This window comes from Sphingopyxis sp. (assembly GCF_035998965.1).
GTDB lineage: Bacteria > Pseudomonadota > Alphaproteobacteria > Sphingomonadales > Sphingomonadaceae > Sphingopyxis.
On the sequence record NZ_DASYHE010000099.1, the window covers coordinates 56,326 to 104,002 of the forward strand.

Annotated in this window: 50 protein-coding genes, 1 tRNA gene and 1 pseudogene (1 of these 52 cut by a window edge); 20 read left to right on the top strand and 32 right to left on the bottom strand. The window is 65.0% G+C overall.

The window, feature by feature from the left end:
• The 15 genes from trbE to VGN68_RS19465 all read right to left on the bottom strand — a co-directional run.
• Positions 1–1,775: the 5' portion of a conjugal transfer protein TrbE gene (trbE, locus tag VGN68_RS19395; protein WP_327479255.1), read on the bottom strand. Its footprint begins 715 nt before the window's first position; only the first 1,775 of its 2,490 coding nucleotides appear in the window; it begins with the start codon at positions 1,773–1,775; its stop codon lies beyond the left edge, outside the window.
• The gene (locus tag VGN68_RS19400; RefSeq protein ID WP_048578621.1) at positions 1,772–2,053 is read right to left on the bottom strand and encodes a VirB3 family type IV secretion system protein; all 282 of its coding nucleotides are present in this window, start codon (positions 2,051–2,053) and stop codon (positions 1,772–1,774) included. The genes trbE and VGN68_RS19400 overlap by 4 nt, the downstream gene beginning before the upstream one ends.
• On the bottom strand, positions 2,050–2,385 hold the full coding sequence (locus VGN68_RS19405; protein WP_048578620.1) for a TrbC/VirB2 family protein: 336 nt from the start codon (positions 2,383–2,385) through the stop codon (positions 2,050–2,052). The genes VGN68_RS19400 and VGN68_RS19405 overlap by 4 nt, the downstream gene beginning before the upstream one ends.
• On the bottom strand, positions 2,382–3,368 hold the full coding sequence (gene trbB / locus VGN68_RS19410) for a P-type conjugative transfer ATPase TrbB (RefSeq protein ID WP_327479155.1): 987 nt from the start codon (positions 3,366–3,368) through the stop codon (positions 2,382–2,384). Before trbB ends, VGN68_RS19405 begins: the two co-directional genes overlap by 4 nt.
• Positions 3,369–3,540: 172 nt before the next feature.
• The gene (locus tag VGN68_RS19415; RefSeq protein ID WP_296218645.1) at positions 3,541–3,969 is read right to left on the bottom strand and encodes a CopG family transcriptional regulator; all 429 of its coding nucleotides are present in this window, start codon (positions 3,967–3,969) and stop codon (positions 3,541–3,543) included.
• Positions 3,970–3,978: 9 nt separating this feature from the next.
• A complete protein-coding gene (locus VGN68_RS19420; RefSeq protein WP_327479160.1) occupies positions 3,979–5,952 on the bottom strand; it encodes a conjugal transfer protein TraG in 1,974 nt (657 codons plus the stop codon).
• A gap of 14 nt (positions 5,953–5,966) precedes the next feature.
• On the bottom strand, positions 5,967–7,724 hold the full coding sequence (locus tag VGN68_RS19425) for a relaxase/mobilization nuclease domain-containing protein (protein ID WP_327479162.1): 1,758 nt from the start codon (positions 7,722–7,724) through the stop codon (positions 5,967–5,969).
• 238 nt (positions 7,725–7,962) lie between these two features.
• A complete protein-coding gene (locus VGN68_RS19430) occupies positions 7,963–8,640 on the bottom strand; it encodes a lytic transglycosylase domain-containing protein (protein ID WP_327479257.1) in 678 nt (225 codons plus the stop codon).
• A gap of 238 nt (positions 8,641–8,878) precedes the next feature.
• On the bottom strand, positions 8,879–9,214 hold the full coding sequence (locus VGN68_RS19435; protein WP_082746359.1) for a DUF736 domain-containing protein: 336 nt from the start codon (positions 9,212–9,214) through the stop codon (positions 8,879–8,881).
• A gap of 36 nt (positions 9,215–9,250) precedes the next feature.
• Positions 9,251–9,796: a S26 family signal peptidase gene (locus VGN68_RS19440; protein ID WP_075150513.1), complete on the bottom strand. Its 546-nt coding sequence runs from the start codon at positions 9,794–9,796 to the stop codon at positions 9,251–9,253.
• Positions 9,793–10,299 carry a DUF2840 domain-containing protein gene (locus VGN68_RS19445; protein ID WP_047166810.1) on the bottom strand — a complete coding sequence of 169 codons (507 nt, stop codon included), beginning with the start codon at positions 10,297–10,299 and terminating at the stop codon, positions 9,793–9,795. The genes VGN68_RS19440 and VGN68_RS19445 overlap by 4 nt, the downstream gene beginning before the upstream one ends.
• The gene (locus tag VGN68_RS19450; RefSeq protein WP_066554494.1) at positions 10,296–10,562 is read right to left on the bottom strand and encodes a helix-turn-helix transcriptional regulator; all 267 of its coding nucleotides are present in this window, start codon (positions 10,560–10,562) and stop codon (positions 10,296–10,298) included. Before VGN68_RS19450 ends, VGN68_RS19445 begins: the two co-directional genes overlap by 4 nt.
• Before the next feature lie 130 nt (positions 10,563–10,692).
• Positions 10,693–11,361 (bottom strand): DUF2285 domain-containing protein, encoded by a 669-nt coding sequence (locus VGN68_RS19455; protein WP_224762084.1) that lies wholly within the window; start codon positions 11,359–11,361, stop codon positions 10,693–10,695.
• Positions 11,255–11,476, bottom strand: coding sequence for a transcriptional regulator domain-containing protein (locus VGN68_RS19460; protein ID WP_075150514.1), 222 nt, complete (start codon positions 11,474–11,476; stop codon positions 11,255–11,257). Before VGN68_RS19460 ends, VGN68_RS19455 begins: the two co-directional genes overlap by 107 nt.
• A 144-nt stretch (positions 11,477–11,620) precedes the next feature.
• Positions 11,621–11,893 carry a DNA -binding domain-containing protein gene (locus VGN68_RS19465; RefSeq protein ID WP_327479184.1) on the bottom strand — a complete coding sequence of 91 codons (273 nt, stop codon included), beginning with the start codon at positions 11,891–11,893 and terminating at the stop codon, positions 11,621–11,623.
• Between the two features lie 157 nt (positions 11,894–12,050).
• Here VGN68_RS19465 and VGN68_RS19470 point away from each other — a divergent pair, with 157 nt between their 5' ends.
• On the top strand, positions 12,051–12,278 hold the full coding sequence (locus VGN68_RS19470; RefSeq protein WP_047166812.1) for a helix-turn-helix domain-containing protein: 228 nt from the start codon (positions 12,051–12,053) through the stop codon (positions 12,276–12,278).
• A 162-nt stretch (positions 12,279–12,440) separates the two neighbouring features.
• Here the strand turns inward: VGN68_RS19470 and VGN68_RS19475 are convergent, their stop codons facing one another.
• Positions 12,441–13,283 (bottom strand): DUF932 domain-containing protein, encoded by an 843-nt coding sequence (locus VGN68_RS19475; RefSeq protein ID WP_327479259.1) that lies wholly within the window; start codon positions 13,281–13,283, stop codon positions 12,441–12,443.
• Between the two features lie 262 nt (positions 13,284–13,545).
• On the opposite strand from VGN68_RS19475, the gene VGN68_RS19480 reads away from it, so the two are divergent.
• A complete protein-coding gene (locus VGN68_RS19480; RefSeq protein ID WP_327479189.1) occupies positions 13,546–13,875 on the top strand; it encodes a hypothetical protein in 330 nt (109 codons plus the stop codon).
• A 59-nt stretch (positions 13,876–13,934) separates the two neighbouring features.
• Here VGN68_RS19480 and VGN68_RS19485 read toward each other — a convergent pair whose 3' ends face one another.
• Both VGN68_RS19485 and soxR read right to left on the bottom strand, forming a co-directional pair.
• Positions 13,935–14,234: a DUF736 domain-containing protein gene (locus VGN68_RS19485; RefSeq protein WP_327479191.1), complete on the bottom strand. Its 300-nt coding sequence runs from the start codon at positions 14,232–14,234 to the stop codon at positions 13,935–13,937.
• Positions 14,235–14,536: 302 nt separating this feature from the next.
• A complete protein-coding gene (gene soxR, locus VGN68_RS19490; protein ID WP_047166816.1) occupies positions 14,537–14,998 on the bottom strand; it encodes a redox-sensitive transcriptional activator SoxR in 462 nt (153 codons plus the stop codon).
• A 91-nt stretch (positions 14,999–15,089) separates the two neighbouring features.
• Between soxR and VGN68_RS19495 the strand changes: the two genes are divergently transcribed.
• Positions 15,090–16,499, top strand: a complete 1,410-nt coding sequence (locus VGN68_RS19495; protein WP_327479193.1) for an MFS transporter — start codon at positions 15,090–15,092, stop codon at positions 16,497–16,499.
• A gap of 98 nt (positions 16,500–16,597) precedes the next feature.
• Here VGN68_RS19495 and VGN68_RS19500 read toward each other — a convergent pair whose 3' ends face one another.
• Positions 16,598–18,631 (bottom strand): ParB/RepB/Spo0J family partition protein, encoded by a 2,034-nt coding sequence (locus tag VGN68_RS19500; protein WP_327479195.1) that lies wholly within the window; start codon positions 18,629–18,631, stop codon positions 16,598–16,600.
• Between the two features lie 445 nt (positions 18,632–19,076).
• On the opposite strand from VGN68_RS19500, the gene VGN68_RS19505 reads away from it, so the two are divergent.
• From VGN68_RS19505 to VGN68_RS19515, 3 genes are all read left to right on the top strand, one after another.
• On the top strand, positions 19,077–19,346 hold the full coding sequence (locus tag VGN68_RS19505) for a CopG family ribbon-helix-helix protein (RefSeq protein ID WP_047166818.1): 270 nt from the start codon (positions 19,077–19,079) through the stop codon (positions 19,344–19,346).
• Entirely contained in the window at positions 19,343–19,636 is a 294-nt protein-coding gene (locus VGN68_RS19510) for a type II toxin-antitoxin system RelE/ParE family toxin (RefSeq protein ID WP_075150518.1), read from the top strand. Before VGN68_RS19505 ends, VGN68_RS19510 begins: the two co-directional genes overlap by 4 nt.
• Positions 19,637–20,021: 385 nt before the next feature.
• Positions 20,022–21,653: a recombinase family protein gene (locus VGN68_RS19515; protein ID WP_327479204.1), complete on the top strand. Its 1,632-nt coding sequence runs from the start codon at positions 20,022–20,024 to the stop codon at positions 21,651–21,653.
• Here the strand turns inward: VGN68_RS19515 and VGN68_RS19520 are convergent.
• Positions 21,621–21,710 (bottom strand) — tRNA-Ser (locus VGN68_RS19520). The two genes, VGN68_RS19515 and VGN68_RS19520, sit on opposite strands and share 33 nt — an antisense overlap.
• 148 nt (positions 21,711–21,858) lie before the next feature.
• Here VGN68_RS19520 and VGN68_RS19525 point away from each other — a divergent pair.
• From VGN68_RS19525 to mazG, 10 genes are all read left to right on the top strand, one after another.
• A complete protein-coding gene (locus VGN68_RS19525) occupies positions 21,859–22,920 on the top strand; it encodes a lytic murein transglycosylase (RefSeq protein ID WP_327479206.1) in 1,062 nt (353 codons plus the stop codon).
• Positions 22,904–23,866 (top strand): septal ring lytic transglycosylase RlpA family protein, encoded by a 963-nt coding sequence (locus VGN68_RS19530; protein WP_327479207.1) that lies wholly within the window; start codon positions 22,904–22,906, stop codon positions 23,864–23,866. The genes VGN68_RS19525 and VGN68_RS19530 overlap by 17 nt, the downstream gene beginning before the upstream one ends.
• A gap of 79 nt (positions 23,867–23,945) precedes the next feature.
• On the top strand, positions 23,946–24,842 hold the full coding sequence (locus VGN68_RS19535) for a D-alanyl-D-alanine carboxypeptidase family protein (RefSeq protein ID WP_327479263.1): 897 nt from the start codon (positions 23,946–23,948) through the stop codon (positions 24,840–24,842).
• A gap of 78 nt (positions 24,843–24,920) precedes the next feature.
• Positions 24,921–25,541, top strand: coding sequence for a dTMP kinase (tmk, locus tag VGN68_RS19540; RefSeq protein WP_327479209.1), 621 nt, complete (start codon positions 24,921–24,923; stop codon positions 25,539–25,541).
• The gene (locus VGN68_RS19545; RefSeq protein ID WP_327479211.1) at positions 25,532–26,518 is read left to right on the top strand and encodes a DNA polymerase III subunit delta'; all 987 of its coding nucleotides are present in this window, start codon (positions 25,532–25,534) and stop codon (positions 26,516–26,518) included. The genes tmk and VGN68_RS19545 overlap by 10 nt, the downstream gene beginning before the upstream one ends.
• 38 nt (positions 26,519–26,556) lie before the next feature.
• On the top strand, positions 26,557–28,134 hold the full coding sequence (gene metG / locus VGN68_RS19550; RefSeq protein WP_327479213.1) for a methionine--tRNA ligase: 1,578 nt from the start codon (positions 26,557–26,559) through the stop codon (positions 28,132–28,134).
• The gene (locus tag VGN68_RS19555) at positions 28,134–28,910 is read left to right on the top strand and encodes a TatD family hydrolase (RefSeq protein ID WP_327479215.1); all 777 of its coding nucleotides are present in this window, start codon (positions 28,134–28,136) and stop codon (positions 28,908–28,910) included. The genes metG and VGN68_RS19555 overlap by 1 nt, the downstream gene beginning before the upstream one ends.
• A gap of 13 nt (positions 28,911–28,923) precedes the next feature.
• Complete coding sequence (locus VGN68_RS19560) at positions 28,924–29,688, top strand: MBL fold metallo-hydrolase (protein WP_327479217.1); 765 nt, start codon at positions 28,924–28,926, stop codon at positions 29,686–29,688.
• On the top strand, positions 29,685–29,861 hold the full coding sequence (locus VGN68_RS19565) for a hypothetical protein (protein ID WP_327479219.1): 177 nt from the start codon (positions 29,685–29,687) through the stop codon (positions 29,859–29,861). Before VGN68_RS19560 ends, VGN68_RS19565 begins: the two co-directional genes overlap by 4 nt.
• Positions 29,862–29,972: 111 nt before the next feature.
• Positions 29,973–30,749, top strand: a complete 777-nt coding sequence (mazG, locus tag VGN68_RS19570; RefSeq protein ID WP_327479221.1) for a nucleoside triphosphate pyrophosphohydrolase — start codon at positions 29,973–29,975, stop codon at positions 30,747–30,749.
• Here the strand turns inward: mazG and hflX are convergent.
• From hflX to dusB, 7 genes and pseudogenes are all read right to left on the bottom strand, one after another.
• The gene (hflX, locus tag VGN68_RS19575) at positions 30,724–32,064 is read right to left on the bottom strand and encodes a GTPase HflX (RefSeq protein ID WP_327479265.1); all 1,341 of its coding nucleotides are present in this window, start codon (positions 32,062–32,064) and stop codon (positions 30,724–30,726) included. The genes mazG and hflX overlap by 26 nt on opposite strands.
• Before the next feature lie 8 nt (positions 32,065–32,072).
• Positions 32,073–32,591: pseudogene (gene hfq / locus VGN68_RS19580) on the bottom strand (RNA chaperone Hfq); the annotation flags it as partial.
• Positions 32,592–32,689: 98 nt separating this feature from the next.
• Entirely contained in the window at positions 32,690–34,069 is a 1,380-nt protein-coding gene (locus VGN68_RS19585; protein ID WP_327479225.1) for a sigma-54 dependent transcriptional regulator, read from the bottom strand.
• Complete coding sequence (locus VGN68_RS19590) at positions 34,059–36,350, bottom strand: sensor histidine kinase (RefSeq protein ID WP_327479227.1); 2,292 nt, start codon at positions 36,348–36,350, stop codon at positions 34,059–34,061. Before VGN68_RS19590 ends, VGN68_RS19585 begins: the two co-directional genes overlap by 11 nt.
• A gap of 93 nt (positions 36,351–36,443) precedes the next feature.
• Positions 36,444–37,853 carry a sigma-54 dependent transcriptional regulator gene (locus tag VGN68_RS19595; protein ID WP_327479229.1) on the bottom strand — a complete coding sequence of 470 codons (1,410 nt, stop codon included), beginning with the start codon at positions 37,851–37,853 and terminating at the stop codon, positions 36,444–36,446.
• A complete protein-coding gene (locus tag VGN68_RS19600) occupies positions 37,850–38,941 on the bottom strand; it encodes a two-component system sensor histidine kinase NtrB (protein WP_327479231.1) in 1,092 nt (363 codons plus the stop codon). Before VGN68_RS19600 ends, VGN68_RS19595 begins: the two co-directional genes overlap by 4 nt.
• Positions 38,938–39,936 carry a tRNA dihydrouridine synthase DusB gene (dusB, locus tag VGN68_RS19605; RefSeq protein ID WP_327479233.1) on the bottom strand — a complete coding sequence of 333 codons (999 nt, stop codon included), beginning with the start codon at positions 39,934–39,936 and terminating at the stop codon, positions 38,938–38,940. The genes VGN68_RS19600 and dusB overlap by 4 nt, the downstream gene beginning before the upstream one ends.
• A 95-nt stretch (positions 39,937–40,031) precedes the next feature.
• On the opposite strand from dusB, the gene VGN68_RS19610 reads away from it, so the two are divergent.
• Positions 40,032–41,210, top strand: coding sequence for a bifunctional 2-C-methyl-D-erythritol 4-phosphate cytidylyltransferase/2-C-methyl-D-erythritol 2,4-cyclodiphosphate synthase (locus tag VGN68_RS19610; protein WP_327479235.1), 1,179 nt, complete (start codon positions 40,032–40,034; stop codon positions 41,208–41,210).
• Between the two features lie 2 nt (positions 41,211–41,212).
• A complete protein-coding gene (locus tag VGN68_RS19615) occupies positions 41,213–41,770 on the top strand; it encodes a CinA family protein (RefSeq protein ID WP_327479238.1) in 558 nt (185 codons plus the stop codon).
• Here the strand turns inward: VGN68_RS19615 and VGN68_RS19620 are convergent.
• Together VGN68_RS19620 and lipA are read right to left on the bottom strand one after the other, a co-directional pair.
• Positions 41,713–42,192, bottom strand: a complete 480-nt coding sequence (locus VGN68_RS19620; protein WP_327479240.1) for a type II toxin-antitoxin system RatA family toxin — start codon at positions 42,190–42,192, stop codon at positions 41,713–41,715. The genes VGN68_RS19615 and VGN68_RS19620 overlap by 58 nt on opposite strands.
• Positions 42,193–42,199: 7 nt before the next feature.
• Positions 42,200–43,135, bottom strand: coding sequence for a lipoyl synthase (gene lipA, locus VGN68_RS19625; protein ID WP_327479242.1), 936 nt, complete (start codon positions 43,133–43,135; stop codon positions 42,200–42,202).
• Between the two features lie 62 nt (positions 43,136–43,197).
• Here lipA and VGN68_RS19630 point away from each other — a divergent pair, with 62 nt between their 5' ends.
• Positions 43,198–43,839 (top strand): carbonic anhydrase, encoded by a 642-nt coding sequence (locus tag VGN68_RS19630; protein ID WP_327479244.1) that lies wholly within the window; start codon positions 43,198–43,200, stop codon positions 43,837–43,839.
• Positions 43,840–43,853: 14 nt separating this feature from the next.
• Positions 43,854–44,432, top strand: coding sequence for a DUF2846 domain-containing protein (locus tag VGN68_RS19635; RefSeq protein ID WP_327479246.1), 579 nt, complete (start codon positions 43,854–43,856; stop codon positions 44,430–44,432).
• 48 nt (positions 44,433–44,480) lie between these two features.
• On the opposite strand, the gene VGN68_RS19640 is transcribed toward VGN68_RS19635, so the two are convergent.
• From VGN68_RS19640 to ettA, 3 genes are all read right to left on the bottom strand, one after another.
• On the bottom strand, positions 44,481–45,053 hold the full coding sequence (locus VGN68_RS19640; protein ID WP_327479248.1) for a DUF1579 domain-containing protein: 573 nt from the start codon (positions 45,051–45,053) through the stop codon (positions 44,481–44,483).
• Positions 45,054–45,125: 72 nt separating this feature from the next.
• Complete coding sequence (locus tag VGN68_RS19645; protein ID WP_327479250.1) at positions 45,126–45,572, bottom strand: PaaI family thioesterase; 447 nt, start codon at positions 45,570–45,572, stop codon at positions 45,126–45,128.
• Between the two features lie 4 nt (positions 45,573–45,576).
• Positions 45,577–47,256, bottom strand: a complete 1,680-nt coding sequence (gene ettA, locus VGN68_RS19650) for an energy-dependent translational throttle protein EttA (RefSeq protein ID WP_327479251.1) — start codon at positions 47,254–47,256, stop codon at positions 45,577–45,579.
• Between the last annotated feature and the right edge of the window lie 421 nt (positions 47,257–47,677).

Sequence of the window (47,677 nt, forward strand, 5' to 3'; positions counted from 1 at the left end):
CGGCCCCACGGCCCGCCTAGGCAATAGGATGCGAGCGCCTGCTTGAGCTGCTGGCTCTGGAGCAGCACGGCGAGCCCGGTCAGCGTGCGTTCCGTGACGGGCGCGCTGGCAAGCGAGCCGAGTGCCGACCACAGATGCTCCTTGGCCTGCGGATCGACCGCGACGCCCTCGGACGCGAGGATCGCCGCCAGCCATTCGGCCGCCCAGGCGCGCTCGGCCGGATCGTCGATCCGTGCCAGCGGCTGGAGCTGCACGCCGTCGCCGGCCTCGTCGGCAAGCATCCCGCCCAAGTCCTGCCAGTCGCCGCCCATGCCGATCGCGGCGGCGTGGATGCTTCCGCCGAAGTCGAAGGCGAAGACCTGGCCGTTCTCGTAGCGACGGAACTGCATCGCCATGAGGGCAAGCAGTACCGACTTGCCGGCGCCGGTCGGCCCGACGATCAGCGTGTGGCCGACATCGCCGACGTGAAGGGAAAACCGGAACGGGGTCGAGCCTTCGGTCTTGCCGTAGAGCAAGGGGGGAGCACCGAAATGCTCGTCCCGTTCCGGCCCCGCCCATACTGCTGACAGGGGGATCAGGTGGGCGAGATTGATAGTGGAAATCGGGGGCTGGCGGACATTGGCGTAGGTGTGACCGGGGAGGCTCCCCAGCCATGCCTCGATCGCGTTCATGCCCTCGGGGATGACGGTAAAGTCGCGGCCTTGGATGACCTTCTCGACCAGCCGCAGCTTTTCCGCCGCAATGGCTGGATCGCGGTCCCACACCGTCACCGTCGCGGTGACATAGGCCATGCCGGCATAGTCGGCGCCCAGCTCCTGCAGGGCGATGTCGGCGTCGGCGGCCTTGTTCGATGCGTCGCTGTCCATCAGGACAGACGCCTCGTTGGTCATCACCTCTTTCAGGATTGCCATGACGCTCTTGCGCTTGGCGAACCACTGGCGACGGATGCGGCTCAGAAGCTTGGTCGCGTCGGTCTTATCGAGCATGATCGCGCGGGTCGCCCAGCGATACTCGAAGGCGAGCCGATTCAGCTCGTCGAGCAGGCCGGGGAAGGTCACGCTCGGGAAGCCGACGATGGTGAGCGTGCGAAGATGTTGGTCGCCAAGCTTCGGTTCGAGCCCGCCGGTCAGCGGCTCGTCGGCCAAGAGCACGTCGAGGTGCATCGGCGTTTCCGGCACGCGGACGCTCTGGCGGCGCGTCGAAACCGTGCTGTGCAGATAGGTGAGCATCTCGGCGTCATCGAGCCAGCGGATCTCGGGCACGAAGCCTTCGACCAGGTTGAGCACCCGGTCGCTGCGGTCGGTGAAGCCCTTGAGCAGTTCCCACGGATCGACGCCGGATGTGGAGCGGCCCTCGTAGAGCCAGCCTTCGGCGCGCGCCGCTTCCTCGGCGGGCGGCATCCACAAGAGCGTCAGGAAGTAGCGGCTCTCGAAATGCGCGCCTTCCTCGCGGAACTGTTCGCGGCGCTCGAACTCGACCAGCGACGAAACGGGATCGGGAAACTCTGATTCCGGGTAGTCGAGCGCGGGCGTGCGCTGGGCCTCGACGAAGATCGCCCACCCGGAGCCGAGCCGGCGCAGCGAATTGTTCAGCCGCGCGGTCGTGGCGACCAGCTCGGCGGGCGTCGCGCTGTCGAGATCGGGGCCGCGGAACTTCGCGGTGCGCTGGAACGAGCCGTCCTTGTTCAGCACGACACCTTCGCCGACCAGCGCGGCCCAGGGCAGGAAGTCGGCCAGGTGCGCCGCCTTGTTGCGGTATTCGCTGAGGCTCATCATGGCCGCATCCATGTCGGGTAGCGGAGGTGGCGTCGGGCCACGTCCACGAATTGCGGGTCGCGGCGGGCGGCCCACACGGAAAGCCCGTGGCCGACGGCCCAGATAACCAGGCCGGCGATCCACAGGCGCAGGCCGAGGCCGATCGCGCCCGCCAGCGTCCCGTTGACGATGGCGAGCGAGCGTGGCGCGCCGCCGAGCAATATCTGCTCGGTCAGCGCCCGGTGGACCGGCGCGAAATAGCCCGCGATCGGTTCGCCATGATCGGCCGCGCCGTTCATGCGATCAGCGCTCCGCCGCCGAACGAGAAGAACGACAAGAAGAAGCTCGACGCGGCGAAAGCGATCGATAGGCCGAACACGATCTGGATCAGCCGGCGCGAGCCGCCCGACGTGTCGCCGAACGCCAGCGTCAGGCCGGTCACGATGATGATGATGACAGCGATGATCTTCGCCACTGGCCCTTCGATGCTTTCGAGGATCGACTGGAGCGGGGCTTCCCATGGCATCGACGAGCCGCCGGCATGGGCCGGAACGGCGAAGGTCAGCGCGATCACGCTGGCGGTGGCGGTAAGCATGGCGCGGCGCGCGCCATGCCGAAGGGCATGGATCATGGCAGGTCTCCGGGTTGGGGGGTGGTGAGCGGTGCGAGGCGGTAGTCGCCGGTCGTGGGGTCGAGCCCTTCGACGCGGGCCAACTCGGTCAGGCGGCGTCCGTGCGCGTCGCGGACCAGCACGGCGATCAGATCGATCGTCTCGGCGATCAGCGCGCGCGGGACCGTGACGACGGCCTCTTGGATGAGCTGCTCCATTCGGCGCAGCGCGCCGAGCGCAGTGCCGGCGTGGATCGTGCCGACGCCGCCAGGGTGGCCGGTGCCCCAGGCTTTGATGAGGTCGAGCGCCTCGGCGCCGCGAACCTCGCCGATGGGGATGCGGTCTGGGCGCAGGCGCAGCGACGAGCGCACCAGCTCGGACAGCGACACCACGCCGTCCTTGGTCCGCATGGCGACAAGGTTCGGCGCGGCGCATTGCAGCTCGCGCGTGTCTTCGATCAGGACGATGCGGTCGGTGGTCTTGGCGACTTCCGCCAGCAGCGCATTGACCAGCGTGGTCTTGCCCGCGCCGGTGCCGCCAGCGACGAGGATGTTGGCGCGGGTCTCGACGCCGTGGCGCAACGCCTCGGCTTCGGCCGCCAACATGATGCCGGCGCGCGCATAGTCGTCGAGCGTGAACACGGCGACGGCGGGCTTGCGGATGGCGAAGGCGGGCGCGGCGACGATGGGCGGCAGCAGTCCCTCGAACCGCTCGCCTCCCTCCGGCAGCTCGGCTGAGACGCGCGGGCTTCGCCCGTGAACCTCGACGCCGACATCATGGGCGACCAGACGAACGATGCGCTCGCCGTCGGCGGCGCTCAGCGTCTCGCCGCTGTCGCTGACGCCCTCGCCGAGCCGGTCGAGCCACAGACGGCCGTCCGGGTTCAACATCACCTCGATCACAGCCGGGTCGTCGAGCCAGCCCGCGATCGACGGCCCGAGCGCGGTGCGCAGCATCCGCGCGCCGCGTGATTTCGCCTCGGTTCGGATCGGGTGGATGGTCAACGACTGGCCCCTGCAAAGGACCGGGCGAACCGCCGCCCGGCTTTCGGGGCACATCAAGAGACGCAGGAATACTCGTCTCGCAACAGCTACTTGCCGGCGTAGTAGAGGGGGCGGCAGATACGGTGCCGGGGGCGGAAGCGGCTTTCCGCTACATCATGATCGGCGTGGCAATTCAGTCCGACTCGGGTGATGTTGAACGTGGCCAGACATCTTCCGGTATCTCGTCCATCAAGGTCTTGCCGCTGGCGAAGCGCCGGCCGAGCGTCTCGATGAAGCCCTCATAGCGTTTCCGCCCCTTCACCTGTGCCGCCGCCTGATCCTCATCAGGAAGCGGCGGCGTCACGGCCAACCAGAACCGGACGAACAGGCTCAGCGCCTCGGTGGTCAAGCCGGTGTTGCGCTCAAGTCGCTGGACCTGACGCGACAAGCGATCAAGCCGCCGGGCAAACGCCGCCTCCATCCGGTCGGCGCCGTCTGGCGAGAGGTAGGACGCCACGGCGGCCTCGACGATCGCCGAGCGCGAGATGCGGCGGCGGATCGCCAGCTCGTCCACCTGCTTGGCGAGCGCGGGCGGGAAATAGACGTTGAGCCGGGTTCGCATGACGGCCTCCTACAAGTCGATGCCGTCGCCCGGATCGAGCGACGCTTGCCGTGCGAGTCCCTGCATCCGGCGGCGCACGGCCGCCTGCCGGGCCGCGTCGTCCTGCTCGTCCTCCACGATCGCGAACTCCTGCGCGGGCGGGGCCGTCGTTTCCGGCGCGATGGCGACATGCTCCGGCAGCTCGGGCTCGCGGCGCAGCCCACCATTGGCGGCGTCCTCGGCATCGCGAACGATGCGCGCGATTTGCTTCGGATCGGCGGATGCCTGCCGCCCGGTCCAGTCATCGGGCCTCACCCCGGCCGCCTCCGGCGCGGGCGCGGACGCGATCCGCTCAGCCAGGCGGCGATCCTGATAGTAGCGCGCCTTCTTCGCGCGGATCGGATGAACGCCCGCGACCATGACGATCTCGTCGTCGGGTGGGAGCTGCATCACCTCGCCGGGGGTGAGGAGCTGGCGGGCGGTCTCGGACCGCGACACCATCAAATGCCCGAGCCACGGCGACAGGCGATGTCCGGCGTAGTTCTTCATCGCCCGCATCTCGGTGGCGGTGCCGAGCGCGTCCGACACGCGCTTGGCGGTGCGCTCGTCGTTGGTGGCGAAGCTCACGCGGACATGGCAGTTGTCGAGAATTGCGTTGTTGGGGCCGTAAGCCTTCTCAATCTGATTGAGCGACTGCGCGATCAGGAACGCCTTCAATCCGTAGCCCGCCATGAACGCCAGGGCGGACTCGAAGAAGTCGAGGCGGCCGAGCGCGGGGAACTCGTCGAGCATCAAGAGCACGCGGTGGCGGTTGCCCTTCGGCGTCAGTTCCTCGGTCAGCCGGCGCCCGATCTGGTTGAGGATGAGGCGGATCAGCGGTTTGGTGCGCGAGATGTCGCTGGGCGGCACGACCAGATACAGCGTCGCCGGCCGATCGCCCTCGACCAGATCCGATATGCGCCACTGGCAGGCTCGCGTGACCTGCGCCACGACTGGATCGCGGTATAGGCCGAGGAACGACATGGCCGTGCTGAGCACTCCCGATCGCTCGTTGTCAGACTTGTTCAGCAGCTCGCGTGCGGCGCTGGCGACGACGGGATGCACGCCCGCTTCGCCGAGGTGCGGCGTCGCCATCATCGCGGCCAGCGTCTGCTCGATGGTGCGCGCCGGGTCGGAGAGGAATCCGGCGACGCCGGCCAAGGTCTTGTCCGCCTGGGCATAGAGGACGTGGAGGATCGCGCCGACCAGCAGCGAGTGCGATGTTTTCTCCCAATGGTTTCGACGCTCCAGCGACCCTTCGGGATCGACCAGCACGTCCGCGACATTCTGCACGTCGCGCACCTCCCATTGGCCGCGCCGCACCTCCAGCAACGGGTTGTAGGCCGCCGACGCCGCGTTGGTCGGATCGAACAACAGCACGCGACCGTGCCGCGCTCGGAAACCGGCGGTGAGCGTCCAGTTCTCGCCCTTGATGTCGTGGACGATCGCCGACGCCGGCCAGGTCAGTAGCGAAGGGACGACCAGGCCAACGCCCTTGCCGCTTCGGGTTGGCGCGAAGCACAGCACATGCTCGGGGCCGTCATGGCGGAGATAGTCGCGAGCGAGTCTTCCGAGCACGACGCCGTTCGGCCCGAGCAGCCCGGCCGCGCGCACCTCTCGCTCGCTCGCCCAGCGAGCCGAGCCGTAGGTCTCGGCGTTCTTCAGCTCGCGCGCGCGCCACACCGACATGCCGATGGCGACCGCGATCGACGCGAACCCGCCGGACGCAGCGATATAGGCGCCCGTCAGGAATATGCGGGGCGCATAGGCGTCGAAGCTGAACCACCACCAAAAGAAAGCGGGCGGCGCATAAACCCGCCAGCCGAACGCCTCGAACCAAGGTGGCCCCAGCTCGGGCTGATAGGCGAGCGCGGCGGCGGTCCATTGTGTCGCGCCCCACACCCCGGCGAGCACGATCAGGAACACGATGATGATCTGGCCCCAAAGGATTTTGGTCGCGGACATGAAGGTCTCCTGATTCAGATGCCAAGGTCGCGCTTGCGGCCCAGCGTCCAGTCGATGCCGCCGCCAGCTCGGACGACGCCGGACACCTGACGGCCGAGTTGCTGTTCGAGGGTGCTGGCCCAAGGCACGAGCCGGAAGCCGAGGCCGTCGTCGATCATGGCGAAGCGGCCGGATGCGAGCGCAAGGCGCTGGCGCACGACGCCGGCGATCTTCTCGCCGGAGCCGGCAAGCCGATAGGCAAGCCCGGTCTCGCCCGCGATCTTCGCGCCAACCGCGTCCAGCTCGCGCTTGCGGAGCGTGTCGAGCATCCCGCGCTCGAACACCGTCCGCTCGCCGAACCTGCGCGCCAGCCCTTCCTTGACGAGATGGTCGGTGCGCGCATCCATCGCGCGGCGCACCTCCGCGCCAAACCCGCCGTCCGCGACGCTGGCGCCACGCTCGATCAACCGATGGTCCAGCCAGGTCGCGCCGGGCGCCTTTATCTGCGCGGCGAGGTCGAGGTCAGACCGCGTGGCGAGCACCAGCGTCGGCTTCTCCTCGCCGGCCCGCCCGATCGCGCGCAGCTCGACGATGCCGCCGAGCTTGGGGCTGTGCTCCAGCGCCTCGATGCCGCGCAGTCGGACATGGTGGGTGCGACCGTCCGTGCCGTCGATCACCGCATAGGCCGTGCCGGTCAGTTCGTCGTGCAACCCCTTGTCGATCAGCCGGCCGGCGATCGGCTTCTCGGGCGCGCCGCTGACGACGGCGTAGCTGTCGAGCGGCCGGTCCTGCCCCCGTCGTTCCAGCGCCGCGCCGATCGTGCGGATGATGTCGCCGCGCGCGCCCAGCTCGCGCAGCTTCGCCGCCGCGCCTTCCGCCACCGCCCATTGGCCGGCATCTCCCTCGACCGCGAGCCCCATCGTCTCCAGATGCTGCAAGCGCCCGACCATCAAACGGCGGAGCCGCGGATCGTCCGGGCCGGGGCGCTCGGGGCGCAGGTCGATCACGCCCAGCTCGTCGGCAGAACGCTGGATCTCGGTATCGAGCCGGGTCCAGCGTTCCGCCGTCACCTCACGGTCGAGCGCGCGCTGCACCTCATTTTCGGGCTTCGGCCCCAACTCGGCGAACGCCAGGTCTTGCGCGCGCGAGCGAAGATTGTGGCTGATGTAGTCGCGGGAGATAACGAGATCGGCGCCCTGATCGGTAACGCCGCGCACGAGCAAGTGGACGTGCGGATTGTCGGTGTTCCAGTGATCGACCGCAACCCAATCGAGCCGCGTCCCCAAGTCCGCCTCCATCTGCCGCATCAGGTCGCGCGTGTATTCACGCAGGTCGGTCAGGTCGGCGGCATCCTCCGGCGACACGATGACCCGGAAATGGTGCCGGTCATCCTTGCACCGCTCGGTGAAACCGCGATCGTCGGCGTTGTCCTCGGCCGCATCGAACATGCGCGTCGGCGAGCCGTCGCGGGTGACGCCTTCACGCTTCAAATAGGCGACGTGCGCGGACAGCGGCGCCATTCGCCGGCCGCCCCGGCTGCGCGTGGTAACGGGCAGCATCTTGACCATGACGCGCCGGCCCGAGCCAAACAGACGGCTGCGCGCGAATGCCGTGCGGCCCCGGCCGAAAGTGGACGGGCTGCCACGACGCGATGCTCCGCCGCTGCGCCGGCCGCCGCTGTGGATCGCGGCGACGCGCAGCACCTCGGCGACCAGGCCGCGGGCATTGCGGCCCTGCGCCTTGCTGCGCTTGACCTTGCCTGGCCGGACGCGGAACTCGCTGTCGTCGCTCACGGCCGGGCCGCTTTCGGCCGAAAATGGCCTATGGTGCCGTTCGGCGCGTTGATATTGCTGACTTTTCCCTTCCGCGCGGCACGCGCGTCGACTGACGCCCCCGCGTGAAGCCACGGAAAAGCCTCGGCTTTTCGTCTGAACGGGGTGCGGCTTATATCTTGCCCTCGTCTGTCCCTGCCGTTTTCCTCCTCCCCAGCGCCATTGCTGCTTCGGACGGAGGATGGGGCTCCCGCGCGGATCATCGCGGTCGGCCCGCGCGGACGCGGGGCACGAACAGCGTGTCGCGCGGCTCATTAGCGGACGGCTCAGCCGCGCGAACGTCGCCGGACGTCGGTCGGTCGGTCGGTGGTTCGGATGCGGCTACTTCGCCGCCCGACTCCCCGGCGACAGTTTCCGAAGCGGCGCTAGCGGTGCGGACGAACAGCGCCGCACGACGCCATGCGAACGGATCAGGCGTAGCATTCGCCGCCACCTCCACCGCGCCTGATACGCCCGTAATCGGTGCGAGCTGGTCGAGATATCCGACCGTTTCCGGAGGCAGAGGACGGCCGCGAGACACGAAGTCGTCGTAGCGGCCCGGTCCCGCATTATAGGCCGCCAGCATCGCGCTCGCGTTGCCGTAGCGGTCGTGCATCTCGCGCAGATAAGCGGCACCCGCCATGATGTTGTCGCGCACGTCGAACGGATCGGGGCCGAGGCCGTAACGGGTGCGCAGGCCCGCCCAGGTCGCGGGCATGATCTGCATCAAGCCCGTCGCCCCGGCGCGCGACACGGCGCGGGCATTGCCGCCGCTCTCGACGCGCATCACCGCCCATATCCACGCCTCGGGGATGCCGAACCGCCGCGCGGCCGAGGCGACATGAGCGGCGTATGGATGCACAAGCGCCGATCGAGCGACCGGCATTTCCTGCGCCATCGCCGGGGCCGGCGCGACGCCGCCGGACAGCAGGACGACGGCGAGCACCACTGCCGATCCGACTCCGCTCCGTCGCCAGCCTGCCGGCGTGCTCGCTGCGGTCAAGGGTGCGCGCAAAGCGCCGGCCTTCGGCCGCCCTCGACCTTCGCTGCGCGCCCCGGCCGGCCTGCGACCGAGCGGGACGAAGGGATGAGAAGGCTTTCCCGCGAACAAAGGGATGATGATCGGCCGCACGGGATCAGTCCTGCTCGCGCGACTTCGGCTGGCGGTTCCAGCGCAGCGACCAAGCCGACTTGTCGGCGGCGTTCTGGAACAGCGCGGCGCGGATCGGCTGCGCAAACGCGGGATCGTCGATGCGCAGCGAGACATAATCCCCGGCGCGCTCGCCGCTCTCGTTCCAGCCGGCGCCGATCTCCGGGCCTTCGCCGCCGTCGCCGCGGTGAACGCGCCAGTCCGGCGCCTTGTCGGCGTCGCTCTGCTCAGCCGGAACGATCGAGATACGGATGTCGAGGGTCGCCGTCTCGATGATGCCTTCGTAGCCTTTGGCGGTGCGGAAGAAGCTGCCGATCTGCATGATGATCTCCTTTGAGTTGGCAGGCGGTGAAGCGGATCAGCGCCAGACGAGCGGCGCGGTCGGGGAGTCGCGGGTGAGGATCGGGACGGCGCGGCCGAGCACGGTCGAGGCCGGCAGCGGCCCGAAATAGCGGCCGTCCATGCTGTCGGCGTGGTCGGGGTTGAGCATCAGCAGCTCGCCGGCGCGCAGCGTGCGGCAGCCCTGCCAGACCGGAAGCGGACGGCCCATGCCGTCATGCTGCAAGGCGACGACGACGGGCCGCCCATCGACGCTCACCACTGCGTTGATGCGGCAAACGATCTGCCCCGGCCGGGCCGCGACATGCTTCAACAGCGGCACGCGCTCGCCGAGATAGCCGCGCTCCGCCAGCCAGCGCGCCAGCGGCGCGGGCGGCGTCACGGCGACCAGCGTGCCATGCGGCGGATCGGGCAACGGTTCGATCCGGTAGAGCCCGATCGGCGCGCTCGCGCTGGCGTTCCAGACGACGCGCGGGAGCGGATCGAACACCGCCACGGCGAGGAACGACGCGCCGAACAGCGAGGCGGCGGAGGCCGTCGCAATGGCCCATCTGCGGCGGGTCATCGCTCGATCTCCTGGCGTTTGAGCCAGGCGCGATGGCGCTCCATCGTATAGGGGCGCGGCGGTTGTCCGGCTGCGATGCGGTTGTGGACGTGCCGCCAATGATCCGGCGCGGCGTCGCACGGATCGACGCCAGCCGCCTCGGTCGCGTCGATCGCGGCGAGCACTTGGCTGACCTTGGGCCAGCCTTCGATCTTGAGCAGGATCTCGCCGCCTGGCCGCACGAACGGGAGCGTCGTGAACGGCTCGCCTGCACCGACCGCGCGCACGATGTCGATGCGCGAACTGACCGTGCCGTAGTCGTTCGCCGCCCAGCGGACGAACGCGAAGATCGCGCCTAGCCGGAAGCGGACGATGCGGCGGCGGCGATCAACGATCTCGTCCACGGCGACGCGGCCGAACCTGATCCAGTGCTCGATCCGCTTCTCGATCCAGGTCAGCTCGACGCGGGTCATGCCGTCTTCGGACGGCTGGCGGTGCCGCATGGGTGACGGCGGGACGGTCATCGCCGGCTCCGGGCGATAGCGGAATCCGCGCGCGGCATGAGGTCGTCTTGCCCCGGATCGGAGGTCGAGTGCTTGATGCCGATGTCTGCCCAGGCGCGCAGGTCATCGACCGAATAGACGACGCGGCCGCCAATCCGGCGGTAGGCCGGGCCGGTGCCGAAATAGCGGTGCTTCTCCAGGGTGCGCCCCGAGAGGCCGAGAAAGCGCGCGGCTTCCGGCGTGCGCAGGAAGCGGGGCGGCAGATTGGAGGGCGTATCGGACAAGTGACGGCTCCTGCGGGCGGTGGCGGCAGGAGGCGTAATTGTCAGAACCGAGGCGGCCGGGTGGGGTATGAAGATGTGCGGCTGCACGGATGCGACCACCCCCTAGAAGGTGTCGCTGGGGGGAATCGGATCAACGGATGCGGAGCAGTTTGCGGTAGTCGCCGTTCATCATGGCGATGCCGTCGCGGACCAAGCGCACCACGAAAGAGCGCGACGCCGACATTTTCCAGTCGCTCGCGGATAGCCGGGCGGCGTCGTCGCGGCCCAAGGCGGTCGCGATCTCGCGATAAGTTGCGCCCTCATCGCGCAGGTCGAGCGCGCGGAGCATCAGGTCGAGCCGCGCCAGCCGATAGGCGGTGAGCGGCCAGCCGCGCGGTAGCGGCCCGGCCGCCCGGCCGAGCAGGCGACGGTGGAAACGCAACAGGCTGGCGATGCGGGTAATGAAATCCTTGTCGAGCGGAATGACGGCAGCGAGCGGGCGGCCAGGCTGCGAATCACGCAGCCACAGCCGATGCTCGCCGGCCGCATCGGCGACGACAACATGCCGTCCATCGATCCCGGCTAGGTCGGCGAGCAGCGCGCCGAGCGCGCGCGGATCGACCGGAGCGGCGGTCTCGAATCCATCCGGCGCGGCGTCGAGAATGACCGTGACGGCGGTCAGCTCCGGGCGCCAGACGACCGGGTCTGAAAGGTCATCCGGCGCAGTGGCGAAAGGATAACCCCCAGCGCCGCGCGAACGCCGTCTCGGCGGCGTCCTTGACGACGGCGCCGTCCGCGATGCGTTGCTGCATCTGCGCATGTTCGGCGCGATACGTGTGGTTTCGCCGCAAAAACTCGGCGGCTATATCGGCGCGACCAAGCGCGTCGGACAGATTGCCGCCGCGTCGCTCGCGCCGGCGCTGGGGCGTCGGCATGGCATCCTCCCAACCGCACTAAGGGCGGATTGCGGGGGACGAACATCTCCGGCTCGACCGACGCACGATAGCGCCAAGGTTGCGCTCAACCGTGCCGCGCGCGCTGCGACGAAAGCAATGAATCGATACCAAAATGGATTAAACTTAACGCCTTAGCGGGCGCTCGCAGCCGAGCAGATGCGCGTAACCAACCGCCGTCATCCACCGCGCGCGCGCAAGGTGGCTATCGTGCATCGCCTTGGCTCGTTGCGGCTCGGCGGCTGGGTCTACGCCGAGGATCGCGGTCGCCGCCTCGCGCCAGTCCGCTCCTACTTCGTCCGCATCGAGGAGCCGCAAATAGACATTGAGATGGCTTTCGTCATAGGCCGTGAGCTGCGATACCTCCGGCGCGCGATCAGCGAATTGGCTGGTGCTCATGGTGTCCCCGTTAACCAGTCTAGCTCAAAAAACAGAACCGGATATGCGCAAGCCTTGCATCGCTAGATGCACATCCCGCAGCGGCGGATAGTGCGATTTAGCCAATACAACTGATATGGGATAAACCGGATGAGATGTAGCGTCCAGCTTCGCGCGCATGGATATGCGCCGCCTAGTGGGATTGAACTTCGCCAAGCTGAGGAAGGATAAGGGCTTTACCCAGGAGCGCTTTGCCGAGACGTCCGGTTTTACCCAACAATATGTCAGCGATTTGGAGCGCGGCCTGCGCAATCCAACGGTCGTCACCTTGTTTCACTTGGCCTCCGCGCTTGGTGTCACGCCCGCCGATCTTATCGCCCAACTCGATCCCTCCGAAACCGACTAGCTTCGCAAAACTTGAGCGCGAGCCGGGCGCCAGCCCGGCGAGCGCGCCGTTGCGGCCGCGCGGACCTTGGGACGCGCGGCCGCCGCCGATCCGACGCAGCGGATCGGCGCGAAAATGGCAAAGCCGCAGGGCCGGAAACTCCGGCCCTGCGGTAATTATGGGTCAGGCCGCTTTGAGGCGCTGCATCCCTTCGGCCAGCGTCCAGAGCGCGCGGTTGAGCGTCACATTCTGGTCGATGCCATTGATCGCGCGGGTCTGCGCGCGGCGGATACGGCCCTCGGCGTTGCGCTTACGGCCCTGCAACCCGCCACGAACGACATTCTCCTGAATGACGTTGAAGGTGGTCCACAGGCTGCGGTCCACATCCTCGCGGCGGCGCGGCTCGATGATCTGCTCGGGCCGAACCGGGCTTTCGTCGTCGCCATAGCGCGCAACAAGGCTAACCTCGCCAAGCAAGCGCTGCTCATCCGGCGAAAGCTGGATCGCCTTCATCGATTCGCTGGCGTCGATCAGCCGGGGGAAGTCCTCCGCGACCGTGCAAACGCCCTCGATGATGTCATGCTCGATATTGCCTTTGTGCGGCACGCGGACCTCCTCGAACCGCTCACCGGCAATCATGCTGTTGGTGCAGACGAACCGCAGCATTCCGGCGAACATCTGATAGGCGCTGGTCCCGTCATGGCTGTTGACGATGATGACTTCGGCGGCCTCCGGCTTGCCGATGCCGTCATCCCTGCGCAGGCGAAGCATATGCTTGGCGTGGCCGTGGCGGCTGCCGTCGCGGGGGACGGACTGGACGGCGAAGAACGGGAACCATCCTTCCCGGCGCAGCCCCTCCACGATGTCGATGGTCGGAACATAGACGTAGCGATCTGAACGGCTGTCGTGCGCCTCGCGCGCGAAGATGGACGGGACGTGGCGATACAGCGCCTCGTTGTCGAGCGGCTCCCGGCCGCTGATCTGGTGGGCGTTGCGGCCGAACCGGGTGGCAAGCTGATAGTGCATTTTGGCCTCCTTGGGCTTGGGTTTCCGCGCAGCGGAGCGCCGCGCTGAAACCCTGCCCGTCGGCGAGACCGGGGGTGCAAACGGAAAGCAGCTTCGCGGGGAACCGGCTGCACGGAACGCGCTCGCGCGTGGAGGAAGCTGGGCGGAAGCCGCTTGTAGTGCGCCGGGGGCAGAGCCCCAAGCACCGCGTCGCCTGCGGCGCCAGCAAACAACGCTTGCCATTTGTTCCTGTTTTGATCCAAACCGCCAACAAGGAGTCGGTATGAGCATCACCATAACAGGACAGCCCGGCCAGCGCATCGCGGTCGGGGGCGACATCACAAAGACGCTGCGCGTTCCCTATGACGAGGTGGAGGAGCGTTTCCTGTTGGCGGCGAGCGACGGTTCGCTGATCGAAGGCCGCCTCGAAGCCGAAAAAGATCGCTTCGACTTCCGGGTCGTGGTGGACGGCGCGGGGATCTCGCGCGTTGGTCACGGCGAGCTGACGCTGGACTGGCGCGTCGAATGGGTGACAATCGCACCCTATGACGCCGGCGCGCTGCCGGAGCGCAGCCCAATGCCGCTGCCGCTATTCGATTCGCTGTCTGGTTAGTTGCCCTATTCAACGCGAGAGGCGCCCCCGCTCCGGTGGAGCGGGGGCGCCGTATGGGGTCAGCGGGACCAGATGAGCGCGTATTCTCCGCCGGTCTCCGTTTCGGTTAGGGTGGCGTAGATCGGAGCCGGGAATGTCGGGTCGTCGAACTTGACCGAGATGTAGTCGCGGTTCTCGCGGCTGGTCTTCTTCCACCCCGCGCCGCACTCGACCGTGCCGACCGTCAGCCGGTAGTCGGGCGCCTTGTCGCCGTCCATGTCGATCGGCCGGAGCGTCGCCTTGAGCTTGAGGGTCGCGGTGGTGATGGTGCCGTTGAAGTTGCCGTTGTCGGCTTTGGTGAAGGTGCCGATGGTCGCCATGTCGAAGTTCCTTTCGCTTTCGGGCCACGACCGCCGCGGCCTCGATGGCGATCGGTGAAGCGGGGACGATCGGACGCGCACCGCTTGCGGCCGAAGCGCAGCGGAGGATGGCGACGCGCGGCTTTTTTGCTTCGCGATGCAAAGCCGAAGGCGGCGGAAAAAAGGCCGCGCGGCGGCGTTGCGCCAGGCCGAGCGAGGCGAAGCCGGCCCCGGTTAGATCAAGCCAATCGAGAGGCCGCGCGGTCGCGCCGATGCGGGATGGATCGTCATGCGAACTGCGGCACCACCCGGTCGCTAGCGGCTCATCGACCCGAGGGCTCCAGTAGCACCGCGCCGGCTCCCGTTTCCGAGAGTCGATCGCCGGGATTGCGCAACGGGCAGTCGCTCAGCGATAGGCAGCCGCAGCCGATACAGCCGTCCAGTTCGTCGCGAAGCTGCGTGAGCGCGCGGATCCGCGCGTCGAGTTCGGCCCGCCAGGCCGATGACAGCGCACCCCAGTCCTGTGCGGTCAACGTGCGGCCGGCTGGCACGGCAGCGAACGCGGCGCGGATGTCGGCGAGTCCGATACCGGCGCGCTGCGCGACGCGGATGACCGCAATTCGGCGCAGCACGTCGCGCGTGTAGCGGCGCTGATTACCGCCGCTGCGCCAGCCTTCGATCAGCCCTTTGGCCTCGTAGAAATGCACGGTCGAGATCGCGACGCCGCTGCGTCGCGCGACCTCGCCGACGCTGAGCGCCCTGGTCGTGTCGATCCGCTGCGTCATAAGGGGCTTGACCTCAACAATGGTTGAGGTTTTATCAGAGATGTCGGCCGTCAATCAAGCCCGCGGCGAGTCCCGCCGGAAAGGAGCCGATATGGACATCACCGAACCTGGGCCCGCACCCGTAGCCCGGTGGGCCGACCTACTGTCAGGCCGCAACGGCGTTCGCTCGCTGGCGCTGGCGGGCGGCGTCGCGCTACACGCTGTCAACGTCTACATCGCCACCACCATTCTCCCCTCGGTCGTGCGCGACATCGGGGGTCTCGACTATTACGCCTGGAACACGACGCTGTTCGTCGTCGCCTCGATCCTTGGCTCGGCGACCTCGGCGCGGCTGCTCGGCGCGGCCGGGCCGCGCGGCGCTTACGTCGCCGCCGCTGCGCTGTTCGCGCTCGGCACACTAACATGCGCCGCCGCGCCGTCGATGCCGGTGCTGCTCGGCGGGCGGATCGTCCAGGGGCTGGGCGGCGGATTCCTGTTCGCGCTGTCCTACGCGATGATCCGGCTGGTGTTCGCCGAAGGACTGTGGCCGCGCGCGATGGCGCTGGTCTCGGGAATGTGGGGCGTCGCCACGCTCGTCGGTCCCGCGGTCGGCGGGGTGTTCGCCGAGCTCGATGCGTGGCGCGGGGCGTTCTGGTCGCTGCTGCCGGTGGTCGCGCTGTTCGCGTTCCTCGCGCTAGCGGTCCTGCCCCGGCGCAGTGGCGATTCGAACGACCGCACGGCGACGCCGACGACTCAGCTCGTGCTTTTGACCGCGGCGGTGCTCGCCGTATCTGCGGGCAGCGTCTCGAACGTCCTGGCGTGGAACGTCGCCGGGATTGTCGCCGCGCTGATCGCCGCCGGCGCGCTGATCGTGGTTGAAGCCAAGGCCCGCCACCGGCTGCTGCCGCGCGGGGCGTTCCGGCTGGGTGCGCCGCTCGGCGCGCTCTATGCGACGATGGCGCTGCTCGCGGTCGCGGTGACCTCGACCGAAATCTTCGTGCCGCTGTTCCTCCAGGTTCTGCACGCGCAGACGCCGCTCACCGCCGGCTATCTCGCCGCGCTGATGGCAGCGGGCTGGACGCTGGGATCGATCGCGAGTTCCGGCGCGGGCGAGCATGGCGCGCGCCGCGCGGTCCAGGCTGCGCCGATCATCGCGCTGATCGGGATGGCGGCGCTGACGGGGCTCGTGCCCCGGCCGAGCGATGGCGCCTGGAATGTGCTCGCCCCAATCGCGGTAGCGCTGGCGGCAGTCGGGTTCGGGGTCGGCCTGGGCTGGCCGCATCTCCTGACCCGCGTGCTCAAGGTCGCGCCCGACGACGAGCGGGATCTGGCCTCGGCCTCGATCACCACCGTGCAACTGTTCGCCACCGCGATCGGCGCGGCGCTCGCGGGCATGGTCGCCAATCTCGGCGGCCTGACCGACCCGGGCGGGGTCGCGGGCACGTCCGCAGCGGCATTCTGGCTGTTAGCGGTGTTCGCGCTAGCCCCGTTCGCTGCGCTCAAGACCGTGGCGACGCGATAAGGCAGAGGCGGCCGCGCCCCTTACGGGCGCGGCCGCAAATTTTTCTGGTCAAAGCGCGAAAAGGCCGGGACCGCTCGCGCGGCCCCGGCCCGCTGCCGCTATTCAGCAGCGACGGCGTAGGCGTCCTCGTCCGCGTCCTGCGGCTTAATCGCTTCGCCCTCGGTGGGCTGTTCGCCCTCCGGCTGCGGCGTCCGCAGCACGGCGGGAAGCCAGCCGGTCCCGGCCAGGAGCTGTTCGGCGGCTCGCGCCATGTCCGGCTTCTTCATGTCCGCGATACGGCGAGCGGCGTCCTCCGACACGCCCTCCGCGACGGCCTCCACGATATGCGCCTTGGTGACGCGGCCAAAGTAGCTGTCCACGGTAGGCGTCCAGTCCTTCGCCACGTCCAGCGCCAGCGCGCTCGCCAGCCTGTCCGCCGTTTGCAGCGTCCGGGGCTTGCGGTCCCACGGCAGCCGCAGGGCGTTGACGGTGCGGGACGCGCAATGCGCCAGCAGCGCCAGCCGCTTCTCGTCGTCCAACGCGACGATGAAGCCCCACAGGTCCGCCACGTCGCGCGGCATACGCTCGGCCCATGCCTCGCGCTGCTCACCCGCCCGCGCCGCCAAGGGGGTGTCCTCGATGCTGTCAGCGTGGCTCCCCAAGGGGGTCACGGTCGGACGCACCTCAAGGCAACCCGCCTCGGCATAGCTGTAGAACAGTTGCGCGGTGAGCGTGTGGGTGAGCGCGACCAACGCCATATCGATCTGGTCGGCCAAGGCGACGCGCAGCGCCAGCGTCCGATAGGCGGACAGGTCGCGGGTGAGGCTGTCGGAAATCGGCTTGCCGGGTTCCTCGTCCCCCTCGACATCCTGCACGTCCTCGTCGCCGTCCTCCGGCTGCTCGTCCTCCACGGTCTGCGGAGGGAGCGCATCGCCTTCGGCCTCCGGTTCGGGCTGCGGGTCCGCCAACGCCTCATCCTCAAGACGGACGAAACCGCGCTCGACCCTGACACTGCCGTCATGGTGAAGCACCACGAACGCGCCGCCGTGGGCGATCACGTGGGCGTCGTAGGCGGAACGCTTCTCGGAAATGGCGTCGATCTCATCGGACACCGCCTCCAGTCTCGCCGCCACGTCCTCCGGCATTTCGTCATAGGACGAATAGCCTTCGGCAAGCTCGTCATGCTCAGTGGACAGCGCCTCCAGCCGCGCCTCGTCCTCGTCGGACAGCGGAACCGACTGCGGATAGAAGCGCCGCATACCGTGGGCGTGGGGGTAGTCGATATGGGCCTCGGCCCATTTCCAGCCCTCGGCCTGAATTTCCTCGGCAACCCCCTGCAACTTCTCGGCGGCGAGCGTGTCGAGCAAGCCCGCATCCTCGAAGAACCCGCCCCGGTCTTCGCTGAACAGGTCGCGGATGATGTTGCCGCCCGCCTCGACATAGGCGTCGGCCCCGACGAACAGCGCGCGCCGGTCGGTCGCCGGAACATTGCTCGCGGTCATGTCGCGCCGGATGATCCACGGCTCGCGGTTGTGATGCAGGCCCGCGAACACCTGCTCCTGCCGGGCATGGTCCTCGGTGATTGCGAACGCCATAAGCTGATCGAGCGTAAGCCCGTCCTCCCGATAGACCTGCAAGAGCTTGGGCGAGACAGCGCCAAGGCGAAGCCGCTGCTTCACCACCGCCGCCGTCTTGCCGAACCGCGCGCCGATTTCCTCCGCTCCCCAACCCTTGCCGTCCGCAAGCTCGCGGAACCGCTCGAACTCGTCGGCGGGGTGCATGTTGGTCCGGGTTACGTTCTCGTCGAGACTGATTTCGGACGGGTCGTTGGCGGTATCGAGCCAGCAACGCACCGGCTCGGACTTCTTGATCTGCTTGCGCTTGGCGCGCAGCAGCATCGCCAGCCTGCGGCCTTCGCCAGCGGTAACGAGATAGTAGCCGGTCGGCGTCCCGTCCTCCTTGATCTCCGGCTCCACGACAAGGTTCTGGATCAGCCCCTTGTGCTGGATCGAAGCGGCCAGCGCCTCGATAGCGGCTTCCCCGTGCGACACCTTGCGGGCATTGCGGGGGGACTTCTTGAGCTTGGCGAGGGGCACGAAAATCTCGACGCCCGACACAGGCTCGGCGGCTACGGTTTCGGTAACAGCGTTCATCACACTTCTCCTAAAAACCGCACTCACCCCGGAATGGGGTGGGCGGCGAAAAAGCGGATCGGCAGGCCCGCCGACGGAGCCGGGCGGCACCCTCCGGGCCGGAACATCGTGGAGGACGCGCGTGCGCGTTGCCGCCCGGCGCGGCGGGCCTAGAGAGAAGCGTCGCCCACCCCACCGACGGGGAGAGAAACAAACAATGCGATCGGGACGGCGTAGCCCTGGCCCGATCTCCGTACTCTCGAACAACTGCAATCCGCCCGGCGGATTGGCTTATCGGCGCGCCAGCGCCCGCTCGCCATGCTGATCGTCACCCGGTAGGGCCGAGACCCATTGGGGCTCGGTCGGAGCGCAGCGAAGATAGAGCGGCGGTCCCGTAGGGAGGCACCAACTTGCTTCCCATCGCCTTTTCGATTATATTTTAATCACACTGATAGAGAGTGCTACTATGGCCACAGACACTAAGGTTTTGACGGCGCACGTCCCCATCGGACTGGCGGAAAAGGTCGAGGCGATGGCCTTGCGGCTCGAACGCTCGCGCGGCTGGGTGATGAAACAGGCGCTCGCCGCCTGGGTCGATCAGGAAGAGGAGCGTCATCGGATGACGCTCGAAGCCTTGGCGGATGTGGACGCGGGGCGGGTGATCGACCATCAAGCGATACAGGCTTGGGCTGACAGCCTCGGCACCGACACGCCGTTGCCGCCGCCGTCAGCATGAGGATCAAGTGGACCGGCAGGGCGTCCTCAGATCTCGTGCGACTACACGAGCACCTGCGCCCGGTTGCTCCAGAAGCTGCGGCGCGGATCGTGCAGCAACTCGCACGCGCGCCGGATCGGCTGCTCGACTATCCCCGGATCGGCGAGAAGCTGGAAGCCTACGAGCCGCGCGAGGTCCGGCGGATCATCGTCGGCAACTACGAGCTGCGCTACGAAATCGCAGACGCAACGATCTTCATTCTACGCCTCTGGCACTGCCGCGAGAACCGCAGCTTCGAGTCGGAAGACTGACCATGCCGACTGATGCACATCGGTTGATCCTGCCGCACGCCGCCCTCGGCTCCTATCTGCGCTACGCCGACGTTGCGGCTTTGCGCGCGGGGCGGGTGGACGGCACCTTGTCGGAATGGCCGCGCCTCGCAAGCTCCGTCGCCGAACCCCACGCCGTCTCCGGCAATGCCCGGACGATCTACTCGACTATGCCGAAATGGCGTTTGTTGTCCGGCCGGGTGCCGGGCGACCGCCAAAGGACGATCTTTCTGCCTGGACCGTCACAGACGACTGGCCAGAGCGCATCCCGGTCACGACCGCCGAGGTGGATGTATTTGAGGCATGGTTCGGCGATGTCTTCGACGAGTTGTTCGGGCCGTGCCAATGATGTGAGGAGTTCGTTGCCATGACCGTGCCGCTGCGCGCCGCCCTCTATCTGCGCGTCTCGACGGCGCGGCAGGCGGAGCATGACGTGTCGATCCCCGATCAACGCAAACAAGGCGAAGCCTATTGCCTGTCGCGCGGACTGGAGCTGGTTGACACCTTCGTCGAGGCGGGCGCGTCGGCGACCAATGATCGTCGGCCGGAGTTCCAACGCATGATCGAAGCGGGCACGTCCAAGCCCGCGCCGTTCGATGTCGTCGTGGTCCACAGCTTCTCGCGCTTCTTCCGCGACCATTTCGAGCTGGAGTTCTACGTCCGCAAGCTCGCCAAGAACGGAGTCAAGCTGCTGTCGATCACGCAGGAGATGGGCGACGATCCGATGCACGTGATGATGCGGCAGATCATGGCGCTGTTCGACGAATATCAGTCGAAGGAGAACGCAAAGCACGTCTTGCGCGCGTTGAAGGAGAATGCCCGGCAGGGCTTCTGGAATGGCTCGCTGCCGCCGATCGGCTACCGCGTCGTGGCGGCCGAGCAGCGCGGCGCGAAGGTCAAGAAGAAGCTGGAGATTGACCCGCTGCACGCCGATACGGTGCGGCTGGCGTTCAAGCTGGCGCTGGAAGGCGACGGCACGTCCGGGCCGATGGGCGTAAAGACGATCACCAAGCACCTCAACGAACGCCGTATCTTCACCCGCGACGGCGGACGTTGGGGGATTGGCACGGTGCATCGGATGCTGACCCGCGCGACCTATGCGGGTCGGCATGAGTTCAACAAGCGCGGCAAGTCGAAGGAATTGAAGCCGGCTGACGAAGTGATCGCGGTCGAGGTTCCGCCGATCATCGACCAAGCGACCTTCGACGCGGTTCAGGCGCACTTGAAATCGCGCAGCCCAAAGGTCGCCCATCCGCAGGTCGTCGGTGGCCCGACGCTGCTGACGGGCTTGATCTATTGCGGGAAGTGCGGCGGCGCGATGACAATCCGCACGGGCAAAGGTGGGCGCTACCGCTACTATACGTGCTCGATGAAGGCGCGGCAGGGCGCGACGGCTTGCGAAGGAATGACCGTCGCAATGGAGCGCCTAGACGATCTCGTCGCCGGCTATCTCTCGGAACGGCTGCTCGATCCTGACCGGCTGGAAGATGTGCTGTCCGATGTGCTCGATCGTCGGCAGGAGCGATCCGACCGGCGCCGCGAGCATATCGCGGAACTGAACAGGCGCGCCTCCGAAACGGAGCTGCGCTTGAAGCGCCTCTATGATGCGATCGAAAGCGGCATCGCCGATCTGGATGATCCCGCGCTCAAGGATCGCATTGACGGCCTCAAGGCGACGCGCGACCAAGCGCGGGCGGATTCCGAACGCGCCTCGGCACTGCTTCACAGCTCGGCGCAACAGGCAATCACGCCGACGATGCTGCACAAGTTCGCCTCTACCGCGCGGCGACGCATCCGCGTGGAGGGCGGCGGCTACCGCCGCGACCATCTTCGCGCGCTGGCGCAGCGGGTTGAGGTTGATCGCGGGGAAGTTCGAATCATGGGCTCAAAGAGCAGCCTGCTACGGTTGCTCTCGGCCAACGGCGTAGCCACGGCGGCGGGCGGAGTGCCCACCGTTGTTCCGAAGTGGCGGACAGGGTGGGATTCGAACCCACGGTGAGCTTGCACCCACGGCGGTTTTCAAGACCGCTGCCTTAAACCACTCGGCCACCTGTCCGCACGGTCGCCGCCATAGCGCGATGGGCCGATGCGGCAAGAAAAACCTTGTCGGCTCAGCCCGCCGTGCGAATGACTCGGCTCGTCCTGCCATTAGCTAGCCAAGGCGCTCGCATCTGTGCGAGACACGCCTTATGGGTGGGAACATCATGCAAGCTATCGTTTCGAAAATCTGGCGCATTTTTGCTCTCGCCGCCGCCGTCCTGTCGGCCAGCCTCTTTACCGCATCGGCGCCGCTATACGCGCAGAGCGCCGACAGCGGTTTCGACGCTTATGTTCAGTCGCTATGGCCGAAGGCGCAGGCACGCGGGGTTTCACGCCAGACGTTCGACCGCGTCACCGCGGGTTTGCGCTATAATCCGCGCGTGATCGCGCTCGACCGGGACAATCTGGGCAGTCCGCCGACCAACGACACGCCGATCCCGAACTTCGCGCCCTATAAGGCACGGCATGTCGATGCAGCGCGGATCAATGGCGGCCGCCGCGTTCATGACCGACTGCTGCCTTTGCTCGCGCGCATCGAGGCGCGTACTGGCGTGCCGACCAGCATCATGATCGCGATTTACGGCCACGAAACCGCCTACGGCCAGGTCACCGGCAGCTTTGACCTGCCCGAAGCGCTGGCGACGCTGGCGTATGAAGGACGCCGCCGGAGCCTCTTCGAGCCCGAATTCATCGCGACGCTGGAAATGGTGGAAAAGGGTGTGCCACGCAACGTGCTGAAGGGAAGTTGGGCCGGCGCTTTTGGCTATCCGCAGTTCCTGCCTTCGGTCTATCTGGCGGTCGCCGAAGATGGCGACGGTGACGGTCGTGCCAACATCTGGTCGAGCGAAGCCGATGCCATCGAATCGATCGGCGCCTACCTGCGCCGCGCCGGCTGGCGCGCCGGACAGCCGTGGGGCGTGGCCGTGACGGTGCCGAGCAGCTTTGATCGCAATCGTTTCGCTAGCCGCCTCACCCCCACTCGTTGCCCCCGCGTTTTCGCGCGCCACAGCCGTTGGCGCTCGATGGCCGAATGGCGCGCCGACGGCATCCAACCGATCGGCGGCCGCTGGCCCGACGGACAGGTTCAGGCGGTGCTGCTGGAACCCGATGGCCCCGGACGGACCGCATATTTGCTGACCGGTAACTATCGTGCGATATTGGACTATAATTGTTCCAATTTTTACGCACTATCAGTGGGGTTGCTGGCGGATGAAATCGATCGGTAGAAAAACGGCGCTGATGGCCGGGGCGATGCTGCTGCTCGCCGGCTGCGGCAGTTTCGGTGGCGAGCGCGATGGCGGGCCGACCGCCAGCCCAGCCCCCGCGCAATCGGCCAACGGCGTAAGCGACACGCCGGTCAAGATTGGCGATCCCTATACGATCGGCGGTACGACCTACACCCCGTCGGACATCGCCGATTATGACGATGTCGGCTATGCTAGCTGGTATGGTGATGAATTGGCCGGACGACCGACCGCCAATGGCGAGATATTCGATCCCGCCGGGATCAGTGCCGCGCACAAGACGCTGCCGCTGCCCAGCTATGTCGAGGTGACCGCGCTCGATACCGGACGCACGATATTGGTGCGCGTCAACGATCGCGGCCCGATGGTCGGCGACCGACTGATCGACCTGTCGAGCGGCGCCGCCGAGCAACTGGGCTTGACCGACGGTGTGTCCGCCGTGCGGGTACGCCGCACCAATCCGCCTCTCGCCGAAAGAGCGCAGCTACGCGCTGGTCGAGCAGTGCCGGAACGCATTGCCACGCCCGATTCGCTGCTATCGATTCTGCGCACGAAGCTGAAAGCCATGCCGGTTCCGAAGGAACTCGCCGCCGCGCCGCCGGTTGAAGCGCAGCCCGCTGCCCCAATTGCGTCAGGAAAGGCCAAGCCCGGCGATGACCGGATGGCGGTTGATGCAGCGTCGCCTGCGAAATCGGTAGCCCAGCCGACCACGACCGCTCGAGGCAAATATGTCGTTCAGGTCGGCGCGTTCAGCAGCGAAAGCCGCGCCAATGCCGCGGCAAAATCGGTCAGCGGCACCGTCAGCAAGGCAGGCAACCTATGGCGGGTGCGGATCGGCCCCTTCGCCAGCGACGCCGACGCGCGCGGTGCACTCGGAACGGCGAAGGCCAAAGGTTTCCGCGATGCAGTGGTCCAGCGCGATCGGTAACGGGCAACGCGTGATAAAACTCTCAAAGATTCCAATCCAGAGCGCTGCGATGTTGGCAGGATTTGCACTGACGCTCGCGATGCCCGCGGCTGCCGCGGACGACCCACGTCCAAAAAGTACGGCGACGGCGCGTCCGTCCTACACCACGCAGGCGCCAATCGTGATGCTCAAAGATCTCGATTCGGGCGAAATCCTGTATTCGCGCGGGGCTGACAAGCGCTTTGCACCAGCCTCAATGGCGAAGGTAATGACCGCCTATGTCGTGCTCGACCTGATCAAAAAGGGCGAACTGGCGCGCGACAAGCAATTCACCGTCAGCGAAGCGACGTGGAAGAAATGGAGAGGAAGCAACGGCGGATCGACGATGTTCCTGCGCCCCGGCGAAAAGGTTTCGGTCGATGAGCTGCTCAAAGGTCTGATCACCGTATCTGGGAATGACGCCGCCGCCGCGCTGGCGGTGGGAATCGACGGCAATGAAGCGGCGTTTATCAAAAGAATGAACGCTGTAGCCGCACAAATTGGCATGAAATCGAGCAATTTCGGCACGCCGAACGGCTGGCCCGACGGCGGGGTGACCAAGGTGAGCGCCAGCGACCTCGTCACGCTCGCCGACCGACTGATCCGCGATCACCCCGCCGGTTACGCGCGCTATTTCTCAATGCCGAAGCTTCAGCACGGCACGTCGCCCGAGGGCAAGCCGATCGTTCAGGCGAACCGCAATCCGCTTCTCGGGCGGGTGCTGGGGGCTGATGGGTTGAAGACGGGCTATACGTCCGAAGCAGGTTATTGTTTGCTGGGTTCAGCGAAGCGCGACGGGCGGCGGCTGATCATGGTCGTTGCCGGTTTACCGAGCGACAAGGCCCGCCGCGACGAGGCCGAGCGGCTGATGCGTTGGGGGTTCGGGGTACCGCTGGCGGCGAACGATGGCAGCACGGACAAAAAGGCCGCGAGTGGCAGCGGCCGCGCCGCACCGTGATGACAAAGTGCGTGCTGGCGGCTACCGCCACATAATGCACGTGCGCTTCGTCCTTTTTCAACCTTGCAGGCTTTCGGCATGACACACGGGCGGTTTGTCACGCTTGAGGGCGGCGAGGGGGTCGGCAAATCGACGCAGATCCGGGCGTTGGCGGCGGCACTGGCCGCACGTAACATCGACGTCGTCACCACGCGCGAACCCGGTGGGAGCACCGGCGCCGAAGCGATCCGGACGCTGCTGATGGAAGGCAGCGATGACCGCTGGGACGCGCGCAGCGAAGCCTTGTTGTTCGCGGCGGCGCGCGCCGACCATGTCGCACGCACGATCCGCCCGGCGCTGGCGCGCGGCGCGTGGGTGCTATGCGACCGCTTCGTCGATTCGAGCCGCGCCTATCAGGGCGGTGGTGGCGGTCTCACCGACGCGGACATATTGGCGCTTCACGGCGTAGGATCCGAAGGCTTGTTGCCTGACCGCACCTTCCTGCTCACCGTAAGCCCCGCCGAAGCCGCACGCCGCCTTGCGGCACGCGGCGGCAGTGACCGCATGGGCAGCAAGCCCGCTGATTATCAGGCGCGTTTGGCCGCGCGCTTCGTCGAAATGGCCGAAGCGGAGCCCGAACGCTGGCGGATTATCGACGCCGATGCCCCCGCGGAGCAGGTAACGGCAGCAATCCTGGCAGGACTAGCCGAATGGCTATGATCGGCCATCATGACGCCGAGGCGGCCTTTCTCGAAGGCTGGCAGGGGGGCCGGCTGCATCACGCCTGGCTGCTCGCCGGGCCGCAGGGGATGGGGAAGGGGGCTTTTGCCGCCGGCGTCGCGCGCTTCCTCGTCACCCATGGCCGCGGCGGCGACGGGCAGGCCGTTGCGCTCGACGATCCGGGCGACAGTGCCGCTGGTCGATTGGTCGAGGCGGGCAATCACCCCGAGATCCTTCACCTGGCGCGCCAGCTCAAGGACAAGAGCAAAGACCTCGCGCGCAACATCACGATTGATCAGGTGCGGGCGATGATCCGCCGCCTGCATCTGTCGCTGTCGCTCGGCGAGTGGCGCGTCATCATCGTCGACGCGATTGACGATCTGGAGACCGACGCCGCTAACGCTTTGCTCAAAACGCTGGAGGAACCGCCGGCAAAAACGCTGTTCCTGCTGGTCAGCCACTCACCAGGGCGCTTGCTGCCGACGATCCGGTCCCGATGCAGAACGCTGCGTTTTCAGCCGGTTGATCGTGACGTCATGACAACATGGCTGCATAATTTGCGCCCGATGCTCGAAATTGCGGAGGTGCGCGCGATCGTCGCCGCGTCGGGCGGCGTGCCGGGCAAGGCGCTGGCGTTGATCGACAGCGATGTTGCGGCGATGGAGAAAAAACTGCTTGCGATTGCCGCGACCGGGGACCCCGAAAACCGGCTGCGCGAGGCGCTGGCGCGCGAGGTTGGCGGCAGCAGCAATCGCGCGCGGCTCGAACTCGTGATCGACATCGTTCCCGGGCTTCTCGCGCAGCTGGCGCGCGAGCGTTCGGTGGCAGAGATCGCACCGATCTTGGCGCAATGGGACCGTGTCCAGCGCACCGTGCGCGATGCAATCCGCGGCTCCTATGACGGCACGATGGTCGGGTTCGAAATCGGTAACTGCCTTGCCGAACTGGCGCCGCGTTCGGCGGACCCGGCACGCTGACGCTTTCCCTCGCGCGCGCCAGCGGCTAAGGCGCGGCCATGTCCGAAAACAGCGCACCTTTCTATATCACCACCGCGATCAGCTATCCCAATGGCCGCCCGCATATTGGTCACGCCTATGAAGCGATCGCCACCGATGTGATGGCACGGTTCCAGCGCGCGCGCGGCCGCGACGTCCGGCTGGTCACCGGTACCGACGAACATGGCCTGAAAATGTTTCAGACCGCCCGCGATCAAGGCCGCGAAACGATCGACCTCGCCAATGAAATGTCGTCCTATTTCCGTGAGATGTATGCCAAGCTGAATATCAGTTATGACAATTTCATGCGGACGTCCGATGCCGCGCATCACGCGGCGTCGCAGGCAATCTGGCGCGCGATGGAGGCCAATGGCGATCTTTATCTGGATCGGTATGAGGGCTGGTACTCGGTTCGCGACGAAGCCTTTTATGACGAAGGCGAGCTAACCGACGGGGAAGGGGGCGCCCGTTTGTCGCCGCATGGCACTCCCGTCGAGTGGACCGTCGAGGAAAGCTGGTTCTTCCGCCTGTCGAATTATCAGGACAAGCTGCTCGCGCTCTACAACGACCAGCCGGATTTTATCCGCCCCGAAAGCCGCCGCAACGAAGTGATGCGCTTCGTCGAGGGCGGGCTTAAAGATCTCAGCGTTTCACGCACCAGCTTCGACTGGGGCGTACCGGTCCCGGGATCGCCCGGGCATGTGATGTATGTGTGGGTCGATGCGCTCACCACCTATCTCTCGGGGCTCGGCTATCCCGATCTGGACGGTGATTTCGGCAAATTCTGGCCCGCCAATATCCACATGATCGGCAAGGATATTGTGCGTTTTCATACGGTTTACTGGCCAGCCTTTCTAATGAGTGCCGGTCTGCCGCTGCCCAAGCAGGTGTTCGGCCACGGCTTCCTGCTCAACCGCGGTGAGAAGATGTCGAAGTCGCTGGGTAACGTCGTTGATCCAATGGCGCTGGCCGATACCTTCGGGGTCGATCCACTCCGCTATTATCTGCTGCGCGAAGTGAGCTTCGGTCAGGACGGCACCTATTCGGCCGAGTCAATCGTGCGCACCGCCAATGCCGATTTGGCGAACAGCTTCGGCAACCTGGCACAGCGCAGCTTATCGATGATTTTCAAGAATTTGGACGGCGTTCTGTCAGCGGACTATACCTCGCACGAGGACGATCGCGCGTTGCTTTCGATCGTCAACGATGCGTGCCGCAACCTGCTGCCGCGCGAATTTGAACAGCTCGCATTCTCGGTCGGGATCGAGGAGTGGCTGCGTGCGGTGTTCGCGTGCAACCAATATGTCGATACGCAAGCCCCGTGGGCGCTGCGCAAGACCGACCCCGACCGGATGCGCGCCGTACTGATGACCTTGTTCCAGGTCGTCCGCACCCTCGCGATCGCGATCCGCCCGGTGGTGCCGACCGCAGCCGACACGCTGCTCGACCAGATGGGCATTGGCGAAGATGCGCGCAACTTCGCCGCACTGGACGACGATGACTGGTTTGCGAACCTGGCTGCCAGCGGGTTTGTCGTTGGCCAGCCAACCCCCCTCTTCCCGCGCCTCGACCTGCCCGAAGGGGAAGGGGAGGCCTGATGCTCGTCGATTCACACTGCCACCTCAATTACAAGGGGCTCGCCGAACAGCAGGGCGAGGTGCTGGACCGCGCTCGCGCGCGCGGTGTCACCGCGATGCTCAACATTGCGACGCGCGAAAGCGAATGGGACGACGTGTTGGCGGCGGCCGAGGCCAATCCGGATGTGTGGGCCAGCGTCGGCATCCATCCGCACGACGCCGATCATCATCCTGACGTCGACACCGCCAAGCTCGTCGAGCGCACCGCGCATCCGCGCGTGATCGGCATCGGCGAGACCGGCCTCGACTATTATTACGACAAGAGCGACCGTGTGCGGCAGCAGGACAGCTTCCGCCGCCATATCCACGCATCGCAGGCGACCGGACTGCCGATCATCGTCCACACCCGCGATGCCGAGGCCGACACGCTGGCGCTGCTGGGCGAGGAGATGGGCAGGGCGACCTTCCCCGGCGTGATCCACTGCTTCACCGCGAGCGACGATTTTGCGCGCCAAGCGCTCGATCTGGGGATGTACATCTCGATCTCCGGCATCGTGACCTTCAAGAATGCCGCCGATCTGCAGGCGACCGCGAAATGGCTACCGCAGGACCGGCTGCTGATCGAAACCGATTCCCCTTTCCTCGCCCCTGTCCCGCACCGCGGCAAGACCGGCGAACCGGCGTTTGTCGCCGACACGCTGGCGTTTCTCGCAACCCTGCGCGACGAGGATCGCGAAACACTCCGCGCCGCGACAAGCGCCAATTTCTACGCGCTTTTCGACAAGGCAGCGCCATGACGTCATACGAGCTATGAAGGTTCGCATCCTGGGTTGCGGCACTTCTTCCGGGGTGCCGCGGATCGGCAACGACTGGGGGCAGTGCGACCCCGACAATCCGCGCAACCTGCGCAGTCGATCCTCGATCCTGATCTCCCTCGGCGGCTTCCGGCTGCTCGTCGACACCAGTCCCGACATGCGGCTGCAACTGCTCGATGCCGAGGTCGGCGCCGTCGACGGGATCATCTGGACCCACGAGCATGCCGACCATTGCCACGGCCTCGACGATTTACGCCAGATCATGCACCTGCGCGGCTCGCTGGTGCCGGCGTACGCGCGCAATCATGTGCTCGATACGCTCAAATGGCGCTTCACCTATGCCTTTGCCGGCAACGCCGGCTATCCGGCACTGGTCGATCCTATCGATTTGCTGGATCACCAGTCGATCGGCCCGATCGAGGTTTCGGCAATCGAAATGCCGCACGGACCGATCAAGGCGAGCGGCCTGATCTTCAGTGATGGTGTTCACAAGATTGGCTATGCTACGGATTTCTCGAAATTTACCGACGAAATGGTCGAATTCTTTCAGGGTGTGGACCTTTTCGTCATCGACGCGCTGCGCCGCTATCCGCATCCGACGCATCCGCATCTGGCGATGACGCTCGCAGCGCTCGAAAAATGCGGCAGTCCGCGCGCGATCATCACGCACATGGACAATACGATGGATTATGACGACTTGGCGGCCGAATTGCCACCGGGAGTCGAGCCGGGTTATGACGGGCTGGAGGTGCAGCTATGAACGCCGATACGGGGGTGCAACTGGTCTGGTTCGTCGGCGCATTTGCTCTGGTGGTCAGTTCGTTGCTGGCGCGGCGGCTGCCGATGGCTGACTGGTTCAAGATGGCGCTGGCTTGGGTTGCGATTTTCGGCCTGGTGTTTCTGGTTATCCGGACTTGGCAGATGGTGACCTGATTGCGGGGCAAGCACAAGCCGGATCAAAATCACATGATTTCAACGGCAGGGGGGTTCGGTTCTCCCCATCACTATCGCGATTTAACATAATATATATTATCGGATAATATGATGTCTGACGCGACGTTCCAGTCCCCCATCGATCGCCTGCTCGCCGTGATGGCCAAATTGCGCGATCCTGACGGCGGCTGCGAATGGGATCTGGCGCAGAGTTTCGCGACGATCGCGCCCTACACGATCGAGGAAGCCTATGAAGTCGCCGATGCGATCGCTGGCGGCGATCCTGCCGCGATTTGTGACGAGCTCGGCGACCTGTTGCTTCAGGTCGTGTTCCACAGCCAGATTGCCGCCGACGCAGGCCTGTTCGGGTTTGACGATGTCGCCACCGCGATCAGCGACAAGATGGAGCGGCGGCATCCGCACATTTTCGGTGACCACACGACCGAAGACGTCCGCCAGCAATGGGAGCAGATCAAAGCCGACGAACGCGCCGCCGATGGCCCCAAAGGTGCATTGTCAGGCGTCGCGCTATCCTTGCCCGCCTTAATGCGTGCGCAAAAGCTTCAGTCACGCGCCGCGCGTGTCGGCTTCGACTGGCCCGATGTTAACGGTCCGCGCGACAAAATCGCTGAGGAACTGGCCGAAGTAGCGACTGCGGCCACGGACGCAGACCGGCATGAGGAAGTCGGCGACCTGTTGCTCGCGGTCGTCAATTACGCACGGCACCTCGGTGTCGATGCCGAAAGCGCGCTGCGCGATGCCAATCTGAAATTCGCGCGTCGTTTTGCTGCGATGGAAGATCGTGCGGGCGGAAGTCTGGCGGGCCTGTCGCTCGACGCGCAGGAAGCCCATTGGCTGGCGGTCAAGGCGTCGGAGCGCCGTCCGTAGGCCACAGCCGCTCGAAACGGGCGGCGTCGGCGGGATCGAGCCGCACGGTCAGCACATGGCCCTCACCTTCGGGTTCATCGGCCAACACCTCGCCGCGCGCGTGAAGCCACGCCGCCGCTTCGCCGTCCTGATAGTCGAGGTAAATCCGCTGAACCTTGTGCAGCGCGGTCAACTGCGCCGCCATCAGCACGCGCGCCGCTTCGACGCCTTCGCCGGTTACCGCTGAGATCACCGCCACGTCAGAGCGTTTCGCCGCGATATCGGCAATCGCGGCGCGCGTATCGGCGTCGGCGGTATCGATCTTGTTCCAGATTTCGATCTGCGGGATCGCGGGCGCCGCATCGCCCTCCCCGTCATCGTCTGGTCCATTGACCCCCAGCGAGGTCAGGATGGCGCGCACATCATCATATTGCGCGTCACTGTCGGGATGGCCGATGTCGCGGACATGGACGATAAGATCGGCTGTCGTAACCTCTTCCAAAGTGGCGCGGAATGCCGCGACCAATTCGGTGGGCAGATCGGACACAAATCCCACGGTGTCGGACAGGATCGCCTTGTCGATCCCCGGCAATCGAATCTCACGCATCGTCGGGTCGAGGGTTGCGAACAGCATATCTTCAGCCATGACGTCACTGCCCGTCAGGCGGTTGAAAAACGTCGATTTTCCGGCGTTGGTATAGCCAACCAGCGCAACCACCGGCCACGGTGCGCGCTGACGTTTCGATCGCTGCAACTGGCGGGTCCGCCGTGCATCGTCAAGGCTGCGCCGGATCCGCGCCATACGGTTGCGGATCATCCGCCGGTCGGCCTCGATCTGCGTTTCACCCGGTCCACCGAGAAAGCCGAAGCCACCACGCTGGCGTTCCAGGTGGGTCCAGCTGCGCACCAACCGCCCCGCCTGATAATCGAGATGCGCGAGTTCAACCTGCATCCGCCCCTCGGCGGTCGCAGCGCGCTCACCGAAAATTTCGAGGATCAGCCCGGTGCGATCGATGACCTTGGTACCGAATGCGGTTTCCAGATTGCGCTGCTGGATCGGGCTGAGCGCCGCATCGACGACAACCAACTGGACGCCATATTTCTCTATATCGGGCGTGATCGCTTCGATCTGACCAACGCCGAGCAAGGTTGCAGCGCGCGTCTGGCGCAGTCGCAGCGTATGCACCGCGACCACGTCGAGCCCGATGGCCAGTGCAAGTCCCTTCGCCTCATCAGCCCGTGCGTCGAGGTCGCGCGCCAGCCGCTGGCTATGCCATTCGGGCACGACCAAAAGCGCGGCAGCGCCGCGGGTGACTTCTTCCGGACTGTCAATAATCGAGGCGATCAGGCGTTGTCCGCTTCTGCGTCCGGCTCGCTGTCGGTCAGGTTGATCGGACCATTCGGCTGCACCGTCGAAATGGCGTGCTTATAGACGAGCTGCACCTGCCGCTCGCGCTCAAGCAGCATGCAGAACAGGTCGAATGCGACGATATCGCCCTGCAACATCACCCCGTTGACCAGGAACATCGTCACCGATTCATCGGATTTGCGCACCGCATTCAGGAATACATCCTGCAACGCCTTGCCCTTGCTGGCCGGCGCCTCGCGCAAATTGCCGCCGAGCAAAGATAAGTCGAAATCATGCGACGGCATCACCGTCGAGATCGCATGCTTGTAGACGAGCTGGGACTGACCATCACGGCGCAGCAACAACGAGAAATTATCAAACCAGGTGATGATGCCCTGAAGCTTCACCCCTTTGACGAGAAACATCGTGACCGGCGTTTTGCTCTTACGCAATGCGTTTAGAAAAATATCTTGGAGATTCTGGCTCTTATCGGACACATTTGCCTCCTGTTTTTGGCGGTACGACCGCGGGTATGCACCGGTTTTTCCGGCTTTAAGACCTTCTTCCTCGCGTCAATATGCGACAAAGCATAGGCTAGGTCTAGCGCAAAGCCTCACCCCTCGCCTTCCGAACTCTCGGTGAGCCCCAAAAGTTTCAGTTTGCGGTGCAGCGCCGATCTTTCCATACCGATAAAGGTCGCGGTGCGCGAAATATTGCCCGAAAAGCGGTTGATCTGGATCCGCAGATACTCGCGCTCAAAATTCTCGCGCGCTTCTTTCAGCGGGATTGCCGTGATCGACTCCGAATTGGGCAGAATATCGGTGCCGCCGCGGACGAGTTCGCCGGGCAGCATATCGGCATCGATCCGCGCCAGCCGGTCGCTCGGCGCCAGGATCATCACCCGCTCGATCACATTGCGCAGTTCGCGGACGTTGCCCGGCCATTCATGCGCCTGCAACGCCGCCATCGCTTCCGAACTGATTTCGGGTGGCGGTACGCGGCGATCGGCGGCATAGCGGCGAATATAATGGTCGCAAAGGCTGGCGATATCATCACGGCGTTCGCGGAGCGGCGGAATGTTGACCGGCACGACATTGAGCCGGTAGTAAAGATCTTCGCGAAACCGGCTTTCGGCGATTTCGGTCGTCAGGTCGCGAGCCGACCCCGAAATAATCCGCACATCGACGCGGATCATCGTGCGCCCTCCCACCCGGGTGAAGCTCTGATCGGTCAGCACGCGCAGGATCTTGCCCTGCGTCGTCAGCGGCATGTCGGCGACTTCGTCGAGAAACAAGGTGCCGCCATGCGCTTGTTCGAGCAACCCGACGCGGATCGCACCGTCGTCGCTTTCTGACCCGAACAATTCGGTTTCGACCGTCTCCGGGTCCATGCGCGCCGACGAAATGACGCGGAATGGTGCATTGTGCCGTCCGCTCCACCCATGCAGCACGCGTGCAGCGACTTCCTTTCCGACCCCCGCGGCACCGGTGATCAGCACCCGACTCCCCGTCCCTGCCACGCGCTTCAGCGTCGCCCGGACGTTGTTGATGGCAGCGCTGGTCCCGGTCAGCTCATCCGACGGCCCGGCTTTCTCGCGCAGCTGTTCATATTCGAATTTCAGCCGCTCGCTTTCGGTCGCGCGCGCTACCAGATGGAGCAAGCGCGATGCCTCGAACGGCTTTTCGATGAAATCATAGGCGCCGCGCCGGATCGCTGCGACCGCGGTGTCGAGCCCGCCATGGCCGGATATGACGATGATCGGCAGCGTGGGATCGAAGGCCTTGATCGCCTCGACCAGCCCCAGCCCATCGAGCCGCGACCCCTGCAACCACACATCGATCAGCGCGAGCGACGGACGCCGCTGGCGGATCGCTTCGAGCGCGGAATCGCTGTCGGAGGCAATACGCGCCTCATACCCTTCGTCTTCCATGACGCCGGCAACGAGATCGCAAATGTCGCGCTCGTCGTCGACGATCAGAATATCAAGCGCCATGTTCTTCTCTGTCCTGTCGGTTGCGGATCCGCCCCGGAACCGATTCTGCGTACCCCATGCTTGTTTGGTCGCCTCTTCCTCCCAATCCTTGCAGCCGGTCGGGATGAAGCGTCAGCGTGACGCAGGTCCCCTGCCCCGCCGGATTGTCCGAAAACTCGAGCTCGCCATAATGTTGCTCGACGATCTTTTTGACGATCGCGAGGCCCAATCCGGTGCCGCCCTGCCGCGTCGTCATATAGGGTTCGGCGATGGTATCGCGCGCCTGCGGTAAGCCGATCCCGTCGTCGGCAACACGGATCACAACCTCACCGCGCAGCCCGCTCGCCAGCTCGGCATATATATGCCCGATGGGAGTTGATTCCGAATTTTTCGAATTCTCCTCAATCGCTTCTACAGCATTCTTGACGATATTTGTCATGGCCTGCGACAATAAGCGTCGATCGCAAACGAGTGGTTCAATTTCGTCGGACGTTTTTACCGCAAACACGATATCGGGCTTGGCGACCTCGAACAGGAACACTGCCTGACGCAGGATATCGCGGACATCCTCGACCCCAAAGGTCGGTTTGGGCATACGGGCAAAGCTGGAAAATTCGTCCACCATCCGCCGCATGTCATGAACCTGGCGGATCACCGTGTCGGTCAACTTTTTGAACGTCGCGCTGTCGCCCTCGATCTTGTCGCCAAAGCGGCGTTGGAGCCGCTCGGCCGCAAGCTGGATCGGGGTCAGCGGATTCTTGATCTCGTGCGCGATACGCCGTGCGACGTCGGACCAGGCAGCGCGGCGCTGGTCGAGCAATTGCTGCGTAATATCTTCAAAACTCAAAACAAAGCCGTCGCCCTGCGCGACTGCTTTTGCCGCCAGTGTAGCGGGTTCGGCGTTGGGACGCGCCAATTGCACGATCGCTTCACGCTCGTCCCCGTTCAACAACTGCGCTAGTTCGGGTGCAACCTCCGCCAAAGGACGACCGGTCAGGCAATCGGCTGACTGGCAGATCAGCCGTTCCGCCGCGGCGTTCGCGAGCTGAATGCGGTGGTCGGCATCGACGGACACCACTGCCGAGGACACTCCGCTGAGCACCGCTTCGATAAAGCTGCGCCGCGCTTCGAGTTGTTCATTGACGCTGACCAATGCGCCGGTCTGGCCCTGCAACTGCTCGGTCATCCGGTTGAAGGCGCGGGTCAGCACCGAAATCTCGTCATCGCGCGCCGGCGGCGTGACGCGAACCGACAGATCGCCCCCCGCCGCGGTGCGCGTGGCGCCGATCAGCGTGCCGAGTGGGCGAACGATACGGTCTGCGACAACGATGGCCGCGATGACGGCGAGCGCGAGAAGCAACAGCGAGCCGAGATAGAGCGCGCCATTGAATTGCAGCTGCAACAGCTGCGAGCGTTGGAACAGCGCGTTATAGTCTGCAAGCACGGTGCGAGCGAGTTGAAACTGCTGCTGACCAAGGCTGGAGACAGCACGCGAAGCATAAAGAAATGCGTTTGGCCTACCGGGAAGTCGCGTGACCGCCTCGATCCTGTTGGCGCTTCGGGTGACCACGACTTCTTCGCCAGTATTAAGCCGTTGTATTATCGATGGCGTTACTCGCCCCTCTGCCGCCCGGTTGTCGGGGTCGATCATCACCGCGGTCCGGGGGATTCCATCACGCCCGATTTCGATGATGGCGGATTCGTTGAGTTCGCGAACGACGACCTGAAATCCATACGCATCTTGAAAGCTGATGCTGTCGATTGTCTGAGTATCCAGATATTTGCCCAAATCTGTTGACATTGCGGTCGTTTGCCCAGCAACCGACTTTTGGCTTTCTTCATAGAAAGATTGGGCTAGCGTTGCAGCGTTTTCGAACATTCCGCGCGAGCGGTCGGAATACCAGAAATCGACGCCGAACTGGAATAGCAGCGACGCAAAGATTACGACCAGCAACGTCGGCACCGCCGCGATCATCGAAAACAATGCGACTAGACGAACGTGCAGACGGCCGTTGCCGCCCTCCATCGATCGCACCGCGCGGGCGCGCGCGACGCGGCTGCCGATCAGCACGATCAGCGCCATCGCCGGCACCAGATTGGCGACCATGATCGCCGCGACGAGCGCCGGTGTGAGCAACTGCTCGCTCTGCGCATCACCGGTGACAAAGACATAGGTCGCGATGCCGACGCTGATGACGAGCGCGAGCGTGTAATACTCGGGTACTGCGAAACGCCAGAAGCCCGAGCGCACGTCCGGCTCGGTCGGGTCGATATCGTGAGTCAGGGGTGCCGCGTGCGCCATTGTTGCTACGCTACGACAAACCTGTTGCATAGAAAACACACAAACTGCGCTTGGGACGCTTGAACGCCGCTATTATGCGCTAGCTGTCCTGCTTCATGGGTGCGCGGGGTCGATATCCAGCTGTCCAAGCCGTTTGCGCAGCGTGTTGCGATTGATTCCGAGCCGCCGTGCGGCCTCCAGCTGGTTACCGCGCACATCGCGCAGGACGCGGCGAAACAACGCCGCTTCGACGATCGCTTCGAGCTGGCTGTGGAGGTCGCCGTCGGGTGCGTCGGCGGCCATCTGCTCGCGCGCCCAATCGTCGATGGCGCGGGCGATCAGGTCGGCAGGCGCCGCCGCACCGCCGCCTTCGCCGCTTTCGTGCAGCACCGTCTCCACATCGCGCACCGTGACGACGGTATCGCGCGACAGAACCGCCAGCCGCTGAACCACATTGCCCAGCTCGCGAACATTGCCGGGCCAGTCATAGCGTTCGAGCCACTGCATCGCGGCAGGCGCGAATTGACGGTCGGGAAGGCCCGACGCGCGTCCTGCCTCCACGAAATGGCGGACCAGCGCCGCGATGTCGCTGCGCCGGTCGCGCAGCGGCGGCAGCGTTACCGGAATGACGTTGAGGCGATAAAACAGATCCTCGCGGAAGCGGCCATCGGCGACCAACGTCCGCATATCGCGATGGGTGGCCGCGATCACGCGAACATCGGCGCGTAGCGCCTGATTGCCGCCGACGGTCGTATACTCGTTGCTTTGCAGCACGCGAAGCAGCCGCGTCTGCGCCTCCAGCGGCATGTCGCCGATTTCATCAAGAAACAAGGTACCACCTGCGGCTTGCTCGAACCGGCCTGCATTGCGGCTATGTGCCCCGGTAAAGGCGCCTTTTTCGTGGCCAAACAGCTCGGCTTCGATCAACTCGCGCGGGATCGCCGCCATGTTGATTGCGACAAACGGTCCCGTGCGGCGCAGCCCCGTGGCGTGGATCGCGCGGGCCACGACCTCCTTGCCGGTCCCCGATTCCCCCAGGATCAGCACCGCAAGATCGTTCGAAGCGAGGCGCGCGATGGTTCGATACACCGCCTGCATCGCGGGCGCGCGGCCGACCAGCCCGTGGCTGTCGGCGGGGGCAACGTCGGTTCGCGCTGCTGGCTCGGCGCGGCGTTGCAGGGCCGCGCGAACGCTCGCGGTCAGCTCATCGAGGTCGAACGGTTTGGGCAGATAGTCGTAACTGCCGATCCCGGTCGCGCGCACCGCGGTATCGAGCGTATTCTGCGCTGACAGCACGATCACCGGTGTCCCGGCATCCACCCGCAACGAGTCGATTCCGTCGCCATCGGGCAGCACGACATCGGTAATGATCAGGTCGGGGCGATGATCCGCGAGCCAGGCGTTGCGTTCAGCGATGCTTCCGACCGATGCGAAATGCCGGCATTCTCCGATCAGCGTCTCGCGGATGATCATCGCAATCGCGGGGTCATCCTCGACCAGCAGGATGGTTTTGTCGCTGCTCATCCCGCAGCTCCCTTTTGCGCGACCGGCAGATGAACACGAAAGCGCGTCCATTCGCCGTCGCGCATATGCTGGACGGTTCCCCCCATGTCGCGCGCCAGCTTGGCGACGAGCGCCAATCCGAGCCCCCGCCCCTCGCGCTTCGTCGTCACGAACGGGTCGAACAGGTCGCCCCGAATATCGGCGGGAACGCCCGGACCATTGTCGCTGACGCTGACCTCGATCGGCAGCGCAATCCGCCCGCGCCCGTCGCCATTGTCGATCGACAGGCCGTGGCGGTAGGCGGTGGCAATTCGCACGACACCGTCGTCGCGGGCGCCCAGCGCCTCGCAGCCATTCGTCACCAAATTGAGCAATATCTGTACCATGGCGTCATGATTGCCATGCACCAGCGGCAGCGACGGGTCGAAATCCTCGGCAAAGCGAACCCCCGGAAACTGCCGTGCGCGCGCGGTTTCGATGGCCTGGTGGATGGGCTGGTACAGATTGATCGGGCCGCAGGCGATCGGCTGACCGCGCGAGAAATGCTCCATCTGATCGATCAGTGTCGCGATCCGGTCGACCTCAGCGACGATCAGCGTGGTAAAGCGTTCGCCGCTGGCGTCGGTCTTGCGCGCCAGCAATTGCGCCGCACCCTTGATCCCTGCCAGCGGATTCTTGATTTCATGCGCCAGCATCGACGCGGCACCGCCAGCGGCGCGCCCCGATCGCCCGATCGCGCCGCCCATCAGTTCGGCATCGCTGTGCGCCGGGATCAGCGCCAGGATGCGATGACCGCTCTGGCCATAGGGAACCATCTGCATATCGACAAAAATCGTTTTGCGACTTCCGACCGAAATTTCGGCGCGATGCGCGAACAGTGCCGACGTCGCGGCGTCGCTCATCCGCTGGCGGTAGCTGCGGTCCATGTCGATGACGTCATAGACGACGCGCCCGATCATCGCCGAGCGGCTCATGTTGCACATCTGCTCGGCCGCCGCGTTGACGAACAGGACAACCCCGCCCCTGTCGATCAACAGCGTCGGAACCGGGTGCGAGTGGATCAGCTCGTCATGGTCGAAAATTGGAATGCTCGACGTCAGCGCGCTCACGCCGCGGCCCTGCTCAGGAACGGCGTATAAAAGCGTTCGAGGGCGTCAAGCACGTCGCGGCTGCTAGGGATCTGGTTGACTATGTTGCGAAACTCGGCCGATCCATGCAGGCCTTTGACGTACCAGCCGAGATGCTTGCGCGCCATATTGACCCCGGTAATCTCGCCATAATGCTCGATCATCGCGCGATAGTGGGATGTAATGACGTCATATTGTTCGTCGATGCCGGGGTCAGGCCGATCGCCCTCGCCGCGCAGCGCTGCCATCACCTGTCCCAGCAGCCATGGGCGACCATAGGCCCCGCGGCCGATCATCACGCCATCGGCACCGCTCTGTGCCAGCGCGGTGCGCGCGTCGTCGGCGGAACAAATGTCGCCATTGGCGATCACCGGGATCGAGACTGCGTCCTTGACTTTGCGAATGAAGCTCCAGTCGGCCTCGCCGCGGTACATCTGGTTGCGCGTGCGGCCATGGACCGTCACCAGCTTGGCGCCCAGATCCTCGGCGATATGCGCGAGTTCTGGCGCGTTCAGGCTGTCGTGGCACCAGCCCATGCGCATCTTCACCGTCACCGGCACCGACACCGCCTTGACGCAGGCTTCGATCAGCGCCGCGGCGAGCTTCAGGTCGCGCATGAGCGCCGAACCGGCATCGCCGCTCGTCACCTTGCGCACCGGGCAGCCCATGTTGATATCGATGATCGCGGCACCGCGATCTTCGTTGAGCTTCGCCGCCTCACCCATTTCATAGGGCGTGCAGCCGACGAGCTGCATCGATACGGGTTCCTCGACCGGGTGCCACGCCGCTTTCTGGATCGACTGGCGCGTTTCGCGGATCGCTGCCTGGCTCGCGATCATTTCGGTCACGTTGAGCCCCGAGCCATAACGGCGGACGAGGGTGCGGAACGGCATGTCGGTGACGCCCGTCATCGGCGCCAGGATCACGGGATCCGCGATGGTGATGTTGCCGATCTGGATGGGCCGCAGCGGCGCCATGGCGGGAACTTTCGTCTGATTGCCTAAAATTTGAGCAGCGCGTACACGCTAAGCCGCTTTCCCGCAAGCCGCGGCTGCGCTAACCGGCGCGGATCATGACCGACTCCGCTTCCCCCAACACGCCGCGCGCGACGGCCATATTGCTCGCGGGCGGTCAGGGCAGCCGAGCCGGTTTTGCCGTGCCCAAGCAGCTGGCAACGCTCGGCGGCAAGCCAGTGCTGCGCTGGAGCCTTGATGCTTTTGCCGCGCACCCGGCGATTGTAGGCGGTGTGCTGGTGGCCAATAATGACGTCATGGCGGCGGTTGGGACGCTACCGAAAGGCTGGATTTGCGCCGATCCCGGCGCGGAAAGGCAACAATCGGTCGCCAACGCATTGACCGTGTTGGCCGATTGGGACGACGCGGTGCCGGTGCTTGTTCACGACGCGGCACGGCCTGGCGTGACCATCGATGTCGTCGACCGGCTGCTCTCCGCGCTCGACGGCGCCGAGGCCGCAATCCCCACCCTGCCCGTTCCCGATACGCTGGTTGAACAAAGCGGGAGCGTTGCCGGTGACGTCGTCGATCGCGGCGCCCTTGCGCGCGTTCAGACGCCGCAAGCGTTCCATCTTGGGACGCTCCGTCGGGCCCATGCCCAAGCCGTCGACACCACGGCGACCGACGATGCGCAACTCGTCCGCCGTCTGGGTGTCGCCGTTGCGACGGTGCCGGGCGACGCGCGCCTCCACAAACTGACATATGCCGAGGATATAGCGATCCTGAACGGCTTGCTGGGGATCGAGACAATGACACGCACCGCCGTCGGCATGGGCTATGATGTTCACCGCCTTGTCGCGGACAAGCCGCTCTGGATTGGCGGCATAGAAATTGCGCATAGTCATGGACTTGAAGGCCATAGCGATGCCGACGTCGGGCTTCATGCGCTGACCGATGCCATCCTCGGCGCGCTGGCCGATGGCGATATCGGCGATCATTTCCCGCCGAGTGATCCGCAATGGCGCGGCGCCGCGTCGCATCGCTTCCTGGAATTTGCCGCAAGCCGCGTTGCCGAACGCGGCGGCCGGATCGACCATGTCGATCTGACGATTATCGCGGAGGCACCGAAAATCGGCCCGCACCGCAGCGCGATGCGCGCCCGGATCGCTGAAATTCTTGCGATTCCGGTCGACCGGGTTAGTGTGAAGGCGACAACGACCGAGCGACTGGGTTTCACCGGTCGCCGCGAGGGGATCGCTGTGCAGGCTGTCGCGACTTTGCAACTTCCGGAGAATTGACCGTGCTGCCTGACGATGAAACGCGGTTTGCCGTGCGCAACGCGCTGGCGACCAGCGTGCTAGCCAATAACCGCGCTGCGGGGCGAAAAGTGGCGGTCGCCGAGAGCTGCACCGGTGGCATGGTCAGCGCCGCGCTGACCGATATCGCCGGCAGTTCTGACGTGTTCTCGGCGGGTTTCATCACTTATTCGGGTCATGCCAAGCAGAGTCAACTCGATGTCAGCAGCGAAATACTTGAGACCTTTGGCGAAGTCTCACTGGCCACGGCATGGGCGATGGCGACCGGCGCGCTCGCCAACAGCGATGCCGATATTGCGGTGGCGATTACAGGCATTGCCGGTCCTGGCGGGGGATCGGCGAAGAAGCCCGTCGGGCTGGTCATTTTTGCTCGCGCGTTACGCGGCCAGGACCCCGACGATTATTTCACCCAGCGGGTGCAGTTCGAAGGCGGCGATCGCGCCGCGATCCGCCATCACGCGACGATGTTCGCGCTCGACCTGCTTCAGCCCGAAAGGGACGAACTACGCCCTTCGGATGATTTCACGCTGCCCGCCGCGTAAAGATCGTCAGCGCGCGTTTCGAACGCAGCGATCATTTTGCGCAGCGCCTTGTCGAACATCTGCCCTGCCAAGGCTTCGAACATCCGGCTGCGGAAGGCGAAGTCGACCATGAAGTCAACGCGGCACCCCCCGCCCTCATCCGGCGTAAACTGCCATTCATTGCTCAGGTGGCGCATCGGGCCGTCGATATAGCTGACCGTCACGGCGCGCGGGCGGTCCTTGTGAACGCGGCAGGAAAAGCTTTCACGCAGTCCTTTGAACCCGACGATCATGTCGGCGACCGCTTCATGTTCGCTGTCGCTGCGGATGCGCAGCGCGATCACCCAGGGCAGGAACTCGGGATAGCGCTCGATATCGGTGACGAGCGCGAACATCTGCTCGTCGCTATACGGCAGGACGCGGGTTTCGTGATGCCTCGGCAACGCGGGGTCAGCCAGCGCTGGCGCGCGCCAGCTGCGCCTCGCGCGCCGCGCGCATCCGTTCGAAATCGTCGCCGGCGTGATAGCTGGAGCGCGTCAGCGGCGACGAGGCGACCTGCAGGAAACCCTTGGCGCGCGCGATCTGGGCATAGGCGTCGAACGCCTGTGGCGTCACGAAGTCGATCACCTTGGCATGTTTCGGCGTCGGCTGGAGATATTGGCCCATCGTCATGAAATCGATGTCGGCGCTGCGCATGTCGTCCATCACCTGATGCACTTCCATGCGCTGTTCACCCAGCCCCAGCATGATGCCCGACTTGGTGAAGATCGACGGATCGCGTCGCTTGACGCTTTCGAGCAGGCGGAGCGACGCATAATAGCGCGCACCGGGGCGGATCGTCGGATAGAGGCGCGGCACGGTTTCCAGATTGTGGTTATAGACGTCGGGGCGGGCATCGACGATCGCCGCGATCGCGCTTTCGGGCTTGTTGCGGAAATCGGGGGTCAGGATCTCGATCGTCGTCTGCGGGGTTTCGCGGCGCAGCGCGTTGATCACCTTGACGAACTGGCTGGCGCCGCCATCGGGCAGGTCATCGCGGTCCACCGAGGTGATGACGATGTGGCTGAGTCCCATCTTCGCCGCGGCGATCGCGGTATGTTCGGGTTCGAGCGGATCGACCGCGCGCGGCATCCCGGTCTTGACGTTACAGAACGCACAGGCGCGGGTGCAGGTGTCGCCCAGGATCATCACCGTCGCATGTTTCTTGGTCCAGCATTCGCCGATGTTCGGGCACGCCGCCTCTTCACACACGGTGTTGAGGTTCAGTTCGCGCATCAGCTTGCGCGTTTCGGCATAGCCGGGGCTCGTGGGTGCCTTGACGCGAATCCAGTCGGGCTTGCGGGTGCGCTGGCTGGGCGTCGAGACGGGCTGTGCGGGAGCGTTCATTTCGCCCACATAGTCGCGTGTGTCCCTCTTCTCAACCTCTGTACCTATGCTATGGCGCGGGCATGACTCACTTTGCAGACATGATCGACGGTTATCGTCGTTTCCGTAGCGGCGGCTGGCAAGAACAGCGCGAGCGCTGGGAGGGGCTGGCCGAGGGGCAATCGCCCAAGGTGATGGTGATCGCCTGCTCCGACAGCCGCGTCGAACCGTCGCAGATTTTCGACACCAACCCCGGCGAGATCTTTGTCGTCCGTAACGTCGCGGCACTCGTGCCGCCGTTCGAAACGACGCCAGGGCGCCATGGCGTGTCGGCGGCACTAGAATTCGCAGTCCAGTTTCTGCGCGTCGAGGAAATCGTCGTCATGGGCCATGGCCTGTGCGGCGGCTGCCACGCTGCGTTGCACCAATCGATGGCGGGCGCTGAGCCGGGCCGTGGCGGCTTTATCGCCGACTGGATCGCGATGCTGCACGACGCCAGTGCGCAAGTAAGGCGCGATCATAGCGACATCGACAACCGCGACGCCGGTCGCGCAATGGAAATGGCGGCGGTGCGCGTCAGCATCGACAATCTGCGCACCTTCCCCTGCATTCAGGAAAAGGAACGCCGCGGAACGCTGCGGCTGCGTGGCGCCTTTTTCGCGATCAGCGACGGGGTGCTGCATCTATTGGACGAAGCGACGGGGGAGTTTGAACCCGCCGCCTGAACAGGAGACGCGCCATGAGCAAGAATGCGATGTGGCTGACCCTCATTTGTGTGGCGGCGGTGGTCGGCGCATTTTTGGGGCCGTCGCTGGCCAGCGTCCTGTCGCCGGGAACCCTGCTCATCCTGTCGGTACTGCTGATCGGCGGTATCGTGATCTTCTGTTTCTGGGCGCTGTCGAGCAACAAGAGCGGCGCCAAGGCGGACACAGCGGCGATTGCCGACGCGCGAACGATGCAGACGCCTGCGGGCAAAGCGCGGATATATGTCACGCGCCGCGGCTTTGTCGCCGCGTTACAGGGCATGAACGTGACCCTCGACGGCGCCGCAAAAGGCCAGATCAAGTCGGGCCAGATGCTGATGGCCGATGTCGAACCGGGGCGACACCGCCTGCATATTGCCACCGCCAAGGCCAAGCTGGCGCACCCTGCCGAATTTGACATCGATGTCGGCGCGGGCGGGGTCGTCGTGATCAGTGCAATGATCGAAATGGGCGCCTTGAAAGGCAGCATCAAGCTGGAACGCCTCGACGCCGCGAAGGCGCGCGAGGATGTTCACGCGACTAAGCTGGTGTTGTGGGAAGTGCCCCCGACCTGACTTGATCGATCCTCCCGGTCGCGCAGCGATGGGGAGGATCAAATAGACTCAGGGTTTGGCGGGAACAAACCCGGCAGCAGGCCAATCGGTATCACCAATCCGCGCCACCTCCAGCTTCGCGAACTCGACCGGCGGCATGCCAGCCCCGACATAGCTGCCGACCTCGGTCCATTTGCCGTCGGCGATTGTCGCCACATATTTGATCGTCGCGCCATTCGGCACCGGTATGCTCCATTCGAATCCGGTGTCGGTTACCGCAAAGGGGAATTTCCCGGCGCGGCCATCGGTCCAGCTGTTCATCGCATATTGATCGGTCGCGGCGTCGTAGGAAATCACCGCAAAGGCGTTGAAGACCAGCTTGCCGGCTTCGTCATAGCCGCGTCCCTCGATCACCAGCGCGGTGCCGTCGAGCATCGGGCCGGTCCGCTCGGTCTGCACCAGCTTGATCGTGCCACTCGGCGACGTGATCGTCGCGGTACCGCGCCATTCGCCATGCAGCTTCGCCAGTTTGGCGATCGCAGCCTTTTGCTCGGCGATGACGGCGGGATCGGTTCGCATCTGTGCCTGCGCCGGCAGGACGGCGGTGGACAGCAAGGCAGCGGCAACAAGAGCAATTCGCATGATCATCCTCCCCAATTGTGTTGTTGATATAACACAGTCGGCCGAAAAGGAATACACGCGTGGCAGCGACGCTCAAGGAATCGCGTAGGTCACATTCGCCTGCCCGACCGGTTTGTCAGGATCGTCGGTCCAGATCCGCACATCCATCACCGCGAGCCGCTTGCCGAGCCGCAACATGGTTGCGTCCGCGAACAGCGGTCCCGGGCGGCACGGGCGCAGGAACTGGTAATTGAGCGCGCTTGTCACGGCCATCGCGACGGGGCCGATATGCGCGAGGACCAGCGCATAGGCCGCCATATCCGCGAACCCCATCTGCGTCGGGCCCGAGATCAGTCCGCCCGGACGCAAAGCCAATTCGGTCGGCTCCATCCGCGCCTGGATATGTCCGGGCGCCGCCGACACAACAGTGCCGCGCGAGCCCGGCGCCGAGTGGGGGAAGGCGTCGGTCATGAAAGCGTTGAGCGCATCCGCATCCAAACGGATCGCGCTCGACGAAATCGGAACCGCCTCCCCCGCCATCAGGTCAGCGCGTCAGCTTCTTGTAAGATGTTGCATGCGGGCGCGTAGCGTCGTCGCCGAGGCGGCGGATCTTGTCCTCTTCATAGGATTCGAAATTGCCTTCGAACCATTCGACATGGCTGTCGCCCTCGAACGCCAGAATGTGCGTCGCGAGGCGATCAAGGAAGAAGCGGTCGTGGCTGATGACCACGGCGCAGCCGGCGAAATTTTCGAGCGCCTCTTCGAGTGCCGCGAGCGTTTCGGTGTCGAGATCGTTGGTCGGTTCATCAAGCAGCAGGACGTTGCCGCCCTGTTTCAGCATTTTGGCCATATGAACGCGGTTGCGTTCGCCGCCCGACAGCTGGCCGACCTTTTTCTGCTGGTCGACGCCCTTGAAGTTGAAGGCGCCGACGTAGGCGCGCGTCTGCATCTCATGCTTGCCGATGCTCATCATTTCGGCGCCGCCGGAGATTTCCTGCCAGACATTGTTGTCGGGGTTCAAGTCGTCGCGGCTCTGGTCGACGAAACCAAGGTGGACGGTGTCACCGATGACAACCTTGCCGCTGTCGGGCGTTTCCTGCCCGGTGATCAGCTTGAATAAGGTCGACTTACCTGCACCGTTGGGGCCAATCACCCCGACGATCCCGCCCGGGGGCAGAGAGAAGGACAGATTTTCGAAGAGCAGCTTGTCGCCATAGGCTTTCGAGATATTCTCGACCTCGATGACCTTCCCGCCCAGACGCTGCGGCACCTGAATGACGATCTGCGCCTTGCCGGGGATGCGCTTTTCCTGCGCCTCGACCAGCTGGTCAAAGCTCTTGATACGCGCCTTCGATTTGGCCTGACGCGCTTTGGGCGACTGCCGGATCCACTCCAGTTCGTCCTTGATCGCTTTCTGGCGACCGGCATCCTCGCGCGATTCCTGTTCGAGCCGCTTGCCCTTCTTTTCCAGATAGGTCGAATAATTGCCTTCATAGACAAAATAGCGGCCGCGATCGAGTTCAAGGATCCAGTTCACGACATTGTCGAGGAAATAGCGGTCGTGGGTGACGAGGATGACGTTGCCCGGATAATCGACGAGATGCTTTTCGAGCCACGCGACACTTTCCGCGTCGAGATGGTTGGTCGGTTCGTCGAGCAGCAGGATCGACGGCTTCTCGAGCAGCAGGCGGGTGAGCGCAATGCGGCGCTTTTCGCCGCCCGACAGGCTCTGCACACCCATGTCACCCGGCGGGCAACGCAAGGCTTCCATGGCGATCTCAAGCTGGTTGTCGAGCGTCCAGCCGTCGACCGCGTCGATCTTTTCCTGGAGCGTCCCCATTTCCTCCATCAACGCATCGAAATCGGCGTCGGCGGGCGGATCGGCCATCAGGGTGCTGATCTCGTTGAAGCGGTCCATCATGTCGGCAACGCCGCGGACGCCGTCCATGACATTTTCCTTGACCGTCTTGGTCGGGTCGAGCTCGGGCTCCTGCGCAAGATAGCCGACGGTGATCCCGTCGCCGGCCCAGGCCTCGCCGGTGAATTCGGTGTCGATGCCAGCCATAATCTTCATCAAGGTCGATTTACCGGTGCCGTTCGGCCCGACGATGCCGATCTTGGCATCGGGGTAGAATTGCAGGCTCAGATCCTTGAGCGTCGGCTTTTGCGCGCCGGGATAGGTCTTGTTCAGACCCTTCATCACGAAACTATATTGGGCGGCCATGGATATGCTCCGGTGAGTGGCTCGGCCGCGTGCGGCCAGGAGAGATATTGCGCGCCGGTTAGCGAATGGGCGCGCGCTTGGCAATCGGCGGCTGCGGTACCCGGCGCACGCGTCGGCAAACGAAGGTTGCTGCGCCGCTCCCATGCGATTGGGCCATCGGATTTTTGCGATTCTCGTTCGGCGGGCCGATAGCAAGTCACCCGATTTGTTGCGCAGGAATGACAGATTTCCGCCAGTGGCGGGCATCTCAATTATTTTTGTTGACGATCCATACGGAACAGCTAAATCCCGCCGCTCGCGGGACGGGAAGTTTCCCCATCGCGGTAAGGCATTTTAGGGAGCCCACACATCATGAAGAAATTTGCTGCTATCGCCGTTGCTGCCAGCATGTTCGCCCTCGCCGCTTGCGGTGAAAAGGCTG

Bases quoted from the DNA above. Each gene is read 5' to 3' on its own strand.
- VGN68_RS19560 (WP_327479217.1), top strand. From the start codon at position 28,924: ATGAAGGTTCGCATCCTGGGTTGCGGCACTTCTTCCGGGGTGCCGCGG.
- VGN68_RS19590 (WP_327479227.1), bottom strand. From the start codon at position 36,350: ATGGCGCACGCGGCACCCCTGACTCACGATATCGACCCGACCGAGCCG.
- VGN68_RS19480 (WP_327479189.1), top strand. From the start codon at position 13,546: ATGAGCATCACCATAACAGGACAGCCCGGCCAGCGCATCGCGGTCGGG.
- VGN68_RS19530 (WP_327479207.1), top strand. From the start codon at position 22,904: ATGAAATCGATCGGTAGAAAAACGGCGCTGATGGCCGGGGCGATGCTG.
- VGN68_RS19585 (WP_327479225.1), bottom strand. From the start codon at position 34,069: ATGGCGCTTGATATTCTGATCGTCGACGACGAGCGCGACATTTGCGAT.
- VGN68_RS19470 (WP_047166812.1), top strand. From the start codon at position 12,051: ATGGATATGCGCCGCCTAGTGGGATTGAACTTCGCCAAGCTGAGGAAG.
- VGN68_RS19485 (WP_327479191.1), bottom strand. From the start codon at position 14,234: ATGGCGACCATCGGCACCTTCACCAAAGCCGACAACGGCAACTTCAAC.
- VGN68_RS19525 (WP_327479206.1), top strand. From the start codon at position 21,859: ATGCAAGCTATCGTTTCGAAAATCTGGCGCATTTTTGCTCTCGCCGCC.
- VGN68_RS19510 (WP_075150518.1), top strand. From the start codon at position 19,343: ATGAGGATCAAGTGGACCGGCAGGGCGTCCTCAGATCTCGTGCGACTA.
- VGN68_RS19630 (WP_327479244.1), top strand. From the start codon at position 43,198: ATGACTCACTTTGCAGACATGATCGACGGTTATCGTCGTTTCCGTAGC.
- dusB (WP_327479233.1), bottom strand. From the start codon at position 39,936: ATGGCGCCGCTGCGGCCCATCCAGATCGGCAACATCACCATCGCGGAT.
- VGN68_RS19455 (WP_224762084.1), bottom strand. From the start codon at position 11,361: ATGCGCAGATGCAGCAACGCATCGCGGACGGCGCCGTCGTCAAGGACG.
- VGN68_RS19405 (WP_048578620.1), bottom strand. From the start codon at position 2,385: ATGATCCATGCCCTTCGGCATGGCGCGCGCCGCGCCATGCTTACCGCC.
- VGN68_RS19545 (WP_327479211.1), top strand. From the start codon at position 25,532: ATGGCTATGATCGGCCATCATGACGCCGAGGCGGCCTTTCTCGAAGGC.
- ettA (WP_327479251.1), bottom strand. From the start codon at position 47,256: ATGGCCGCCCAATATAGTTTCGTGATGAAGGGTCTGAACAAGACCTAT.
- VGN68_RS19400 (WP_048578621.1), bottom strand. From the start codon at position 2,053: ATGAACGGCGCGGCCGATCATGGCGAACCGATCGCGGGCTATTTCGCG.
- lipA (WP_327479242.1), bottom strand. From the start codon at position 43,135: ATGAACGCTCCCGCACAGCCCGTCTCGACGCCCAGCCAGCGCACCCGC.
- VGN68_RS19440 (WP_075150513.1), bottom strand. From the start codon at position 9,796: ATGACCCGCCGCAGATGGGCCATTGCGACGGCCTCCGCCGCCTCGCTG.
- VGN68_RS19610 (WP_327479235.1), top strand. From the start codon at position 40,032: ATGACCGACTCCGCTTCCCCCAACACGCCGCGCGCGACGGCCATATTG.
- VGN68_RS19495 (WP_327479193.1), top strand. From the start codon at position 15,090: ATGGACATCACCGAACCTGGGCCCGCACCCGTAGCCCGGTGGGCCGAC.
- VGN68_RS19445 (WP_047166810.1), bottom strand. From the start codon at position 10,299: ATGACCGTCCCGCCGTCACCCATGCGGCACCGCCAGCCGTCCGAAGAC.
- tmk (WP_327479209.1), top strand. From the start codon at position 24,921: ATGACACACGGGCGGTTTGTCACGCTTGAGGGCGGCGAGGGGGTCGGC.
- VGN68_RS19635 (WP_327479246.1), top strand. From the start codon at position 43,854: ATGAGCAAGAATGCGATGTGGCTGACCCTCATTTGTGTGGCGGCGGTG.
- VGN68_RS19555 (WP_327479215.1), top strand. From the start codon at position 28,134: ATGCTCGTCGATTCACACTGCCACCTCAATTACAAGGGGCTCGCCGAA.
- VGN68_RS19640 (WP_327479248.1), bottom strand. From the start codon at position 45,053: ATGCGAATTGCTCTTGTTGCCGCTGCCTTGCTGTCCACCGCCGTCCTG.
- VGN68_RS19565 (WP_327479219.1), top strand. From the start codon at position 29,685: ATGAACGCCGATACGGGGGTGCAACTGGTCTGGTTCGTCGGCGCATTT.
- VGN68_RS19535 (WP_327479263.1), top strand. From the start codon at position 23,946: ATGCCCGCGGCTGCCGCGGACGACCCACGTCCAAAAAGTACGGCGACG.
- metG (WP_327479213.1), top strand. From the start codon at position 26,557: ATGTCCGAAAACAGCGCACCTTTCTATATCACCACCGCGATCAGCTAT.
- VGN68_RS19415 (WP_296218645.1), bottom strand. From the start codon at position 3,969: ATGCGAACCCGGCTCAACGTCTATTTCCCGCCCGCGCTCGCCAAGCAG.
- soxR (WP_047166816.1), bottom strand. From the start codon at position 14,998: ATGACGCAGCGGATCGACACGACCAGGGCGCTCAGCGTCGGCGAGGTC.
- mazG (WP_327479221.1), top strand. From the start codon at position 29,973: ATGTCTGACGCGACGTTCCAGTCCCCCATCGATCGCCTGCTCGCCGTG.
- VGN68_RS19460 (WP_075150514.1), bottom strand. From the start codon at position 11,476: ATGCCGACGCCCCAGCGCCGGCGCGAGCGACGCGGCGGCAATCTGTCC.
- VGN68_RS19430 (WP_327479257.1), bottom strand. From the start codon at position 8,640: ATGGCGCAGGAAATGCCGGTCGCTCGATCGGCGCTTGTGCATCCATAC.
- VGN68_RS19465 (WP_327479184.1), bottom strand. From the start codon at position 11,893: ATGAGCACCAGCCAATTCGCTGATCGCGCGCCGGAGGTATCGCAGCTC.
- VGN68_RS19505 (WP_047166818.1), top strand. From the start codon at position 19,077: ATGGCCACAGACACTAAGGTTTTGACGGCGCACGTCCCCATCGGACTG.
- VGN68_RS19435 (WP_082746359.1), bottom strand. From the start codon at position 9,214: ATGCAGATCGGCAGCTTCTTCCGCACCGCCAAAGGCTACGAAGGCATC.
- VGN68_RS19500 (WP_327479195.1), bottom strand. From the start codon at position 18,631: ATGAACGCTGTTACCGAAACCGTAGCCGCCGAGCCTGTGTCGGGCGTC.
- VGN68_RS19420 (WP_327479160.1), bottom strand. From the start codon at position 5,952: ATGTCCGCGACCAAAATCCTTTGGGGCCAGATCATCATCGTGTTCCTG.
- VGN68_RS19475 (WP_327479259.1), bottom strand. From the start codon at position 13,283: ATGCACTATCAGCTTGCCACCCGGTTCGGCCGCAACGCCCACCAGATC.
- VGN68_RS19645 (WP_327479250.1), bottom strand. From the start codon at position 45,572: ATGGCGGGGGAGGCGGTTCCGATTTCGTCGAGCGCGATCCGTTTGGAT.
- VGN68_RS19515 (WP_327479204.1), top strand. From the start codon at position 20,022: ATGACCGTGCCGCTGCGCGCCGCCCTCTATCTGCGCGTCTCGACGGCG.
- VGN68_RS19595 (WP_327479229.1), bottom strand. From the start codon at position 37,853: ATGAGCAGCGACAAAACCATCCTGCTGGTCGAGGATGACCCCGCGATT.